The organism is Paraburkholderia tropica, assembly GCF_900109265.1.
GTDB lineage: Bacteria > Pseudomonadota > Gammaproteobacteria > Burkholderiales > Burkholderiaceae > Paraburkholderia > Paraburkholderia tropica.
In genome coordinates this window covers 1-57338 of the sequence record NZ_FNZM01000021.1, presented here as the reverse complement: position 1 = coordinate 57338, position 57338 = coordinate 1, and the positions used below count along the sequence as shown (strand labels likewise).

Sequence of the window (57338 nt, the reverse complement as noted above, 5' to 3'; positions counted from 1 at the left end):
AGCACGCGCTTCGAGAGATCGTACTCGCAGGCGGCGCTGAATTGATCCGCGTTGTTGTCGCCGCCCGAGCGGTCGCGCATATAAGTGTAGCCGAGCGAGGCGCGAAAGCGTGCGCTGACGGCATAGCGCGCGGACACCGAGACGCCGTCGTTGTGATAGCGCGGCGTACCGCCGTCGCCGTTGAAGAACGACAGAAAGCCCGTGACCGGTCCGTAGACGTACGACATGCCGCCGAGGTTCGCGCGCAACGCGCCCGAGCCGTGCGTCTGCTGATGCGCATATGAAATGCGGAACGGGCCGTCATGGTACGCGAAGGTTTCGATGTGGCCGGCGAGGCCGTTGCCGTCCCCGTCGCTCGCGCTGCGCAGCGAGGCCATGATCGTCGTGGAGAAGCCGTGGTACTCCGGCGACAGGTACGTGATCGCGTTGCTCTCGTACGGCGTGATCTTCGAGAGATTGTTCAGGCCCGAGGCGATGGTGCCCGCGCCGAACGCGTCGAGTCCGCCCTTGAACGGGATGTAGATCGGCGAATACTGGCGGCCCATGCGCAGCGTGCCGTACGGCGTGCCGAGGCCGATCCACGCCTGACGATTGAAGATCGTGTTGGCCACGGCGTAGGTGCCGTCGCCGGAACCGAAACCGTTCTCCAGATCGAAGAGAATCTTCACGCCATTGCCGATATCTTCCGCGCCGCGCAGGCCGATGCGCGAGCCGCGATACGCGCCCGAATCCATGCGCGCGACATAGCCCGCGCCCGGATTGGTGATTTCGATGCTGGTGTCGATTGCGCCGTAGAGCGTGACTGAGCTTTGCGCGTGGGCGTCGCCGGCATGCGTGGCCAGTGCGGCGCAAACGGTGAAAGCGGAGAACGCGGAAATCGCGCGCGGAGCGAACTGCGCGAACGGCATCAGGCGGCGCTCGCAAACGCGCGCGCGTGAGACAGACCGGTGCGGGCCGAACGGCGCACGGAAGCTTGAATGCATACGGGAAACAGAAAAACGGCGCGTGCGTGGCTGCGCGGCGCGCGGTGGGAATGGCGGGAGAAGCCGCATGTCAGGCCGCGCGATTCACGCGGCGGGAGATGCTGCCTGTTCCGGCGGACTCATCGTATCAAACGACTCGTTTCGACTACTGAATACTGGCATCGGCGCTCGCCAGCCAGCCTGCCAGCCTGCCAGCGCTTCCACGAAAGCGCCGCATTTTACCGCAGCGAAATCGCATCGCGATCCGTAAATTAACCGGTTGGTACAAATACCAAAAACGCTTCGGGCGCACGGAAGGCCCCGTGAAACACCTGCGAAAAACGCATGAAAAAAGCGCGGCGCGCCCGGACGGTCACGCTCGATCTGAGCGTTTCCGGCCGGCCGCGCCGCGCCTTCTGCTATCGCCCTGCCCTTACTGCGGCAGTGCGTAAGCGATCACGTAGTCACCCAGCTTGGTGCCGAACGAACCGTGGCCGCCCGCGGCGATCACCACGAACTGGCGGCCGTTGACCGAGTAGGTCATCGGCGTAGCCTGGCCGCCTGCCGGCAGGCGGGCTTCCCAGAGCTGCTTGCCGTTGTTCACGTCGAACGCGCGCAGATAGTTGTCTGCCGTCGCGCCGATAAACGCAACGCCGCCGGCCGTGACCATCGGGCCGCCGAGCATCGGCATGCCCATCTTGAACGGCAGCGGGATCGGCGAGCTGTCACGCACGGTGCCGATACGCTTCTTCCACACGATCTCGTTGGTCTTCAGGTCGACAGCCGAGATGTAGCCCCATGCCGGCTGCTTGCACGGCAGACCGAACGGCGAGAGGAACGGGTTGAGCGTCACGCCGAACGGAATCCCGTACTGCGGCTGGATGCCCGATTCCGTACCGCTGCCCTTCGCGCCCGGTTGCGGTTCCTGCGGATTGCCCGGACCACGCGGGATCAGACGCGAGACGAACGGCAGCGCGATCGGGTTGGCGATGGCGATCTGACGATCCGTGTCGAGTGCAATGCCGCCCCACTCGAACATGCCCAGGTTGCCCGGGAACACGAGCGTGCCTTGCAGCGAAGGCGGCGTGAACGTGCCTTCATAGCGCAGCTTGTGGAACATCACGCGGCAGACCAGCTGGTCGTACATCGTCGCGCCCCACATGTCCTTGTCCGTGAGGAGATTCTTCGGACGGAACGTGAGTTCGGAGAACGGCTGCGTCGGCGACGTGTGATCGCCCGGCGCGGCGCCTTGCGGGACCGGCAGTTCGGGCGCCGGCACGACGGTCTCGCCGGTGCGGCGGTCGAGCACGAACAGGTTGCCGGTCTTGGCCGGCGCGTACACGACCGGCACGGTCTTGCCGTCCTTGTCGGTGATGTTCGCGAGCGTCGGCTGCGACGGCATGTCCATGTCCCAGAGGTCATGGTGCGCGGTCTGGTAGAACCAGGCGAGCTTGCCGGTCGATGCGTGCAGCGCGAGCAGGCCGCTGGCGTAGCGCTCCATCTCCGGCGTGCGGTCGCCGCCCCAGATGTCCGGGGTGCGCACGCCCATCGGCAGATAGACGATGTCGAGCTTCGCGTCATAGGCGGCCGGCGCCCACGAGTTCGGCGAGTTCCACGTGTAGTGCTCGCCCGGACCCGGGATCTTGTTCGGATCGGCTGCGCCCGGATCGAAGGCCCACAGGAGCTTGCCCGTGCGCACGTCGAAGCCGCGGATCACGCCCGACGGTTCGCGGTTCGAGAAGTTGTCCTCGACCGCGCCCGCGACCACGATCACCTTGCTGGTGATGATCGGCGGCGACGTCGGCTCGTACATGCCCGGCGTCGTGACCGGCATCGCATGCTGCAGATCGAGCTTGCCGTTATCGCCGAACTCCGGGCACGGCGCGCCGGTCTCGGCGTCGAGTGCGTAGAGATGGCCGTCGTTGACCGGCAGATAGATGCGGCGCGTGCAGGCTGCGTTCGCGGCCGGAGCGGCGGCGAGCGTGGCCGGTGCGTCGCTGGCCGGAGCGGCAGCTTGTGCGGCGGCGTCGGTGGCCGAGGCGCCCGAGGCGGCAGCGGTCGCGCTCGAAGCGGCGGCGTCCGATGCGGCGGCTTGCGCCGGCGCGGCAGCGTCGTCCGATTGCGCGCTCGCCGACAGGTCGACGTACGACACGCCACGGCAGGTCACGTGCTGGAACGACGGGTCCGGCTGCAGCTTCGGATCGAACTTCCACTTGAGCTGGCCGCTTTGCGCGTCGAGCGCGAACAGGATCTGGTGCGGCGAGCACAGGTAGAGCAGGTTGCCGATTTTGATCGGCGTCACCTCGTTGGTGATCTCGACCGGATCGTTCGGGCCTTTCAGGTCGCCCGTGCGGAAGGTCCAGGCCACCTGCAGGTTCTTCACGTTGTCAGGCGTGATGGTCTGCAGCGGCGAGTAGCGCGTGCCTTGCTGGTCGCGGCCATAGGCGGGCCAGTCGGACGGCGCGATGCCGTCGACATGCGCGGCCGGCGTGCCGGTCGACGCGTTCAGCGTGCCGTTGACCGTCTGCGGATCGTTGAAGCAGGCGTACACGAGCACGCCCGCCCAGATCACGAGCGAGCCGACGAGCGTCTGCACGCCGAGCTTGCGCGGCGCTTCGAGACGCCAGCTCACGAGCAGCAGCAGCCACACGCCGAACACGACGAGGGCGCCCGAGCGCGGTGCGAGCGCCCAGAAGTCGGGACCCGACTCCCACAGCGCCCAGATCGCGGTGCCCACGAGCACGAGCGCGTAGAGCACGAGCGCGGAGGCGCGGCGGCGGTACAGCAGCCACGTCACGCCGAGCAGCAGGACGCCGGTGATGACGTAGTACGCCGAGCCGCCGAGCGAAAGCAGGTACGCGCCGCCTATCAGCAGATAGAGCGACGTGAGCGCAATAAAGATTAGGGTGATGACGCCGATGAACCCCGGCGATGATGATTCTCTGGATCTGGACATGATGATCTCAACCTTCTTTTGAGGACGCCGCTTGCCTCGTCTTTCACACGAAGCCGGCGGCGAGGCGCGCCGGCGCGAACGCCGGCGAGTCGTCCAGCCACTCCGCTACGCCCGGAGAGGCCGGCAATGCGGAAAAACACTCCGCGAAAAAAGCCTTTAGAAGACGTGCATCATCCCGACGTACGCGCCGGTCTGCGACTCGCCCACGTTCGGGCTGGTCGGCGAACTCGAATCGCGCGGCGTGGCGAACACCGAGAAGTTGCCGTTCTTGCTGTTGTCCACGTACGCGACGGTGCCGTACAGGAACGTGCGCTTGCTCAGGTTGTAGGTGGTGCCGAGCGCGTACAGCATCGCGTGGCTGCCCGGGTCGTGCGAAATGTCGCCGCTGCCCTCGCCTACATGAATATAGAAGCCGGCCGCCGTGACGGCCCACTTCGGCGTGGCCTGATAGGTCGCGCCGAGCCAGTAGTGATCGGCCGAGTCGGCCACGCCAACCGGCGAATCCGGCGCGCTGTAATGCGTGTAGGCCGCCTGGATCTTCCACTTCTGCATGCGCAGGTTGCCGCCCACGAAGTATTCGCGCGAGGCGGTGAAGATGTTGGAGAAGCGGCCGTTGGAGTCGCGCAGTTCGTCGTAGATGCCGCGCACGTCGAACAGCGGCGAGTGGTACGTCAGCATGACGCCGTCCGAGCGGCCGAAGTCGCCGTCGGCGCCATTGTTGAAGCCGCTCGTCTGGTTGCCGAAGGCGTACTGGCCTTGCACGTCGAAGCCGTTCCACACCGGGCTGTGGTACTCGACGTTATTGCTGGTCTGCTGCCAGTTGCGCCCGCGCACGAGCGACGCCGACGACACGGCCTGCTGCACGAACGGGTCGAATTCCCATACGCCGTCGCTGTCGATGAAGAGATTGCGACCGGCCTGGATTTGCCCCCAGGTGTCGTTCTTCAAACCGACATAGGCGCGGCGCGAAAACAGTTTGCCGCCGCCGGACGTGCCGTCCATGATCTGCAGCGCGGTTTCGAGGTCGAACAGCGCGCTGGTGCCGCCGCCGAGATCCTCAGTGCCCTTCATGCCGAGCATGCTGGTGCCCCAGTCGCCGCCTTCCGCGCTCCAGCGGCTCGAGGTGCCGCCGTTGCCATTTGCAATGTGATTCAGATATTCGATGCCGCCGTCCACGCGGCCATACAGCGTCACGCTCGATTGCGCCGATGCCGCCGAACTGGCTGCGAGCAGCACGAGTGCGCCCAGTTGATATTTCACGTCAGCTCCCAGGTGGATTCTTCTTTCGTTTGTCCGTGCCGTCCGGGCGCTGCCCGCCGTGCCTGACCAGACATGGGCGAGAACGCAAACGGGCCGATCCATCCGCACCGCAGGGTTGCTTTACGCGGCGCCCGGCGGCAACGCAGGGGTGCAATGCGAACCGGCCAGGCACATGGCGTCTAAAAAATATAGCGCGTCATCCGGAAAGGTGCTTTCTGGCTGGTTGCAGCGGGGCGCGACTATAACAGCCTGCGGCAAAATGTGCATTGAAAATTGCGCAATTGGGCAAAACCCGCACGCAGCGGGCGCTCGCGGCCGCGCGAGCGCGCACCGACAGCACGTTGCGTACCTTACTTTTCTATTTCAAGCGCGTTGGGAAGAGGCAGATTGGCGCAGCGTCAGGCGCCGGGCAGCACCGTACCGCCGCGGCCTGTGCGCACGCGTTCGGCGGCCACGGCGAGGATGCAGTCGACGAAATATTCCGCCGGTTTCGTGAGCTGCGCCTCGGGCGGCGAGTAGAGATAGAGCTGCAGCGGCGGCGGACGCTGCGGCAGCGCGAGTTCGACGAAGGCGCGGCCCAGCTCCGCCGTTTCGAGCGTGTGGCGCGTCCAGGCGAACACGGCGTCGTTGCTCAGCGCGAGCCCGTAGAGCAGCCCGTACGAGGTGCAGCGCGTGACGCGGCGCGGCGGCGCAAGCCCTTCGCCCTCGAACATCGCGCGGATGCGCTCGGGATAATGGTCGGTGGCGTCGGTGTGTATCCACTCGGCGTCCTGCAACTGTGCGAGCGACGTGGCGCGCGCGAACGCACCCTGCGCGCGCGTCACGAACACAGAGTCGAACGCGAACAGCGTCTTGACCGCTTCCGGATCCTGCTCGGCGGGATTGGCCGGAAACGCTGCGAACGCGAGATCGAGCGTGCGGTTGCTCAGTTGCTCGCGCAACTGGTTGAAGCCCAGCTCGCGAAACTCGACGGTCACGAGCGGCCAGTGACGCCGAAAGTCGGCGAAGGCGTCGGCGAGACCCGCCGTGCCCGCGATCGGCGTCACGCCGATCACCAGCCGCCCTTCGCGCTGGCCCTTCAGATGCGCGAGATCTTCCTGGGCGCGCTCCAGCTCGCGCAGCACCGTGCGCGAGCGCCGCAACAGCGCCTCGCCTTCGGCGGTCGGCACCACGCCCCAGGGATTGCGCTCGAACAGGCGCACGCCGCACTCGTCCTCCAGATCGCGCACGGCCTTGGTGATGGCGGGCTGCGTCACGTGCAGCCGCCGCGCCGCGCCGTTGATGGTGCCCGTGGCGGCGATCTCGACCAGCGCTCTCAGTTGGTGGATTTTCATGATGCGGTGGATATTACCATCGGTTATCGACATGCCGATTTTTGCTTTTTTATTTCGACCGATCGTCCTTAGTCTGTAACAAATGCGGCCGTTGCAGCACACGGCAACCACGGCCGACCGCACCCGGACTCCAGGACAAGGACATGACGCAGCAAATCCCGCAAGCCAGCCAAGCCCCCACCGCACCCGAGCGCGCCGACCTGATCGACGCCATCCGCGAGCAACAGCAGCCATTTATCGCGATTCGCCACGATATCCACGCCCATCCCGAACTGGGCTTCGCGGAGACGCGCACGTCGCAGATCGTCGCCGAAAAACTCGCGCAATGGGGTTACGCGGTGACGACGGGCGTGGGCGGCACGGGCGTGGTCGGGCGTCTGCGTCGCGGCAGCTCGACGCGCGCGATCGGTCTGCGCGCCGACATGGACGCGCTGCCCATTCAGGAAAGCACCGGCCTGCCCTACGCGAGCACCGTCGCGCAGACCATGCACGCCTGCGGCCACGACGGCCATACGGCCACGCTGCTGGCCGCCGCGCATCACCTCGCCAGCGCCGATTTCGACGGCACGCTCAACCTGATTTTCCAGCCCGCCGAGGAAGGTCTGGGCGGCGCGTCGAAGATGATCGCCGACGGTCTGTTCGAGCGCTTTCCGTGCGACCAGGTGTTCGCGCTGCACAACGCGCCCGGCGTGCCCGTGGGCCACTTCGCGGTGCGCCACGGCTGCATGCTCGCGTCGTCGGACTCGGTCACGATCACCGTGACGGGACGCGGCGCGCACGGCGCCATGCCGCAACTGGGTTGCGATCCGGTGGTGGCGGCGGCGAGCATCGTGATGGCCTTGCAGAGCATCGTCGCGCGCAACGTGGAGCCGACGCGCGCCGCCGTGGTGACGGTGGGCGCGATCAACGCGGGCAAGGCGGGCAACGTGATTCCCGAAACGGCGACGCTGCAACTGTCGGTGCGCGCGCTCGACAGCGAGACGCGCAACCTGCTCGAAGCGCGCATCCGCACGATCGCCGAGTTGCAGGCGCAGTCGTACGGCACGACGGCCACGGTCGACTATCACGCGATCTCGCGCCCGCTCGTGAACGAGCGCAACGCCACGCTGCTCGCCATCGACGCGATCGAGTCGCTGGTCGGCCCGCATGGCCTGACGATGATGCCCGACGCCGTAATGGGCAGCGAAGACTTCTCGTGGATGACCGAGGTGCTGCCCGGCTGCTACGTGCTGATCGGCAACGGCGTGGGCAGCGTGGGCGGCTGCTCGGTGCACAACCCCGGCTACGACTTCAACGACGACGCCCTCGCCTACGGCGCGGCGTGGTTCGTGGCGCTCACGCAGCGGTATCTGCGCGCGAGCTGAGGTTCATTCCCGGTGCGATGACCCATGCGATGCCGCGTTCGTGCGGCTCGCCCCGGATCACCACGACTTGATACGGATTCCTGATCGATTGACCGACGGCGGCGCCGCATTCCGCTTCTCGCCCGCGCGCACCGCTTTCCCCGCAGTTTCTGACCAACCTGAAGAGCTAATAACAATGTCAGCAAGCAGCAACACGTCGTCTTCCCACGAACCCCGGCGCGCGCGGACCACGCGCGCCGCAAGTTTGCTCGTCTGCGCCACGGCGCTCGGCGGCGCCTCGCACGCGGCGCTCGCACAGACCTCGGATCTGTTTCTCCTCGACTACTTCCAGGGCATCCCTTACGCGACGACCGGCGCCTACACGCCCGGCGTGCGCCTTTATGGCGCCGTCGACCAGTCGATCGGCTTCACCAAGGGCGCGCAGACCGCCTTCGTGCAGCAGAGCGGCGGCGAATGGACCTCGAAGATCGGCCTGTACGGCGTGGAAGATCTGGGCGGCGGCTATCGCGTGCGCTTCGCGCTCGAAAACGGCTTCGACGCGGCGACCGGCAAGCTGGGCAGCACGAACACGATGTTCAATCGCGAGGCGTGGGTGGGCATCGGCTCGGCGAAAACCGGCGAGCTGAAGTTCGGCTTGCAGGACGACGTCGGCGTGCCGCTGTTCGTCGACGTGTTCGGCCAGGTCGGCACCGTTTCGACGGTCGCGTATCTCACCGCGTGGACCTACGATCTCGGTCCCGGCGCGAGCTTCGAAGCGGCGCGCCTCACCAATGCGGTCAGCTATTCGTCGCCGTGGTTCGGGCCGCTGAACGCGCAGGTGGCGCTCGCGCTGCACGACGCGGGCTCGACAGCGCCGACCATCCAGACCAAATCCATCGCGCTCAATTACTTCGACGGCCATCTGTTCGGCACGCTCAGTTATATCGGCAATTACGGCCTGAACGCGCTCACGACCTCGCAGTACGTGCGCACCGACAACTTCGCGGCGGGCCTGCTCTACGACCGCGGCAACTACGTGCTGTCGGCGGGCTACAGCTTCCTCGCGCCGCGTCTCGAAGGCGACCGCGTGGCCTCGCTTTACACGCTGGGCGCGCTCTATCGCTACCTGCAGCGCAACGATTTCCGCATGGAACTCGCGTATCGCGACGTGGCGGGCGCGGGCAGCCATTCGTACGGCGTGACGCTCGGCTACGACTACAACCTCTCGAAGCGCACGGCGCTTTACGTGCGCGGCTCGCTGATCCACAACACCGGCACGACGCCGACTTACGGCAAATATCCGACGATGCAGCCGACCGTCGACAACATCGCGACGAGCTATACGGGCTCGGAAGGCACGACGGCGTATCAGTCGCCGCATCTCGTGCTGGTGGGCATGTATCACAAGTTCTGAGCCGCACTTCAGCGAATTGGACGATCGAATATCAACGTGGAGACCTGACATGAAACAGCGAATCTTTTTGCGCCTCGCCGCCGCCACGCTCTGCGTGGCCGCGAGCCTGAGCGCCCACGCGCAGGGCGATAACGCGTCGCAGACCGGCGCGGCCTCGATGCATCCGGCGACGAGCGCCACGAGCAAAGCCGCCGACCGCGCACTCGCCAACGACGTGCGTCACGCACTGCGCGCGGCGCGCAAGCAGGGGCTCAAGGCGACGTTTATCCGAGTGCGCGCGCACGACGGCGACGTGACGCTCACGGGCGTGGTCGCGGACCAGAAGCAGATCGACTTCGCGACGTCGATCGCGCAAGGCGTGAGCGGCGTGCGCTCGGTGACGACGAAGATCACCATCCGCGACGGCGAAGGCATCAAGGGCAGTCAGTAACGCCCGTGTTTGAACGGAGCCACGCGCGTAGCTCCGGCTTTGACCTGGCTTCAACCTGGCTTTAATCCGGCGCCCTCGCCGGTCTTGTCATCCGAACAAGGTTTCATCATGAACGTCGCACACCAACGCGCCGCCTCGGGCGCAACGCAAGCACCGGACGCTTCGGACACGCGCACGAAGCGCTCGATGGTGCTCGCCGCCGCGCTCGGCAACGGTCTGGAGTTCTTCGACTTCACCGTCTACAGCTTCTTTTCGGCGCTGATCGGCCAGTTGTTCTTTCCGGCGCACGACGCCCTCACCTCGCTGATGATGTCGCTCGCGACCTTCGGCGTCGGCTTCGTCGTGCGACCGCTCGGCGGCGTGCTGATCGGCGCTTACGCGGACCGCGCGGGACGCAAGCCCGCGCTGATCCTCACCGTGCTGCTGATGGCGCTCGGCACCGGGCTGATCGGCATCGCGCCGACTTACGCGCAGATCGGCCTCGCCGCGCCCGCGCTGATCGTGCTCGGGCGTCTGCTGCAAGGCTTTTCGGCGGGCGGCGAAGTGGGCGCGGCCACCACGCTGCTGATGGAAGCGGGCCGCGAAGGTCAGCGCGGCAGGCTGGTGAGCTGGCAGATGGCGAGCCAGGGCGGCGCGGCGCTCGCGGGCGCGTTGATCGCGGTGCTGCTCTCGAAGTCGCTGACGCACGAGCAACTGGTCGCGTGGGGCTGGCGCGTGCCGTTTCTGATCGGGCTCGCGATCGGGCCCATTGGCTTCTGGATGCGCTCGCGTCTGGACGATACCTTGCCCGCGCATGCCGTGTCCGCTTCGCAGACGAACGGCAGCGCAAACCGCGCGGCCGCTCCGGTGCGCCGCAAGCTGCCGCTGCGCCAGATCGTGGCGGGCACCATGCTCGTGATCGGCGCGACCGGCACGATGTACACCATCGTGTTCTTCCTGCCCGCGTTTCTCGCGCTGACGCTGCATATGCCGACGGCCGCCGCCTCGGCCAGCGGCGGCATCGCGGGCGTGGTGCTGCTGGTCGGTTCGCCGCTGGCCGGGCGGCTCGCGGATCGCGTCAAACGCCGCAAGCCGATGCTCGCCGCTGGTTCGCTCGTCTCGCTCGCGCTGCTGTTTCCGGCCTTCGCCGCGATTGCCGCGTGGCCTTCGGTCGGCACGGTGCTGGCGGTCGTGCTGGTGCTCGTCGGCCTGATGACGCTCACGAGCCCGGCCGGCTTTCTGATGATGCTCGAAGCGCTGCGGCCCGAAGTGCGGGCGACCTCGCTCGGCATCATCTACGCCGTGGGCGTGACGCTGTTCGGCGGCTTCGCGCAGCTCGCCGTCGGCGCGTTGTGGCGCGCGACGGGCAGTTTCTATGCGCCCGCGTGGTACGTGTTCGGCTGCGGGATCATCAGCCTCGCGGGTTTGATGCTGTTCGAGGAAAAGACCGCAACCGCGCACTGAGCATGCATGACGCGCCTCAGTGCGCGTCCTGCGAGGCCTCGTCGGCCGCCGCTTTGCGCGGCGGCTTTTTCACGAGGTCGCGCGTCTGAAACACCGGCAAACGCCAGCCGTAGTAAAGCGCCGCGAGCCGCAGTGCGACACAGGCGGCGGTAGCCACCCACGGCGTCCAGAACGACGACCAGTCGAAGTACGTGAGCCCCATCTGCACCGAAGCGCCCAGCAGCGCCGCCGACGCGTAGATCTCGCGTTCGAGAATCGCGGGCACGCGCGAGAGCAGAATGTCGCGCAGCACGCCGCCGCCCACGGCGCTCACCATGCCGAGCACGATGGCGGTCTCCGCGCTGTTGGTCCAGATCCACGTTTTCTGCGCGCCCGCGACCGCGAACAGCCCGAGCCCGATCGCATCGAAGAACAGCACCGGATGGCGCAGCCGCCGCACCTGCGGATAGGCTGCGATGGTCAGCGCCGCCGCGAGCAGCGAGACCGCGAGATACGCCCAGTTCGACAGCCCCGCGGGCGGAATCGCGCCGATGCAGACATCGCGCACGATACCGCCGCCGCACGCCACCATGAACGTCACCACGACGATGCCGAACAGATCGAGCCGCCGCTGCCGCGCGGCCACGGCGCCCGAAATCGCGAACGCGAACGTGCCGATCAGATCGAGCACGGTATAGGCCGTGTGGGCGTTCATATGCGCGCCCACGTGCGCGCCCAGCGCCAGGCTCATGCGGCCTCGCTTTCGTGGCCGAGCCACGCGGCGGCGGCGCACAGCATCGCTTCGAGGCCGGTGCGCAAGGTGCCGTCGAGCACCGGCGCGAACTTCGGCGAGTGGTTGCTCGGAATCTCGTTGATCTTCTTCGCGGCCTTCGCCTTCTCGAAGGTCTCGGGATCGGTGCCGCCGATGAACCAGAACGCGTACGGCACGCCCCATTCGCGGCCGAACACGCTGAAGTCCTCGCTCGCCGCCGCGGGCTGCGTTTCATAGGCGCGCGCGCCGAAACGCGCTTCGAAGGCGCTGCGCAGACGCGCCGTGGTGGCGTCGTCGTTGACGGTCAGCGGATAGCTCGACAGCGTGGTGAATTCCGGCTCGCGCGGCGCGTTCGAGGCCATGCACTCGGCGCAGCAGATGCGGCGGATCGCGCCCAGCATGTACTCGCGCACGTCCTCGTCGTAAGTGCGCATGTTGAGCTTGAGCGTGGCGTCGTCGGGGATGATGTTTTCCTTCGTGCCCGCCTGCAGCGCGCCCACCGTGAGCACGGCGCTGTCGCGCGGCGAGATCTCGCGCGAGACGATGGTCTGCAGACGCAGCGTCGTCGAGGCCGCCATGATGACCGGATCGATCGAAGTCTGCGGCTGCGAGCCGTGCGAGCCGCGCCCGAACAGCTTGACCTTGAGGCTGTCTCCGGCCGAGAGAATCGTGCCGCTGCGATAGCCGACCGTGCCCGCCGCGCCCACCATCACGTGCTGGCCGAGGATCACGTCGGGCTTCGGAAAGCGCGCCATCATGCCGTCGTCGATCATGCTGCGCGCGCCGCGCCCGACTTCCTCGCCGGGCTGAAACACGCACATCAGCGTGCCGCGCCACGCGTCGCGATGCTGCGCGAACAGGCGCGCCGCGCCCATCAGCCAGGTGACGTGCAGATCGTGGCCGCAGGCGTGCGCGACGCCCACCTGCACGCCTTCGTCGTCCTTCGCCGTGACGCTGCTCGCATACGGCAGGCCGGTCGCTTCGGTCACGGGCAGCGCGTCCATGTCGGCGCGCAGCATCACGGTCGGGCCTTCGCCGTTGCGCAGGATCGCCACGACGCCGGTCACGCCCACCTCGCGCGTGACTTCATAGCCGAGCGCTTCCACGTAATCGGCGGCGATCTTCGCGGTGCGGAACTCCTGCATCGAGAGTTCGGGATGCTGGTGCAAGTCCTTGTAGACGGCTTCGAGCTCGGGCAACAAGGCGTCGACGGCAGGCGCGACGGTTTCGACGAGCGGCCTGGAAACCGCCTTGGACACTGGATTGGCGACCGGAATGGACATGGGCGACTCCTTCAATGACGGCTTCGGATACGGAATAGCGGGTTGGAATGCGCGCGAGATTCAGGCGGATGCCCCGTCGAGCAGACTGTCCGAGAGCTTGCCGAGCAGACGGTCGAGCGTCTTGCGCTCGGCATCGGTCAACGCGACGGCGAGTTCGGCTTCGAGCGCGGCCCCGGCCTTCGCCGACGCTTTCGCGACCTTCCGCCCTTCCGGCGTGGCGTGCAGCGCGACGCTGCGGCGGTCGTCGGCGTGGGTATCGCGGCCGATCAGCCCACGCGACTCCAGTTCGGCGAGCGTTTTCGACAGCAAGGTCTTTTCGATCAGCGCGCGCTGCGAGACGGCTTTGGGCGTGACGCCCGGCTCCGCGCAGACGATGCGCAGCACGCGCAGCGCGCGCACATCGAGGCCCCAGCGCTCGCGATACACGGCATTGGCGCGCTCGCTGAGCAACGCGCTCGTGAGGTCGAGCCTGAACGTCAGGAAATCGGAATACTGACCGGATGACACGCGCGCTCCCGCAGCCTGGCCGGCGAACCGGCGACGCATCGGAGTATAGTCAAATAGTTGAAAATTTCAACTATTCGGACGCGGGGATTTGAGTGCCGGATGAAGACGCGGCATGCGGCTTGCTGCTCGCACTGATCCGATGAATGACGTGTTTCGCTGCGAGGTCGCCATGAAGAAGGCTTTGAAGCTGACGCTGAGCGCGTGCTGTTGCGCGAGTGCGATTGGGTTGGGCCTTGGGTTGGTCGTGGAGCCCGCTTTCGCCGCCGACTCTTCCGATACCGCCGCGCCATGCGGCAAGCTTTCAGGCCCTGGCGGCCCCGACGCGCACTTCGTGCTGCGCGACGGCGAACCGGTCGATTTCAGCAGCGGCGGCCAGACCGCGCACGGCAAACTGCGGCTCTTTCACGAAGGTGCGCTCTATCACGCGTATTGGCAACCGGCCGCGAGCGCCGAGTCATATGCGCTTGCGAACGCCGCGCCGAACGGCGTGCGCCTGATCTCCACGCCGCCGCAAGGCACGCCCGCGAACGACGGCAAACCGGGCGTCGATACGCCGCCTTTGAACGTGTTGTCGTGCCCGACGCTGTAGCGAACAACCGTGATCAACCGCGCTCAACCGTTGTCGCCGCCCGCCACCGCGAGCACCGCGCCGGTGATATAGCTGGCTTCGTCGGAGGCGAGAAACAGAATCGGCGCGATCTGTTCGTCGAGCGTGCCGTAGCGCTTGAAGAACGTCGATTCCGTGACTTGCTGCACGGCCTCGTTCATCCACGTCTTCTCCTGCTCGGTGTCGCCCGCCGCGTTGCGCGGCACGCGGCGCGGCGGCGCACTGGTGCCGCCCGGCGCGCTGGCGACCACGCGGATGTTGTGCGGCGCGTATTCCATCGCCAGCGATTGGGTGAGCGCATTGACGCCACCCTTGGCCGCCGAATACGGCACGCGCCGGATGCCGCGCGTCGCGTTCGAAGAGACGTTCACGATCGTGCCGCCGCCACGCGCGAGCAAATGCGGCAGCACGGCGTGACACGTATAAAGCGTCGGCATCAGCGAGCGGCGGATTTCAGCATCGATCTGCGCGGGCTCGAATTCCGCGAACGGACGCATGCGGATCGCACCGCCCACGCCGTTGATCAGAATATCGATGCCGCCGAACCGTTGCGCGGCAAACGCCATTGCCGCGTGCGCGCCCTCGTAAGTTTCCAGATCGGCGACGAAACCGGCGGTTTGTGCGCCGGGCTGCGCGACCTGCGCCTGCGCCGCCACCTCGGCGACGAAATCCGCGCGATCGACGAACACCACCTTGCCGCCTTCCGCCGCGGCGCGCAGCGCCACGCCGCTGCCGATCCCCTGCGCCGCGCCCGTGACGACCACGACCTTGCCTGCGAATCGTTGCTGCATCATGCCGCCTTCGCTGTCGTAGCCGTCGTCGCTGTGCTCGCATTCGGCGTGAACTTCTCGTAGTGGAAGCTGTGGGGCTTCACGCCTTCGTCGTCGAAATACTTGCGCACGGCGTCGACCATCGGCGGCGGCCCGCACAGATACACGTCGACGTCGCCATCGTTGAGCGCATCGGCCGGAATATGCTGCGTAACCCAGCCTTTGCGCGGATGCGTCGACTCGGCTTCGGCCACGACGGTCGCGTAAGTCAGGTTCGGCAGTTTCGCGCGGAACGCCTCGATGGCCTCAACCTGCACGAGATCGAGATCGCGCGTGACGCCGTAGATCAGATGCACCTGCTGCTGCGCGTGCGTGCGCGCCAGCACTTCGAGCATCGAGAGGAACGGCGCGAGTCCCGTGCCGCCCGCGAGAAACAGCAGCGGGCGCTGCACGTCGCGCAGATAGAAACTGCCGAGCGGTCCGTGCAGATTCAATTTATCGCCCGCTTGCGCAGTTTCCAGCCACGTGCTCATCACGCCGCCGGGAATCTTCTTGATCAGAAAGCTGATTGTCGATTCGCCCGGCGCCGACGAAAACGAATACGAGCGATGCTGGCCGCTGCCCGGCACGTCGATATTCACATATTGACCCGGCAGAAATACGGGGGCATTGGCGTCCATGTTCATTTCGAGCACCACGGCTGCGTCGTTGTGCTGCTCGACTTTCGAAACCGTGGCGGCAAACTGGCTCTGCCCCGTCTTGCAAGCGGTGGACGACGAGGGAATCGCAATCACGCAATCGCTTTGCGGCACCATCTGGCAGGTCAGCACGAGACCGCCGTCTTTTTCGTCGTCGCTGAGCGCGTCTTCGATATAGTCGTCGCCGAGATCGTAGCTGCCGCTTTCGGCGCGGCATTTACAGGTGCCGCACACGCCATCGGAACAATCCATCGGCAAATTGATCTTCGCGCGAAACGCGGCGTCGAGCACTTTTTCTCCGGCCTTGCAGTCGATGAAACGCGTAACGCCGTCTTCGAAATTCAGTGCGATCTTGAAACTGGACATGGGAACCTCCTCTACTGCCTCTGATACGTTGCGCCCGACATCACACGTGATAAACGTCGAGCACCTGCCGGATATAGTCGTTTTTCAAAACGATCTTCTTATAGGCAATCAGTAATTGATCGCCCGAGCGGCGCAAGGTGACGAACATCGTGCCGAAGAAATGATCGGTGACCTTGTAGCGATGATTGAGCGTGTGAAAGTTGTAGCGCACGTCCACTTCGTCGCCGCGATCGGCCAGCACTTCCACGTTCGTGACGTTGTGGCTCGTGCGCGGCTCCGGTGTCGACGCGCCGCTGCGCTCGGTCTTGATCCGGAATACGCGATCTTCGAGACCGCCTTTGTCCTGGTAGTACATCAGCGAGACCTGGCTTTCGTGGTCGTCGGTCAACTGGTCGTCGTCGTCCCAGGCGGGCATCCACCAAGTGACGTCGTCCGCGTAACAGGCGAGCCATTCGTCCCACTGGCGGTCATCGAGTAACCGTGCTTCGCGATAGAGCGCCGCGCAAATCGCTTGATAATCGATGCTCATGCCAGCGTCTCCTCGCTTTCCTTCTTGAGCGCGTCGCGCATCACGCGCACCCAGTACTCGTGCTGCACCACGAACAAGCCTTCGTCTTCACTGCGCTCGCCGGAAATGAGCGGATTCAAGCCCATCTTTTTCGCGTTGTCGTCGGCGCCTTCGACCCACAGCGGCGCGCCGCGCGAGAGATCGTTCCAGAGCGCGGCCGTGCCGGCATAACCGTTCTGGCACGCGCGAAACTCTTCCAGATCGTCGGCCGTGCCCATGCCGGACACGTTGAAGAAGTCTTCGTATTGACGAATGCGCGTGGCGCGGTCTTCGGCGCTTTCGCCTTTCGGTGCGAAACAGAAAATCGAAACTTCGGTTTTATCGACGCTGATCGGACGCACCACGCGAATCTGGGTGCTGAACTGATCCATCAAAAACACATTCGGATACAGGCACAGATTGCGCGTTTGATTGACGATGAAATCGGCTTTCGTTTCGCCCACGCGCGCCGTGATTTCGTCGCGCTGACGATAAACCGGACGCACCTCGGGATTCATCGTCTTGGTCCAGAGCAGAATATGGCCGTGATTGAAACCATAAACACCCGCCACCGATTTGCTCCAGCTATTCGCATCGACGGCCTGCGTGCCGTCTTCCTTGCGTCGGCCCATGGTGGCGGCGTAATTCCAGTGCACGGTGCTGACGTGATAACCGTCGCAACCGTTTTCCATCTGCATTTTCCAGTTGCCTTCGTAGACATACGAGGAATTGCCGCGCAGCACTTCGAGACCGTGCGCCGCCTGATCGACGATCTGGTCGATGATCACGCGCGCTTCGCCGAGATAGTCTTCGAGCGGCATTACATCCGCGTTGAGACTGCCGAACAGGAAGCCGCGATAGTTCTGGAATCGCGCGACTTTCTTCAGGTCGTGCGATCCATTCTTGTTGAATTGCACCGGATATTCAGTGGTCTTTTCATCTTTGACTTTCAGCAGTTTGCCGGTATTGGCAAACGTCCAGCCGTGAAACGGGCACGTGAAGCTGCCTTTATTGCCATGCTTGCGTCGGCAAAGCATCGCGCCCTTGTGCGCGCAGGCATTGATGATGGCGGTCAACTCGCCGGTTTTATCGCGCGTAACGACCACCGGCTGGCGGCCGATCCACGTGGTGTAGTAATCATTGTTGTTCGGCACCTGGCTTTCATGCGCCAGATACACCCAGTTGCTCTCGAAGATGTGTTTCATCTCCAGATCGAACAACGCGGGATTCGTGAAGATATCGCGACGGCAACGGTACACACCGGCTTGCTTGTCGTCCTGCACCGCAGTGGCTAACAGGTGTTCCAGTTCGTTGGCTTTGTCGATGGTGGCGGACATGTTTTCTCTCCGTAGGCTCGAGCAAGCTCCTGCACGGCTTTCGCGCATCGGTGTGCATTGATTCTCGCGGAAACCCGAACGGCAACGGTGGCGTGGCACCGTCGCGCTAGCGGGCGATTACGCCGTCGCGGCTGCGCGCGGGCGATTGACGATCTGGTTGTCCTTGCCCTGCACCAGCGTGGTCAGGGAAAAGTCGAACGCAATATCCTTGTAGGCATCGGCCTTCAGGCCCAGCGCCGCGCCGCCGGTCTTGTCGACGACGTGAGGAATCAGTTCCTCGCGCGTGGCGTAGGCGAAGTCGTCCCAGATCAGCGGATCGCCTTCGATATTGAACTGCGTCGTGAGCTTGCGGTGGCCTTCGCTGGTGACGAAGAAGTGCACGTGCGCCGGACGGTTGCCGTGACGCGCGATGGCGTCGAGCAGTTGCTGCGTCGCGCCTTGCGGCGGGCAGCCGTAGCCGACTGGCATGAGCGTGCGGATTTCGTACTTGCCGTCCGCGCCGGTGCGCACCGCGCCGCGCAGATTGAAGTCGTCCTGTGCGCCGGTCGGGTCGAAGTGCGAGTAAAAACCCTTCGAATTGGCGTGCCAGCATTCGACCACGGCGCCCGCCACCGGTTTGCCGTCCGGACCGGTCACGGTGCCGTGAATGACGAGCGGGCCGGCATCTGCATCCGGATTGATGTCGATCTTCGAAACGCCCTCGCGCACCGGCGCGCCGGCGACATACAGCGGGCCTTCGATCGTGCGCGGCGTGCCGCCGTCGAGACCGGCCGCTTTATCGGCGGCATCCATGCGGATGTCGAGATATTTTTCCAGACCGAGACCGGCGGCCAGCAGCGCCGCCTCGCCGTCCTGGCCGAGTTTGTTCAGATAATGGATGCCGGCCCAGACTTCGTCGGGCGTGATGTCGAGATCGTCGATGGCTTTGAAGAGATCGCCGAGCAGGCGGCCGAGCACCTGCTTGAAACGCGCGTTGCCGCCCGCGCCTTCTGCGTTGGTGGCGGCCTTGAGCAGGTCCTGGACTTCTTTCGTGTCGAACACTTTCACGTTCATGATCACTGTCTCCACTGAATCTTTTAGCGGGGGAAATTTTTAAGGGGCGTGCACGCCCTCTAATGGATTGCGTTACTCAGGTTCCAACCGGTTTTCAACTTCGACTCACCGACTCACATTCAAATATCGTTTTCGCGAATCGACGACGGATGACGGCACAGCGGCGTCACCGAAATCTCCATATACGGAAACAGCGGCAGCGCAGTCAGAATGTCGTGCAGTTCTGCATTGCTTTCGACGTCGAAAATGCTGAAATTCGCGTATTCGCCCACGAGACGCCAGATGTGGCGCCACTTGCCGCTGCGTTGCAGATCCTGCGAATAGGCCTTTTCGCGCGCCTTGATTTCGTTGGCGACGTCGGCGGGCATATCGGACGGAATCTTCACGTCCATGCGTACCTGGAAAAGCATCGTTGACTTCCTTTATCTGAAGCGGAAATTGCGTGATTGAGCGCGCAATCTAGCGCGTGACCTTGGTAAGTCCGTCGCGCGTGAATCGCTTGACCTTCGCTTCGTCGAGTTCGATGCCGAGTCCCGGGCCGGTCGGCACGGTCAATTCGAAATCGCTGTAATCGAGCGGCCGGGTCAGAATTTCCTCGGTGATGAGCAGCGGGCCGAACAATTCGGTGCCCCACTGCAGATTGGCGAAGCTGGCGAACAGATGCGCCGAGGCCGCGGTGCTGAATGCGCCTTCGAGCATGGTGCCGCCGTACAGTTCGATGCCGGCGGCGTCGGCGATCGTCGCCACGCGCTGCGCGGCAAAGAGTCCGCCGCTTTGTTCGATCTTGATCGCGAAAACGTCCGCGCCGTGCTGTTTCGCAATCTCGAAGGCGCTTTCGGGACCTTGCAGAACTTCGTCGGCCATCAGCGCGACCGGGAAGCGGCGCATCAAGCGTCCAAGCGCCGCAGCGGACGCAACCGGCTGCTCGACGAGTTCGCAACCCGCGTCGGCAAGCGCCGGAATCGCCCAGGCCGCCTGGGTTTCGCTCCACGCCATATTCACGTCCACACGCACCGCTGCGCGATCGCCGAGTGCGCGCTTGATCTGCGCGACGTGCTCGATATCGGTCTTGACCGCCTTCGCGCCGATCTTCAGCTTGAAGACGCGATGACGGCGTGCGTCGAGCATCGCTTCGGCTTCGGCGATGTCTTTGGCCGTGTCGCCCGAGGCGAGCGTCCACGCCACCGGCAGACGATCGCGGCGGCGTCCGCCGAGCAGTTCGCTCACGGGCACGCCAAGGCGCTTGCCCTGCGCGTCGAGCAAGGCGGTTTCGAGCGCGCTCTTCGCGAAGTGCGTGACCTTCACGAGCTTGCCGAGATGCGCCATCAGTTCCTGAATGCGCGTGGCGTCCTTGCCGATCATGGCGGGCGCGAAGTACGCGTCGACCGCGAGCTTCATCGCTTCCGGGCTTTCCGGCCCGTAGGCCATGCCCGCGATCGTCGTGCCCTCGCCCACGCCAATCACGCCGTCGCTGCACAACACCTTCACGAGCATCAGCGTCTGGCCGTGCATGGTGGCGACCGAGAGCTTGTGCGGGCGGATCGTCGGCAGATCGACGAGACAGGTTTCGATACGTTCGATCGTCGCGGATTTCATGGCGGCAACGGCAGGAGTGGAGTTCATGGATTGGATTTATACGCGCCGCGCAAAGGGACCGTCCAATACTTTTCGGGCTGCGGTTTCATACCTTTGAGGTATAGTGATAAGGTCAAATACGAGGGAAAACCCGTATTTACCGGATAAATTCATGCTCGCGAGGTATCGTAGGCGGGCGAATCGGCAGGCGGGGCTTTATGGAACTGAGACACCTGCGCTACTTCGTGGCCGTGGCCGAAGAGCGCAATTTCACGCGCGCGGCGCAGCGGCTGCACATCGCGCAGCCGCCGCTGTCGCGGCAGATCCAGCAGCTCGAGGAATTGCTCGGCGTGCAGCTGTTCGAGCGCGACGCGCGTCCGCTCAAGCTCACCGACACGGGTCGCTTTTTCTATCAGCACGCGGTGCAACTGCTTGCGCAGACCCACGAACTCGAATCGATGACGCGGCGTGTCGGCAAGATCGAGCGCGGTCTCACGGTGGGTTTCGTCGGCTCGACGCTGTACGGCATGCTGCCGAAGATCATCCGGCGCTTTCGCCAGGAGAATGGCGCGGTCGAACTGAGCCTCGTGGAAATGTCCACGATGGATCAGATCAAGGCGCTCAAGGAAGGTCGTATCGACGTGGGGTTTGGGCGCATCCGGCTCGAAGATCCGAGCATTCGCCGCGTGGTGCTGCGCGAGGAGCGCATGATCGTGGCGCTGCCGCTCGGGCATCCGCTGATCGACGCAAAGCCGGAGCTTTCGCTGCACGACCTGCTCAACGAAACCATCATCATCTTTCCCAAGCATCCGCGTCCGAGTTACGCCGACCAGGTGCTCGCGGGTTTCCACGATCGCGGACTCGAACCGATGCGGATTTACGAAGCACGCGAATTGCAGATCGCGCTGGGCCTCGTGGCGGCTGGCGAAGGGATTTCGATCGTGCCGAGCAGCGTCTACGGCCTCAAGCGCGACGACGTCTCGTACAAGGATCTCGACGACAAGCAGCTCGTTTCGCCCGTCATCATGAGCATGCGCATGCTCGACGAATCGGCGGATATTCGCCGCATGCTCGAACTGATCTACGTGCTCTACGGCGAAGCGAAAATGGAACACGTGGCGCCGGCGGCGCGCTGAGTTGCGCGTTGCCAGTCGCTCGCGCGGTTTATTCCGCGAGCCGTTGCGCGGAAAAACGCAAACCGTCGAACAGTTTTGCGGCGACGCGCTCCGGAAATCCCGCAGGCAACGCCGCGCTCACGGTTTCAATCGCGGCGGGCGTGCGTTCGATCAGTCGATCGATAATTGATTCGGCATCCGAACCATAGTGACAAAGCTGCGCCGTGGCATTGAAATGCGCGCGCTTCACGTCGCGCATGCGGTAGTGCCGGCTCTTGCCCCACACCGCCATCGCCAGCGACGCCTTGTGCCACGACCACTGATTGCCGCCGTCGCCGGCCACAGGCCAGATCGACATCACGTCATAGAGCGGCGCGAGCTGAAAGCGCCCGCCCGGCAGCAGACGCAGGCTGAAGTTCTTCGCGTGGCCATCGGGCGCGGCCATCATCCAGTAGACGATCTGCGCGGCGAGAAACGTGTCGATATCCGCGCGCGCCTGTTGCGACTGACGCAGCAGATCGGCGATCTCGCGCACGCCGGGGCCGCCGTCGGTTTCGTACTTGAAGTGCGGCGCGACGCCGAGCGCCTGGCAAAAATCCTCCTGCGGCAGGCGCAGCAACGCGCCCGTGCGCGAGACGGCGCGATCGAAGCGCTCGACCGCCAGCACCTTCTGCGCGCCGAACGTGGCAATGCGCGCCGACGACACCGGCAGCCCGTACGCCGCGAGCAGCGCGAGACACAGCCACTCGTTCTCCACCGAGGTGTTGAAATCGACCTTGCGATGGCCGATCAGGCCGAGCGGCAGCTTGAGAATGTGCGTGGTGGGCGTGGCGCCGTGCGGCAGCAGCCAGCGGCCTTCGTGATGGAGCAGCGCGGTTTTCTCCTGCGCGCCCGCCAGCGAAATGCGCAGCGGTTCGTCGTCATCGTCGTTGCCTGCGGGCAGCGCGCCCGCCGTTTCGAGCAGCAGCCGTTCGATGTCGGCCTCTTCAAGCGGCGTGCCGTCGATACGGCCCTGCGGCTCGGGCGTTTCGTCTTCGTCGAGCAGTTGCACCGCGCCCACGCAGTCGCGCCCGATCGCCTTGAGCAGATCGAACGCGTCGATCGACCCGGTGCGAAAGCGCGCGGCAATGCGGCGGCGGATCGGCATGCTGTCCGGCAGCAGATTGTCGAAGTAATGATGGACGCGCTCACCGCGCAACGGCCGCTCGCCGACGCCGAACGGCAGCGAGAGCGACAGCGGCCGCCCGGCTTCCGAGACCTTCCAGGCGGCGTCGTAACGCAACTCGGCTTCGCCCGTCACGCCGAGCGTCCAGGTGCCGACGCGCTCGCCGTTCGCCCAGATCGACAGGCTGCTCGAATGCGATTTGCGGCCCATGCGCTACCACTCCAGCCGGTCTTCGCGCGCCTCCAGCACCCCGCTGGTGTCGCGCGACTGCACGCACAGTTCGAGTCCGTAGAGCGAAAGCAGCGTGAGCATCTGGGCCAGCGAGATGCTGGCCGTGCCGGTGGTTTCGAGCGCCGACAGGCGCGGCTGGCCGATGCCGAGCGCGCTCGCGGCCTGCGCCTGGGTCAGGCCGTATTCTTTTCTGGCCGACAGCAGGATTTCGGCGAGCGCCGCCGGCGTATTGACGATGATCTTCATGGGATATTCCTGTGAAGCATAAAGCGATTATATGCCTGTGAGGCATAAACTACAAATATCGCTGACACGCATAAACAGGAAATATCACTGACACAAATATTCAGGGCGCGATAACTCGCCCGCCGCCGGCCTCAAACCGTCTCCGTTTCCTTGCGCCGGAAGCCCGCGCCGGTGTGACGATCGGGCAGCGTATCGCCCGCGCCGAACAGCTTGTGGCGCAGCGAGCCCGGCTCGTAAGCGGTTTTATAGAGCCCGCGATTCTGCAACTCGGGCACGATCAGATCGACGAAATCCTCGTAGCTTTCGGGCACCACCGTGCGGCTCAGATTGAAGCCGTCCACGCCCGCTTCCTCGACCCACGCCTGCAACTCGTCGGCCACCTGCGACGCGCTGCCGACGATGGCCGGATAGCGTCCGCCCAGCTCGAACATCTCCAGCAGCGAACGGCGCGTCCAGCCGTGCTGCTGCGCCGTGCGCGTGGCCGACTCGATGGCGTTGCCGGGCGTGTAATCGACCGGCGCGTCGAGATCGTATTGCGCGTAGTCGATGCCCGTGCTCGCCGCGAAGTGCGCGAGACCAGCCTCGCGGCTTGCGTACTGGCGGTAATCCGCGTACTTCTCGCGCGCTTCGCGTTCGGTCGCGCCCGGCACCACCGCCGCGCCGACGAACACCTTCACGTCGTCGGGACGGCGCCCCGCGCGCACGAGCTGCTCGCGCAGCGCGCGCACCGTTTCGCGACCGACCGCGCGATTGGGCGGCGAAATGAACACGCATTCCGCGTGGCGCGCGGCAAAGCGCTGGCCGCGTCCTGAACTGCCGGCCTGAAACAGCACCGGCGTGCGCTGCGGCGACGGCTCCGCGAGATGGTAGCCGTCCACGTCGTAATAACGCCCCTTGTGCTGCACGCGATGCACTTTCGCCGGATCGGCATACACGCGCCCGGCCTTGTCGCGCAACACCGCGCCCGCTTCCCAACTGCCTTCCCACAGTTGATAGAGGACGTCCAGATATTCGTCGGCGCGTTCGTAGCGCTCGTCGTGCGGCAACTGTTCGCGCACGCCCATCGCGCGCGCCGCGCTGTCCAGATAGCCCGTCACGATATTCCAGCCGATGCGCCCCTGCGTCAGATGATCGAGCGTGGAAAAGCGCCGCGCGAGCAGATACGGCGCCTCGTAAGTGAGATTGACCGTCACGCCGAAGCCCAGATGCTGCGTAGCCGCCGCCATCGCGGGCACGAGCAGCGTGGGATCGTTGACGGGCAGTTGAATCGACTCGCGCAGCGTGACGTCGACATTGCGCTGATAGACGTCGTACACGCCGACGATATCGGCGAGAAACAGCCCGTCGAACAGGCCGCGTTCGAGCGTGCGCGCGAGATCGGTCCAGTACGCGAGTTGGCGGTAATCGGCCGAGCGGTCGCGCGGATGCGTCCAGAGACCGTGATTGATATGGCCCACGCAATTCATGTTGAACGCGTTGAGCAGGATCGGCTGTTTCGTCTTCGGCATGACAGGAGGGCTTCGAATGGACCGGAATGCGCCTCGCCCGCGCGTCGCGCCGGGCGAGTCCAGCGGTCATTTGAACAGCCCGTGCCGCAATCCCCTACTAGAAAATCCGCGATTGCATATGAGCTTTTCGGCTATGCGCGATTGGCGCCGATGTTTTTATGCTCAGCCGCGCATGCAGGCGGGGCAATCGTCGGCGCGTCGCGCGGTGTCGCCCGCTTGCGGCGTGTAATCCTCGCCGTCGATGTCGTAGCCCGACGGCTCCCAGCGAATCGCCAGCAGCACGAGCAGCGACGTCAGCGGTGCGACCGCGATCACCCAGAACACCTTCGTGCCGAGCGCCGCCGCCAGCACCGGAAAGAGAAACAGCGAAATGGTCGACGACGAGCGCACGAGCGTCTGGTTGAACCCCACGCCGATGCCGCGCAGCGAAGTCGGATAGCTGAGCGACGCATACGTCATCGAATGCGAGCCGGGGCCGAAACCTTGCCCGAACAGATAGGCGCCCAGCAGCAGAATCGCGAGCGCGACGAACGCACCGCTCGACGGATGACCGATCAGCGCGAGTCCGACCAGCGCGCTCACCTGCAACGCGTGGCCCGCCACGGTCATCTTCCACGCCCCGATGGTGGGCGCGGTGCGCACGCCGATCAGGCCGCCGACGAAGGCGAACAGCAGATTGAGCAGCAGCGAAGCGACGATAGTAGTGAGCGGCCCCTGTTTGAAAAAGCTCGCGATGATGACCGGCAAGCCGAAGATGATCGCGTTATAGCCGAACGACGAGGCCGCGCCGATGGTGGCCGCGAGGATCGTGCGACGCCGATAGGTGGCGTTGAACAGCACGCCGTAATTGCGCCACGAGGCGGCGCGCGGCGTGTGCTGCGCGGGGTTGGCATCGTCGCGCTCGACCACCGCATCGACGCCCCACGAACGTTTGAGAATGCGCGCTGCGCCTTCCAGATCGCCCTGATTCGCGGCCCAGACCGGCGACTCGCTGATATAGCGGCTGCGCACCGCGATGATCAGCAGCGCCGGCACCGCGCCGAACGCGAGCGTCAAACGCCAGAGCCAGCCCGCGTGATGCGCCGGCAGAATCGCGTAGAGCGCGAGAATCAGCAGATAGCAGGTACTCGTGGCCGCGTACCACGCGGGGCACCAGGCGGCCACGCTCGCCGCCTTGTTGCCGCGGCCCGCCACGCGCGAGAACTCGGCGAGAAAGGCCATCGCCACCGGCAGATCGAGCCCCACGCCGAAGCCCATCAGGAAGCGCGCGCCGCCGAGCACCCACGCATTGGGCGCGAGCCCGGCCGCGATGGCGGCGACCACGAAGAACAGCATGTCGGCCATGAAGACGCGATAGCGCCCGATGCGGTCGGTCAGATAGCCGCCGAACAGCGCGCCCAGAATCGCGCCGAACGTGATCGCGGCGGAAACCACACCGACCTGCACCGGCGAAAGCGCGAATTCGCGCGCGATGTCCTTCACGCCATAGGCGAGCGAGGTGAGATCGTAGGCGTCGAGAAACACGCCGCCGAGCGCGATGGCGATCACCACGCGCGCCTTGCTGCCCGTCTGCGCCCCTTCGTTGACGATGCGCGCGACGTCCTGCGCCGAGCGGATGACGGGGCGCGCGTGCGGCGCGGCGGCGTCGCTCCATGTATCGACGTGACCGGCTGGATCGGCACGATCGGTACGGTCGGCATGAACGGGGACGGCGACGGTCGACATGAGGGGAATCCGGACAAAGTGACAATCGAAGCATCGTAGTCATCGCCCGGTCCGTGGCAAAACGACGTATACGCATATGCTTCGCGCGAGACGTGCATTGCGCGATCGCCCCTTAGCACGCGCCATCGCGCCCTGACCCTTCAATCCCCCGTAAGCACTCGCCGCGATGTGCTTATCAGCGTGCGTGCGATAACGAACGTGCGCGAAATTGGTTGGACGCGGCCCGCGCGCGCCCTAGCATCGCCCCATCTTTCACTCCGCCACGGGCGCACGCATATGAACAAGAACAAACGAACCCTGATCGCCGCGGGACTCGCCTCGCTGACGCTCGTCGCCGGTCTGTTCGGGCCGCTCGCCTCGACGGCGCAGGCGGCGCAGACGCTGCGCGTGGGCATCATGTCCGGCGAGGACGAAGACGTCTGGCGCGTGGTGGCCGCGAACGCCGCCCAGCACGGCCTCGACATCAAGGTGACGACGTTCTCCGACTACACCCAGCCCAACGAAGCGCTGTCCGAGCACGATCTCGACGCCAATTCGTTCCAGCACAAGCCCTATCTCGATGCGCAGGTGGCCGCGCGTCACTACACCATCGTGCCGGTGGGCTTCACCTACGTGCAGCCGATCGGGCTCTACTCGCGCAAATATCCGTCGGTCGGGGCGCTGCCGCAGGGCGCGACCATCGGCGTGCCGAACGATCCGAGCAACGAAGGCCGCGCGCTGCTGCTGTTGCAGGGTCAGGGTCTCATCAAGCTGCGTAGCGATGTCGGCCTGCTGCCGACGGCGCGCGATATCGCCAGCAATCCGAAGCAAATCAAGATCAAGGAACTCGATGCGGGCATCGTCGGGCGCGCGATTGGCGACCTCGACGCCGCCGTGGTCAATACCGACTGGGCGATCAAGGCCGGCATCCGCATTCCGCAAGAACGCATCGCGCAGGAAAAGGTCGATGGCAGCCCGTATCGCAACTTCATCGCCGTCAACGAGAAAGATGCGAACGCGCCGTGGGTGAAGACGCTCGTGGCCAGCTACCAGCAGCCGAACGTGGCGGCGAAGATTCTCGCCGTCTATCACGGCGTGACGCTGCCCGCGTGGAACGGCGCACCGCAGCAGTAAGACGCACGGCCGTCATCCGTTTGTCATGACCGGGCGGCGTCCTGCCGCCCGAACTCGCAGTGCGGCGTGCCGCAAGCGGCCATTTCGACTTCGCCCTACACTGGAGCGAGCGCCACACGCGGCAATCGCCACGGCCGTGCGCCCAATGCCGACTGCGAGGAGCCGCGTCATGCAAACCAGATCCGTCAAGATTCCCGGCCCGGACCATCCGATCACGATCGAGCTGCTGGCGAAGCACGTGGTCGTGAAGGTCGCGGGCCATGTTGTCGCCGACACGCGCCGCGCGCTCGAACTGCGCGAGGCGAACTACCCGCCCGTGATCTACGTGCCGCGCGAAGACGCGGACATGTCGCTGCTCACGCGCACCGACCACACCACCTACTGCCCCTATAAGGGCGACTGCGCGTACTACTCGATCGTGCCGGGCGGCGAGCATTCGGCCAACGCGGTCTGGACCTACGAGCATCCGCATACGGCCGTCGCGGAGATCCAGAACCATCTGGCGTTTTATCCGGATCGCGTGGACGCGATCAAGCAGCTCGACCTCTGAGCGCGCCGCGCCAAACGCGGGCGCGATTTCTTCATACCCGCCGATACGCGAATCCGCGAGCGATCGCGCCGTTCAACGCGCCCTGTCCGGCGCCGGTACGCCGATCAGCAACGCCGCGCCGCTCGCCACGAGCAGCGCGGCCAGTATGTAGAGCGCATTGTCCATGCTGCCGGTATGCGTCTTGATGAGACCGATCGCCCACGGACTCACGATGCCGCTCGTAATGCCGATACTGCTGATCAGCGCGATGCCCGCCGCCGCGGCCTTGCCGGAGAGATACGCAGGCGGCACGGCCCAGAAGATCGGCAGCGCAGCGAAAATCAGCACGGCGGCCATCGAGAGAATCGCCATCATCGCCGCGAAGCTCGCCAGATGCAGCGTGAGCAGCGAAAGCGCGACGCCGCCGCCCACCGTGCACGCCGCGAAGTGCCAGCGCCGCTCGCCGCGCCGGTCCGAGCGACGCGCGATCAGCATCAGGCCCACCGCGCCGACCGCGTTCGGAATCACCGTGTAGAGACTGATCGCGAGCACGTCGTGCACGCCGAAATCGCGGATCATCAGCGGCATCCAGAAGTTCAGCGTGAGCGACGCGCAGGTCAGCGAAAAATAGATGAACGCGAACAGGTAGACGCGCGGATTGCGCAGCGCCGCCCCGAACGAACGCGAAGCGTGCGCTGAATGTGCGGAATGTGCCGACGATGCGCCCTCGCGCTGCGCAAGCAGTTGAGCCTTTTCAACGTCGCTGAGCCAGCGCGCCTGTTCGGGGCCGTCGACGAGCCAGAACGCCGCCATCAGACCGAGCAGCACGGCGGGCAGTCCTTCGATCGCGAACATCCAGCGCCAGCCTTCGAGTCCCATGACGCCGCCCATGTCGCGCATGATCCAGCCCGACACGAGGCCGCCCAGCACGCCCGCCACCGCCACGCCCGCGAAGAAGATCGAGAACACCGCTGCGCGCCGCCGCGGCGGGAACCAGTAGGTCAGGTAAAGCACGATGCCCGGAAAAAAGCCGGCTTCGAACACGCCGAGCAGGAAACGCAGCGCGTAGAAATGCGTGGGCGTGTGCACGAACATCATGCAGGTCGACGCGATCCCCCACAGCAGCATGATGCGCATGAACGTGCGGCGCGCGCCGAAACGGGCGAGCAGCATGTTGCTCGGCACTTCGCACAGCACATAGCCGATGTAGAAGATCGCCGCGCCGAGTCCGTACATGGCGTCGCTGAAACCGAGATCGTGCTTCATCTGCAACTGCGCAAAGCCGATGTTGATGCGGTCGAGAAACGACACGACATAGCAGACGAACAGAAACGGAATGACGCGCCACGCGACCTTGCGGAACAGCAGGTCGTCGCTGACGCTCCCGGCGCCCGAAGCATGGGCGGCTGGCGCGAGCGGACGCTCGGACACGCGGTCCGAGATGATCGATTGAGGCATGGGCCTGTCTCCAGACATTGTGGCGAATCCCGCGCGGCGGGTCTTCGGTAGCCTGCGTCTGACGCGCCGTACGCACACAGCAACCGCACTGACCGCGCTTAACGTGCGCGGCCCGGTGTGGCGACTGTGCGGCCATCATAGGAGTGGCGCATTTTATTTGTCAATAGCAAATCAATTCGCCAAATACAAACATTATTTATCGGATGAATGCGGTGTGTCGGCCGCCATGCGTAGCGAATCGCCACGGGCGGGCGATGCAGGCGCCGGCGCGCAAGGACGTGTCTGCGTGAGGCGGAGGGACAGCCCGACCGGGCAAAAGAGAAGGACGATTCGGGCAGCCTGCGCCTACGCGCGCCACGGCCAGATCGCCGGAAAATACCGATTAGCGAGCCTGACGACGCGACAACCCCGTGCGGCGCGCGCCACGCGCAAATTGCTCGCGATATGCCGCCGGAGTGGTGAGCGCGATGCGCCGGAAATGCCGTCGCAACGACTCTTCCGAGCCGAACCCCGCGAGTTCCGCGACGCGCTCCATGCTCAATGTCGGGCGCGCCTCCAGCAGATCGCGCGCGACGCTCACCCGCTCGCGCACGACCCATTCGTACGGGCCCATGCCGGTGGCGTCGAGAAATTGCCGTTGCAGCGTGCGCGGGCTCATCGCCGCGCGCGCGGCCAGCGACGCGACGCTATGTTCGAGGCGCGGATTCGCGCGCACCCAATCCATCAGCCGCGCAAGCGGACTGCTTTCATCGCGCGGCATCGGACGCGGAACGAACTGCGCCTGCCCGCCTTCGCGATGCGGCGGCACGACGAGCCGCTGCGCCACGCGATTGGCCACTTCGCCGCCATGATCGCGGCGCACGAGATGCAGCAACATGTCGATGCCCGCCGCCGATCCGGCCGACGTCAGCACCTGCCCTTCGTCGATATAGAGCGCATCGGCTTCCACCTGAAGTTGCGGATAGCGCTGCTGCAACGCCTCCGCATAACGCCAGTGCGTGGTGACGCGCTTGCCGTCGAGCACGCCCGCCGCCGCCAGCACGAACACGCCCGAGCAGATCGAACACAAACGCGCGCCGCGCGCATGGGCGGCGCGCAGCTTGCGCAGCAGCGCCTCGGGCGGACGCTCGTCGGCATCGCGCCAGCCCGGAATCACGATGGTCTGCGCGCGATCGAGCATGGCCAGCGTATAAGGCGCCGACACGGTCACGCCGCCCGCCGCGCGCAGCGGCCCGCGCTCGGCCGCGCACACGGCGAAGCGATACCACGCGACGTCGAGTTCGGGCCGTTCGAGCGCGAACAGCTCCGTCACGCAGCCAAATTCAAAGGTGCAGAGACGGTCGTAAGCCAGCGCGACGACGAGATGAGGAGCGGTGCGAGACATGGCGCGATGTTACCGGAAAATGACGATCGCGCCACTGTCGGCGAAGTCGCTGCGCACGCGACAATGCCTCACATCGACACTCGAATACGGAGCGCAACCATGACCGTTCAGACGCAGCTTTCTTCGCAGCCTTCCTCTCTCGTCAGCGAGATTCCCGCCGCCGCGAGCGCGGACGCGCTGACGCATTTCAGCGCCTCGCTGGCGTTCGAAACCGATTGCTGGGACGTGCATGCGGCGCTCGCCGATCGCAGCCGCCAGCCCGATTTCGTACTGCTCGACGTACGCAGCCCCGCGCTCTACGCGCAGGGTCACGTGCCGGGCGCGATCAACCTGCCGCACGGCAAGATCGTCGCGTCGAAGCTCGAAGCGTATGCGCTCGACACGCTGTTCGTGACGTATTGCGCGGGGCCGCACTGCAATGGCGCGACGCGCGGCGCGATCCGGCTCGCAAAACTCGGCCGCCCGGTGAAGCTGATGATCGGCGGCATCACCGGTTGGCTCGACGAAGGCTTCGACCTCGAACAAGCCTAGCCGCCGGCTTCCGTCGATTCCTCGGCGGCGCCGCCGGTTTGCGCGGCGGCGGCGGCATCGTCGGCGCGCACCAATAGCACCGGACACGGCGCCTGACGCGCGACACGCTCGGCCACGCTGCCGAGCAATGCACGACGCATACCCCGCCGTCCATGCGTGCCGATGACGACGAGCCGCGCGCCGCAAGCCGCGGCCTCGCGCGCGACGCCGCCCGCAATGTCGTCGTTCAGGTTCGCGAGCTGGATCAGCTCCGTCTCGCAGGCCACGCCCGCCACCCGCGCCTGTTCGTAGGCTTCCCTCAGCAAGCGCCGCGCGTCGCCGCGCATGGCGTCCAGCAGATCGGCGGGCACATAGCCCGCGCCCATCCCGAACGGCGACACGGCGTCGAGTACGTGCACCACGCGCAGTTCCGCCCCGCAGATATCGGCGAGCCGGATCGCATGGGCGAGCGCGGCGCGCGACATCGCGCTGCCGTCGTAGGCGACCAGAATCCTTTCATACATCGCGTACCCTCCTCTCGTGTCGCGGCCGTTGTCTTTACACTTTTTGACTTTAGAGGCCGAGGAGAAGCGTGCGTTGACAGGTATCAAACAGATATCCGGCGCGCGTTCCGGATCGCTACAATCGTGCGCATCCGTCACAGGAGGCGCGCGCCGATAGCTTTCACGGTGAGCCCTCCGCATTCGCACAAGGACCGCCGCCGTGATCACCTGCACCCTGCGTTACGTCATCGACCCTTACCGCCTGGCCGAATTCGAGACTTACGCCAGAATGTGGATTCCTCTCGTCGAGCGCTTCGGCGGCCAGCATCACGGCTACTTTCTGCCGTCCGAAGGTGCGAACAACATCGCGCTCGCGCTGTTTTCCTTCCCGAGTCTCGCGGCTTACGAAACCTACCGCGAGCGTTCGGCGACCGATCCCGACTGCCAGGCGGCCTTCGCCTATGCCCACGAAAACCGTTGCATCGTGAGTTATGAACGCAGTTTCATGCGGCCCGTATTCGGGTAGGATGCCGGATATCGCGCGCCTCGCAACACAACGACCCTCGCACCCAGCCGCCGCGCGCAGGACCGGGCGCGCTCCCAACCTCGCCACCACACCGCACCGCTATGCAACAAGGCACTCCGGCCACCGCCGCCAGCTTTGCCAATATGGGCGTCGACCTGCTCGACTTCTTCGACGTCACGCCCACCTCGTTGTGGCTCGAAGACTATAGCCAGTTGCGTGCGCTGTTCGAGCGCTGGCGGGCGGCGGGTGTCGTCGATATTCGCGCCTTTCTCGAAGAAGATCCGCGCCGCGTCGCCGAATGCTCGGCGTGCATCCGCGTGCTCAAGGTGAATCGGCACACGCTCGAGCTTTATGGCGCGAGCAGCCACGAGGAACTCACCGCGCGCCTCGCCGACGTGCTGCGCGACGACATGTTTCAGGCCCACGTCGGCGAACTCGAACAGATGTGGGCCGGCGAGCCGCGCTTCCAGAGCAAGAGCGTGAACTACACGCTCGGCGGCCGGCGCATGGACATTCTGCTGAACGGCGTGATCCTGCCCGGCCATGAGGCCGACTGGAGCCGTGTGCTGGTGGCGATCGAAGATGTCTCCGCGCTGGAAGATGCGCGTCAGCGCGCGGCCGCGAGCCAGCTCTACGCGCAGGGCATTTTCGAGCACGCGCCGGTTTCGCTGTGGGTTGAAAATTTCTCGGCGATCCGCGAATTGCTGGAAGAAGCGCGCATGCAGGGCATCGTCGATTTCCGCACGTTCACCGACGTGCATCCCGAGTTCGTCGAACGGTGCATGAGCGAGATTCAGGTGCTCGACGTGAATCACTACACGCTCGGCATGTATCGCGCGCCCGACAAGGCCACGCTGCTCGCGCGCCTGCCCGACGTGTTCCGCGACGAAATGCGTCCGCATTTTCGCGAGCAGTTGCTCGATCTCTGGGAAGGCCGCCTGTTTCAGCAGCGCGAAGTCGTGAATTACGCGCTCGACGGCAGCGAGCTGAACGTGCATCTGCAGTTCTCGGTGTTTCCCGGCCACGAGGAAAAGTGGGATCTCGTGCTGCTCGCGCTCACCGACATCACCGCGCGCAAGAAAGCCGAGGCCTACCTCGAATTCCTCGGCAAGCACGACGTGCTCACGAAGCTCAAGAACCGCTCGTTCTATGTCGATGAATTGAACCGGCTGCAACGCAAGGGGCCGTTCCCGGTCAGCGCGATCGTGGTCGACATGGACAATCTGAAGACCGTCAACGACCAGCTCGGCCACGCGGCCGGCGACGCGCTGCTGCGCCGCGCGGGCGAAGTGCTTGCGAAGGCGATCCAGAAGCCGTATCACGCGGCGCGGATCGGCGGCGACGAATTCGCCGTGCTGATGCCGGGCGCCGACGCGCGCGATGCGGAAATCGTCGCCGACAGCATTACGAAACTCGTCGAGCTGAATAACCAGTTCTACGGCGGGCCGCGTCTGAGTTTTTCGCTCGGCTGGGCGTGCTGTGGGGAAGGTGAAAGCGTGGAGGGCATGCTGCGCGAAGCCGACGCCGCGATGTACGAAGCCAAACGCCAGCGCTACGAACTGCACCGAAACGGCGCGGTGAACGAGAGCGTGCGCGCCTCGGCGGGCAAGAACGAGGCATAACTGCACGCGTAATGGCACACGTAATGGCGCGTAAAGAACGCCGCGTAAAAAACCGTAGCGTAAAACAGCGCGGCGTGAAAAAAGCCGCGCCAGAAATGCACACCGGGAGCAAGGCGCGACGCGCCCTGCTCCCGGCTTGAGATGCGTTGCCGCCCGAAGGCGTGCCACGCGGCGGAGGCAGACGACCTGTGGCCGCCCGCGCCCGCCTGGTTCGACGACGCGGCTAACCGGACTAATCAGCGAGCCAATCAGCGGCGGTCAGCCGGCGGCAGACGACATCACGACGCGTTGACGGCGTCCTTGAAGGCCTTGCCAGCCGTGAACTTCACCGTCTTCGCCGCAGCGATCTGGATTTCCGCGCCCGTGGCCGGGTTACGGCCGACGCGAGCGGCACGTTGGCCGGTCGAGAACGAACCGAAGCCGACGAGCTGCACGGAATCGCCCGACGTGACCGCCTTGGTGACCACTTCGAGGATCGCGTCGATTGCGGCTCCCGTGGCTGCCTTGGTCTCGCCCGTGCTTGCGGCGACTGCGTCAATGAGTTCCTGTTTGTTCATCTGCTTCCTGTGTTGAGTTGAGAAAACCTGCATACCCTACCGCACAAGGGCGAAACAGGCAAATCGCGTTGCATATCGAAACCTCCGGCACACGGGGCTTACACCGTTCTGCCGCGAGCTGGAACGAATCGTGCAGAGCGATTTTCCCGCCTAATTCATGACTATTTCGCGTATTTTCACAAAAACCACCGATATTCGCGTGCGTGGATGGCGTTCATGAAATCGAGATGGTCTTGCCGTTTATTTTCACAAAAAACCATCGTGAAGTCCTCGCCGAGCCCTTCCCGCACGCCCGCATGCGAGCGCATCGCGGCCACCGCCGAGAGCATGTCGCCCGGAAAATCGACGCCGCTCGCACGGTTTTCGTTGAGCGGCGCAATGGGTTCGTGCTGCGCATCGAGGCCGTATTCGATGCCCGCGAGAATGGCGGCGAGCACCAGATAAGGGTTCGCGTCGGCGCCCGCGAGACGGTGTTCGATACGCAGATTCGCCTCGTCCGACTCCGGAATGCGGATACACGCATCGCGATCCTCGAAGCCCCAGCTCGCCCGGCTCGCCGCGTTGACCATCGCGCCGTAACGGCGAAACGCGTTATGGTTCGGCGCAAAAACCGGCATGCAATTCGGCAGCAGCGCGAGGCAGCCGGCCACCGCGTGACGCAGCCCGCGCCGGCCGTTCGCCGCGAGTGCGTTGCGGCCGGCGTCGTCGTAGAGACTCACGTGCACGTGCATGCCGCTGCCTGGCGCATCGAGCCACGGCTTCGACATGAAGCTCGCGCGATAACCGTGCTGCATGGCCACGCCGCGCGTGCTGCGGCAAAAGAGCGCCGACCAGTCGGCGGCACGCAAGGCGTCGTCGCAATGGCCGAAGTTGATCTCGAACTGGCCCGGCCCGAGCTCCGCCGTGATGACCGTCGCGTCCACGCCCTGCTCGCGCGCCGCGTCGACCATCTCGTGCAGCACCGGCGCGAAACGCGACAGGCGCTCGATATGCATGTTCGGTTGATCGTCCTCGTCGCCGCCGAGCGGATCGCGCGCGTGACGCGGCAGGCCCTCGCTGAGCTTCGCATCGAACAGATAGAACTCCAGCTCGAATGCGACGACCGGCCTGAGTCCGCGCCGCCGGAAACGTTCGAGCACGCGCGCGAGCACTTCGCGCGGCTCGAAGCCGATGGGGGCCGCCGTGCTGTCAGAGGTGATGAGCATCTGCGCGAGCGGCTGCGATTCCCAACGTACACGCTTGAGCGTGCCGGGCACGAGACGGCGCGGCGCGTCGGGATCGCCGTCGCGAAAGCAATAATCGCCGATCGGATACACGCCGCCTTGCGTGCCTAGCAGGATGCAGTTTTGCGGCAGTTTGAGCAGCGCGCCCGCGGCGACCTTTTCGAGCATGTCGATCGGATAGCGTTTGCCGTAGAAATGCCCGGGAAGATCGAGGCAGATCAGATCGACGTACCGCACGTCGGGATGCGCGGCGCGAAACGCGCGGACTTCGCGCAGCAGATCGGCAGCGTTGGCGGGTTCATGCGCAGTTTCATGCGCAGTTTCATGCGCAGTTTCATGCGCAGTTTCATGCGCAGTTTCATGCGCAGTTTCATGCGCAGTTTCATGCGCAGTTTCATGGACAGTCACTTCGATTTCCTCTTGTTCGTGTCGCGAGAATGACAATGTTTTTCGGGTTTTAGTTCGACATTTAATTCGGAGTACAAATAACCATGAATACGCCGCTACGCGACGTACGGCAGCTATCGCCGCCAGCAACAGGCGTAATTATGCAAACACCCAGAGCACGCGTGCGTTCTGTTCCGAGCGGTTCGCGTAGCTGAAACGACAGCGCGAGGGCAACTGGAAGCTGTCGCCGGCGCGCAGCGTGACTTCGTCGTTTTCGCCGTCGACCCAGATCGTGAGTTCGCCTTCGAGCACGAAACCGCCCTGCTCGTCGCTGTCGTCGACGGGACGCTCGCCGCTCGTCGCGCCCGGTTCGAGCAGACTCTCCAGCATCGAAAATCCGCCCGACGACATGGTCGGCGACACCAGCACGTCGGTAATGCCGCCGCCGTAATAAAGCGTGCGCCGCTCGCCGGGCCGCGTCACCCACGGCAGCGCGCGCGGCTTGCTCACGCTGTAAAAGTACGTGGTGGGCGTCTGCAGCGCTTCGCCGATCGCCGTGAGATCGGCCACCGTGGGCCGCGAGAGACCGCGCTCGACCTGCGAGAGAAAGCCCACCGAGCGCCCGATCTTCTGTGCGAGGTCGGACAGCGTCACCTTCTTGTGCTTGCGCAGATCGCGAATCAGGATCGCGAGACCTTCGATTTCTTCCTGCTTGTCCATGTGCATTCCATCGGGTCGGGCGGAATTGAAGCGCGGGCGGCGGCGCTAGACGGCATCGCGCAGCCGATACCAAAGCTTGCCGAGCGCCTCGAGCGGCGCAGCGAGCGCGTCGCCGCCAGGGAAACGCGGATTATGGATGGCCTCGTAATGCGAGAGCAAGCGCGTGTCGCCGAGGATCGCGTCGGTCACCGCGCGCGCGGCGGCCAGCGTCGGCAATACGCCGTGGCCGGAAAAACCTTGCAGCCAGTAGCGTCCGCGCGCGTGGCCAACATCGGGCGTACGCCGGATGCTGATATCGATATGGCCGCCCCACGCATAGTCGAGCGCCACGCCGCGCAACTGCGGAAACGCGCGTTGGAGGCTCGGGCGGATCGCCGCGCGAATGTCTTTCGGGATGCCGCCGAGATAGGTGCACGCGCCCCCGAACAGCAGGCGATGATCGGGACTCAAGCGGAAGTAGTCGGGCACGAACTGGTTGTCGATCACGCAGCTATTGCGCGGCAGCAGCGACTGCGCCAGCGACGGATCGAGCGGCGCCGTGGCGACCTGATACGTGCCGACGGGCAGCACGCGGCGCGCCAGATCGCGGTCGAGGCGATCGATATAGGCATTGCAGGCGAGCACGAGCGTCCCGGCGTGCAGCGTGCCATTCGGCGTCGTGACGACGAAACCGGCGGGCGTTTCGCGCCACTCGCGCACGCGCGTCAGCTCGAAAATGCGCCCGCCCGCGCGCTCGATGGCCGCCGCGAGACCGAGCGCAAGCTTGAGCGGATTCAGATGTCCCGCCTCGGGATCGTACAGCGCCGCGCGATAGCGGCGGCTGCCCACCCACTCGGGCATCTCCGCTTCGGGAATCACGCGCAGCGCGTCGTAGCCCCACTTCTGCTGCGCTTCGTCGCGTGTTTCTTCGAGCAGCGCAACGCGGCTGCGCTTCACGGCGGTCCACAAACTGCCCGGCCGATAGTCGATGTCGAAACCGTGACGCGCGGGCAACTCGCGCACTTCACGCGCGGCCCAGCGCATGCTGTCCCACAGTTCGCGCGCGCGTTCGACGCCGAGCGAATGTTCGAGCGGGCCCATGTCGCAGGACCAGCCGAGCAGCGCCTGGCCGCCGTTGCGCCCGGACGCGGCCCACGCGACCCGGCTCGCCTCCACCAGCGCCACGCGCTTGCCCGCCAGCGCGAGCCGCAGCGCCGTGTGCAGGCCGCTGAACCCGGCGCCGATGATCGCCACATCGACGTCGTGATTGCCCTCCAGCGCGGGGCGCTCGGGCAACGCGCCCGGCAAGGTGCGGGCGTAGTAGCTGTCAACGTGTTGAGTCGATTCGACGAACATCGAGGCATCCGTGAAATTTTATCGGCCAATTTTCATGAAAAATTAGCACGACAATTTCACGGATGCAAATCGGGGATGCCCAAGGGCGTCGCCGATCAGTTCGCTGCGGTTTGCGCGCCCTGCTGCAGAAAGCGCGCGCGCATCGGCTTGAGCACGAACAGCGCGAGCACGGCGGTGACGATGTCGAGCGTGATCGCCGAGGCGAACACCGGCACCCAGCTGCCCGCGTGCAAATGCAGCAGCGCCGCGAGCGGGCCGCCGAAAATCGAGCCGATGCCCTGCGAGATATAGAGCCAGCCGTAGTTCTCGGTCGCGTGACGCGTGCCGAAGGTGTCGGTCAGCGTGGACGGGAACAGCGAGAAGATCTCGCCCCAGCCGAAGAACACCACGCCCGAGAGCAGCACGAACAGCACGGCGTTATCGCGCGTCAGCAGCCAGAGCGCCATCGCGACGCCTTCGAGCGCAAAGGCGAAAAACATCGTGTTTTCGCGGCCAAAACGATCGGAGACCCAGCCGAACAGCGGTCGCGTGAGGCCGTTCGTGAAGCGGTCGATGGTCAACGCGAGCGGCAGCGCGGCCATGCCGAACACCACCACTTTCGTGATGCCGAAGTCCGCCGCGAAGGTCGCCATCTGCGAGGTGACCATGAGGCCCGAGGTCGACATCATCGTCATCATGGCGAACATCAGCCAGAACAGCGGCGACTTCATCATCTGCGACGGACGCAGGTTCGGCACGCTTGCCGACGCATTCACGTTTGCTGCCGAAGCCGTCTGTGTCGGCGCAGCATCGCGCGGCACGCGCAGACCTTGCGAGGCCAGAAAGCCCACGACCGCAAACGCGATGCCGTACATCCACAGCGTCGCGTCGAGGCCGCGCGTCGCGAGCGAAGCCGAGATCGGGAACGTCGTGACGATCGCGCCCATGCCGTAACCGGCCGCGACGGCGCCCGCCGCGAAGCCGCGTCGATCGGGGAACCAGCGCACCATCAGCCCGACCACGCCAACATAAACGATGCCCGTGCCGAGCCCGCCCACAAGGCCGTACGTGAGGTAGAGCATCGACGTGCTCGTGACCAGCGAGGCGAGCACCCAGCTCAGCCCCGACATCACCGTGCCGAGCGAGATCAGCAGACGCGGGCCGAAGCGATCGATCAGCTTGCCCTGAAACGGCGAGAAAAAGGTCTGCAGGATGATGAGCAGCGAGAACGTGACCTGCAGTTCGGGCAGCGGCACGCCGAGTTTCGCGGACAGCGGTTTGGTCAGCAGCGTCCACACATATTGCGGACTCGAAATGGCCATCATGCACAGCAGGCCGAGGCCGAGCTGAAGCCAGCGATTGTGCGTCGCGACGGCGTGCGTGCTTGCGGTGGTCTCCGCGCCGAGCGTCTGAATGCGTGTATTCATGTGTTTTCCCCGTTGAATGCGGATGAAAAAGGACGAGTGCCGCCCTCCGGTTCGGCACAACGCCGAACCGGATATAAAAAACAGTCGATGAGTTAACTCAGTGCATGCGTCAGGTCATGCGATGACTCGCGCTACCAGCCCGCGGCCGAACCGTCGCTGCGTGGATCGCTGCCCGCCTCCATCAATCCATTCGGATACCGAATGATTGCACCGGCATGTCCCATCGCTTCGTCGTAAGCGTCGAGCACTTCGACGTCGTGGCCGAGCGCGCGCAAGGCATCGACGGTGGCCGCCGGGAAACGCGCTTCGAGTTTCAGCGAATCGGTCGATTGACCCCACGTGCGCCCGAGCAGCCAGCGCGGCGCGTCGATCGCGGTCTGCGGATTCCAGCCGTAACGCGCGATACGCGAGAACACCGCGCTTTGCGATTGCGGCTGGCCGTCGCCGCCCATGTTGCCGTAGACCATCGTGCGGCCATCGGCGAACTGCGCGAGCGCCGGATTGAGCGTGTGGAACGGACGACGCCCCGGCATCAGCGGATTCAGCGAAGTGGGATCGAGCGAGAAACTGCAGCCGCGGTTCTGCCAGTTGATGCCCGAATCCGGCAGCACGATGCCGCTGCCGAACTCGTGATAGATGCTCTGGATAAAGCTCACGGCCACGCCGTCGTTGTCGACGACGCCCATCCAGACCGTGTCGCCGGGCCCGCGGCCGTTGCCCCACGGCATCGCGCGCGACATCGACACCTGGCGCGCCATCGCATCGAGTGCCTCGGGCGCGAGCAGCGCGTCCGGATCGATGCGCATATGGTCGGGATCGGTCACATGCTCGTCGCGCACCTTGAATGCGAGTTTGGTCGCTTCCACGCAGGCGTGCACGAAGTCGGGGCCGAGCGGGTCCATGCCGTCGGTCAGCACGCGATCGAGCACGCCCAGAATCAGCAACGACACGAGGCCTTGCGTCGGCGGCGGCATGTTGTAGACCGTGCCGAGCGTGTGGTCGAGCGCGAGCGGCGTGCGTTCGCGTGCACGATGGCGTTCGAGATCGTCGAGCGTGATGAGCGTTTCCAGCGACGAGAGATCGCGCGCGATGCTGCGCGCGAGATCGCCGCGATAGAAGTCGTCGAGACCTGCGTCGGCGAGTTGTTGCAGCGTTGCCGCGAGCCGCGCGTTCGTGAAGCGCTCGCCGGTCTGCGGTGCGCGGCCATCGGTCATGAAGGTCTGCGCGAAGCCCGGCACGTGCTGCAGTTCGACGCCCTTGCGCGCGACGCAATCGGCGTGACTGCGCGTGACCGGCGCGCCGTGTTTCGCGTAGTGAATCGCGTCTTCGAGCAGGCGCGCGACGGGCAGCCGACCGCCGAGCGCGGCTTGCGAATGGCGCTGCGCGAAGTCCCAGCCGGACACGGTGCCCGCCACCGTATTCGCGGCGAGCGGGCCGCGCGCCGGCACGGCGTCCAGCCCGAACGCGCGATACGTGGCGATGTCCGCGCGCATCGCCGCCGCGCCGCACGCCTCGATGCCGATGGGCGCGTGACCGGGACGCGAGATCAGCCAGAAGCCGTCCCCGCCGATGCTGTTCATATGCGGATACACCACGGCAATGGTCGCGGCGGCGGCGATCATTGCCTCGACCGCGTTGCCGCCTTCGCGCAGGACGGCGAGCGCGCTCTGCGACGCGAGCGCGTGCGGCGCGACCGCCATGCCGCGCGAGCCGCGCGTGGGATTCAGGATGGGTGCAGCAGTGTGTTCGAGAGGCATCGACGTTTCCTTGTATACAACGAAAACGTTAATGCGAGATTCGTGCCAGACCTTGGTAAAAACCCTGAGAATGCCGATTGGATAAGGCTTTCAGCCTGCCTACGCTGCGCTTCGCCGGTGGCCGCGCCGTGCCGTCAGGTGGTGCGCCGAGGCCGCGCTGGTGCGTGCGCAACGGCATCGCGCCCCGTGTCGGTGCGCACGGCGCGCAGGCGTTGCAGCGTGAGACCGTTGACGCTCGCCTGACTGCCGCCAATATGACGCGAGACGAGTTCGACGCTCAGCGCGCTGTCGCCGCGACGAACGGCGTCGAGGATCGCGGCGTGTTCGTCGTAGGTTTCGGCGATGCCGTCGCCGTGCACGAGATCGAGCCGCCGAACCACGCGGATGCGGTCGGTCACGCGCTGCATCGTCGCCGTGAGTTCGTCGTTGCCCGCCGCCGCGACCAGCGCGTGATGCAGCGCCTCGTCGAGTTCGACGAGCCGGTGACCATCGGCGATACGCTGGGCGCGCCCCACTTTCCACGTGCGATCGAGCGCGTCGAGCAGCAGATGCAGTTCGGCTTGCGGCGCTTCGCCGCTGCACAGCTTGCGCACCGCGAAGGTTTCGATCATCTGGCGCATTTCGTAGAGATCGTCGAAACGCTTGTTGTCGATCGGCACGACTTCCCAGCCGCCGCGCACGTAACCCTGCATCAAGCCGTCGCTTTGCAGCCGCTGCAGCGCTTCGCGCGCGGGCGTGCGCGAGACCGCGAAACGCTCAGCGATCGCGCCCTCGGTGAGCCGGTCGCCCGGCAGCAGGTGCATATCGAAAATTTCGTTGCGCAGCGTGTAATAGACGCGGTCCGCCCGCGTCAGCGCGGCGTCCGCTGCGATCGGCGCGGACGGCGGGCTGTCGTGGAGCGAGAGGTTCAGCTTGATGTCGGGCATGGTCGGAAAGCTTATCAAACGCGCCTGCCCGGAAGAAAACAATTGCGACGTCGCGCGGCTATCGCGTCGCGCTAGCGTGGCCCGTCGGGTGGCCCATCGTGCGGCACGAGCCCGTATTCCTGCAACAGCGTGCCGATCTGCGTCGCGTCGAGCTTCTTCAGCAGCAGATTGCGCAGGAACGCGGGGCCGGGAATATCGAGCGGCTTGCCGTCGCGCAGTCGCCCCGTCGCGGCCAGCAGGCTGCGCACATCGTAGGTGGAATTGAACACCTCCGGCACGCCGCGCTCGACGCCGAGCAGCGTGTAGACGGCTTCCATCGGCGTGCGCACCGAATACTCGGTGGTGAAGATGCAGTCGCGCTGCCGCGATTCGGCGAACTGGCCGATAAACGCGAAGTTGACCGCGCCCTTGGGCACGACATCGGGGCGATCGCCCGCACGGCGCGGCATGAAGAACGCGGTCACATACGGCATCATGACCGGCACGGTTTTCGCGCCGCTCGCGGCCAGTTCGTCGATCTGTTCGCGCGGCACGCCGAGGTGATAGAGCCACTCGCGCGTGATCTCCTCGCCGGTGCAATCCTGCATGGGCTTCTTGACGTAATCGCCGGGCGTATCGACGAACAGCGCGTAGAACCACACCACGATCTGGTCTTTCGGCTGCTGTTTAAAATGCGGCTGGCGATTGACTGTCCAGCTCAGCAGCCAGCTCGAATCCTTTGCCGTGACGATGCCGCCGGTCACGACCTTGCCGCTGAACGGATCGCGCTTCGCGATCTTCTGGATGTACTGAGGGATGCGCACGTCGAGCGTGGTGATCGTCGCCGATTCCCATTTGGTTTCGGCAATATGCGAGCCAAAGACCTCGGGGCGGCCGAACGCCGCGTCGCGCGCCGCGATGCGTTTCCACAGTTCCCAGGCGGGCGCCGGGCCCGCGTCGAGTTCAGCCGCAGTGTGGTGATCACCGTTGCGGGAGTTTTCGGTCAGCGAGCCGATGGTCATGAACACGAGATCGTCCGCGCCGAGATCGACGCCGCCCGCCGCGCCGTCACGCAGCCAGTGAATACGCGTGGCCTGCTTGCGGCCCGGCTCGATGCGGAAATCGACGTCGACGACCTCGGTGCCGTACTGGAACGTCACGCCGTGATCCTGCAAATACTTCACGAGCGGCAGCACCAGCGACTCGTACTGGTTATAGCGCGTAAACTTAAGCGCAGAAAAATCGGGCAAGCCGCCAATATGATGAATGAAACGATGCAAATAGAGCTTCATTTCCAGCGCCGAATGCCAGGCTTCGAACGCAAACATCGTGCGCCAGTACAGCCAGAAATGGCTGTCGAAAAAATCGTCGCCGAATACCTCGTTGATGCGCTTGCCTTCCATTTCCTCGCGCGTGGCGAGAAATAATCGCACGATGTCTTTCTGCGCCTGCTCGCTCAAACTGAACTGATTGTCGGTATGAGCGTCCTGCCCCTGGTTCACGGTGGCGCGCTGCAAGGAGTAATTGGGATCGTCCTTGTTGAGCCAGTAGAACTCGTCGAGCACGCTCGCATTCGGCACGTCCAGCGACGGAATGGATCGAAACAGATCCCACAGGCATTCGAAGTGATCTTCCATTTCGCGACCGCCGCGAATCACGAAACCTTTTTCCGGCTCCTTGATGCCGTCGAGCGCGCCGCCGGGAAGGTGCTGCTGTTCGAGAATGGTGATGTGCTCGCCCGCCATCTGCGCATCGCGAATCAGAAACGCCGCACCTGCCAGCGACGCCAGTCCCGAACCGACGAACCAGGCCCGCTTGTCATCGACACCGGCTGGCTTGCGAGGACGGGCGAATGCTTCGTAATTGCCGCTGCTGTAGTACATGGCGCGAATCCTTTCGGAAAATCAAACAGAATTGGCTGACTCAAGCGACTCTAGCTTGAATGGCCGAATCGTGATCCGAAAGACGCCACAGTGCGCACGCGCGCTAATTGGGTGAATTCGCGTGTCTATAAGCGGTTGAATGACGTCGATGCGCGATTCACTGCCCTATCGCGAATCACGCATGCGCGCATTTACCGCATACGATTGATTAACGTGACAGCGACGACGCCTGCTGCGCCCACGCTTTCACATAATCCGGCGCGTCGTCGGGGCACTCGCCCGCCTGCGCGGCGACGCGCTCGGGCGGCAAGGGCTTGAGCGCCAGCGGCAGCACGCCGGCCCAGACGGGCAACGCGAGATCCGCTTCGTCGTCGCTCGGACCGCCGGTGCGAATCTTCGACACCGCTTCGTCAAGCGGCAGACGCAGGATCGTCGTCGCAGCGAGTTCATTGCGGTCGCCGCGACGCACTTCATTCACGCGTCCGCGCGCGATGTGATTGAGAAAGGCGTCGAGTGCGGCAGCCTTCTGCTCGGCGGGGACGACTTCGAACGCGCCGTAGATCATCGCCGAGCGATAGTTCATCGAATGGTGGAATGCGGAGCGCGCGAGCACGAGGCCGTCGAGATGCATGACCGTCACGCAACACTGCGCGCCCTCGGCGGCGAGCTTGAGCATGCGGCTGCCATTCGAACCATGAATGTAGAGATGATCGCCCTCGCGCCAGCACGCTGTGGGAATGCAGTGCACGCCGCGCTCGTCGGCGAATGCGACGTGGCATACATAGGCATCGTCGAGAATCGCGTGCAGCGTGGCGGTCTCGTAGTCGGCGCGTTCCGCCATGCGACGCACGCGCGTGCGGGGCGACGGCGGCGTGCCCTTGCTGGCGACGGTATCGGTCTCGGACATCCTCGGCATCTCCTGGCTGGATGAAATGCCGATCAGACTAGCGAAGCGGTGGCTCCAGCGCTAGACCCAGCATATGCAACTTGCGTAGAGCCACGCTGAACCGCGAACTTCCGCGGGATTATGACTTTGTGGCGGTTTTGCGCGCGGGCCGCAGCGGTTTGGCGGCCGCTTCGGCAGGCCGCCCCGCGCGACGCGGCGCACGGCGGGCCGGCGCCTGCGCACTGGCCGAGCCCAATTTGCCACGGGCCGCATCGAGCTCTTTGGCTTGCGCCGCATGCGTGGCGCGCAGCGCTTCGAGCCGACCTTCCAGCACACCGGCCTGATGGCGCAAATCGCCAAGCTGCCCTTGCAGCGACTGAATTTCGGCACGCGCACTTTCCTCCGCGCGCGCCGCGCGCTTCGCGGCGGCTTCGCTATCGCGCTGCAAACGCGCAGCGGACGTGCGCTCGCGCTCAATCTCCAGCAGCGCGCGTTTCTCGGCGGCTTGCAGTCGCGTTTCGGCAAGCTCGGCGCTGGCGCGCTGTTTTTCGAGTTCGGCAGCGAAGTCCGCACGCGCCTGCGCCAACGCGGTGTCGCGCTCGCGATTGCCCTGCTGGAGGCGCTCGACCTCGCCTTCGAGCGCCTCGCGCGTAGCCACCGCCGCAGCCTGGGCCTGCTCCAGTTCCTGAATACGCACCTGCGCCGCCAGCAGGGCAGACGTGCGCTGCTCCAAGGCGGTTTCCGTGCGCGCGAGATCGCTCTGCAAACCGGTGACGGCAACTTCGGCTTCCTGGCGCGCCGCCTCGACCTCCTCGCGCAGCGCGTCGAGCGACGCCTGGGCCGAGGCCGTTGCGCGCTGCCAGAGCGCCCCGATGAGTTCGCCCGCCGCGCCCTGCAACTCCTCGGGCAAGTCCGCGTGCTCGATGCGCACACGGCTCTTCTCGCGCAACTCCGCCCAGAACTCGGACAGCACCGCCGTGGGCGTGCCCATGCTGCCGCGGCGCACGAGCTGATACAGCCGGTTCGCGGTAGGCGTTACACCGAAGCGAAAGAACAGCAGCGCGCACACTTCGCGATACAACTCGCGCGTCTTGGGAAAGTCGGCTTTGAGACGCTCGATTTCCGCGGCGATGCGGACTTCGTCGGGGGCAATGTCGGACATGGCGAACTTTGACGGCAGTAATTTCTAAAATAATACTACGTAAACCGTCAACTTTCTACTTGTCATAGCTATAAATTTGACATTAACTGTATAATGTCGCTATTTCAGCCGCCTCACCCCGCGCAAACGCCACGCAGCGTTTTGCCAGCACATCGGTCGGGTCGATCAGCGTCACGCGCGCGCCGCTGGCCGATTGATACGCCCCACCGGCGAGGAGCAGTGGCAACTCGGTGCAGCCCAGAATGACCACCTCCACGCCTTCGGCAATCAAACCATCCAGCGCGGACGCGATATCGTCGAAACACGGCCCGCTCGTGAAACCCGCCTTCACGCCCTGCTTGCCGTAGATCGCCGCCATCACACGCGCCTGCAAGGCGGCATCGGGCGCCACCTCGCGCAATCCCTGCGATTCGAGCGCCTGGCGATAGACCCCGCTTTCAATCGTCCCCGACGTGGCGAGCACGCCCACCTCGCGCAGCGCCGGAAACGCCGTCCGCAGATAGCGCGCCGTTTCGGTCAGCATATTGACGATGGGCACGCCCAGATGAGGCTGGATGCGTTCGACGAACGCATGCGCCGTGTTGCACGGCATGGCGATCACATCCGCGCCGCCCTCCTCCAGCCGCTTGCACGCGGCATAGAGCGAGAGCGTGGGATCGACGCCGTCACCGATCAGGTTTTCCGTGCGATCGGGAATTTGCGGATTTTGCTCGACCAGCATTTTGATGTGCTCCTGATCGCGCGCAGCGGGCGTATTGCGCACGACCTTGTGCAGAAAATCGACCGTAGCGGCCGGACCGATGCCGCCCACCACGCCCACTTTGATGGGCTGTACCGGCACGGTACAGCGGCCCTCAATTGCATACAGTGCGTAAGCGAGATTCGCGTCGATAACCGGCACGCCGCGCGCGGCGCTTTCGACGGCGCCACGCGCGTCATCGTCCAGATCGTGCACGATGATTTGCGCGCCTTGCTCGATCAGGCTTTCGCACGCCGCCTGAACATCGCCGCGTTCGATGCCTTGCTCACGCGGATAAACACAAGTCAACGGCAACCTCGCGTGCGTATCATCGGCATTCAGAAAGCCCACGCACCGTGCGTCAGGAAACGATTCCACCACGACACGCTGCACCGCGTCGCCCCGGTCGAGAATCTGCACACGCGCATTCGCCCTCAATTCGTCGATGAACGCAGCACTCGTGAGAGACGGCAACAACACCGTCGTCACGCCGCTTTTTTCGAATTCGCGAATCGTGTCGAATATCCGCAGTTTCCATGCGGATGAATCGAGCGCCTCGCCACGCCACGGCAATTGCCGATAGATCGCATCGAAATCCGCAGCGTCCGCGCGCGCCGATGCCAACTTCGCCAGCAGCCGGACCAACTCCGCGCCCCCCAGCGGCACGACCCCGCCAATCACACCAAACTTCCGCCCCTTCAGGCCAGCGCATTGCATCACTTCGCGTCTCCCTGCGCCTGCGGAAACAGTCCTTGCACCGATGCATCGCGCTGCGGCTCACGCGCGGCTTCCCACTTTGCGATCACGGCGGTCGCCACGCTGTTGCCGATCACGTTGGTCATCGTGCGACCCATATCGAGAATCTGGTCGATGGCGAGCACCATCGCCACGCCCGCAGCGGGCAGATGAAACATCGGCGCCACGGCGGCCACCACGACCACCGATCCACGCGGCACGCTCGCCATGCCCTTACTGCTCAGCATCAGCACGAGCAGCATGAAAATCTGCTGCGAAACCGGCATATCCACGCCAAAAGCCTGTGCAATGAAAATCGCGGCGAACGCCTGATACATCATCGATCCGTCAAGATTGAACGCATAGCCGAGCGGCAGCGTAAAACCCACCACTTTCTTTTCCACACCAAATCGTTCGAGTTGCTCCGTGAGGCGCGGATAGGCCGCTTCGCTGCTCGCCGTCGAGAACGCAATCATTGCGGGCTCGCGAATCGCCTTGAGCAAGGGCCCGACACGTCTGCCCAGAAACAGATAACCGATACCGACGAGCATCGCCCACAACACGAGCAAGCCCAGATAAAACGAGCCGATCAATTTGCCGTACGTGTAAAGCACGTCGAGGCCGCGCAGCGTCACCGCCGAAGCAATCGCGCCGAAAACACCGAACGGCGCGGCGCGCATCACGTAATTCGTCACGCGCAGCATGACCGGCACCATGCCATCGATACAGTCGATCACGACGGCTACACGCGACTGCCGTTTAAGCGCGCCGAGCGCGAGCCCGAGAAACACCGAGAACACCAGAATCTGCAGGATGTCGTTGCGCGCCATCGCATCGAGCAGACTGGTCGGAAACGCGTGCGTGAGCACGTCCTTCACGTTGAGCGCCGCCGTGTTGAGCCCGGTATCGACTTCGCCCGTACCGGCCGTCATATGCAACCCCGCGCCAGGTTGCAGCGCATTGGCAAGCACGAGGCCCAGCGCCAGCGAAATGAGCGACGCGCACACGAACCAGCCCACCGAACGCAGACCGATCCGCCCCACGTCCTGCCCGCTCTCCATACCCGCCAGCCCCGAGACGAGCGTGACGAACACCAGCGGCGCGATAATCATTTTGATGAGCCGCAGAAAGATATCGGTGACGATAGAGAAGTAACCGGCGATGGTTTTGGCGCTCGCGGCATCGACGGCATGCGTATGGCAGACATAGCCTGCCGCCACGCCCAGCAGCATGCCGATGCCAATATTCAGAGTGAGGCGATTCTTCATATCCGTCCTTGAATGGCGCGCGACGAAGGCCGCGCAATCAGAACGGATGGTAGGGAGGAGAAAAAAGAGGTCGATGCCGGTCTGGCATATGCGTATGCGAAACTCGCATAACGCGGGATTTTTTCAAATGGATCAGCGACTATCTTGTGCGACCGCGCGCAGATGCTGCCAGAGCGTATCGATGAATTCGCTGCGATTCGAGGCGTCGCGGTACACGCGCAATTCCACGTCGAGATGCCACGCGGATGGCCCTGCCGGCACCAGTTCGCCGTCGGCCAGTTCACGCGCGATCGCGCTTTTCGGCAGCCATGCAACGCCTTCGCCTTGCATCACGAGCTCCTTGAGGACCGCCGCCATGTCCGATTCGTAGTGCAGGCGCAAGAGCGGTTTCGTGGCCGCGCGCCCGAGCAGCAGCGCCACGCAGCGGCCGAAATAACTCGTCTCCGTATAGGCGATATGCGGTAAAGGCTGTTTCGCGGTGCCGGGCAAACGGTAAGCGGGCGCGGATCGCGCATTCGGGCGACTGGCAGGCAGCAAGGTGTCGAGGCCCACAGTCACGTGCTCGTATCGGGCGGGATCGAGATGCAACGGCAGTTCGGGATGGTGATACGCGAACATGAGTTCGCAATTGCCATTCACGAGCATCAAGATCGAATCGTGCACGTTGGTCGGCACCACGCGCGCGGGAATCTCGCCAACATGTTTCGCGAGCTGTTTGAGCCACGCCGGCAGAAAATTCAGGGCGATCGTATGACCCGCCGCGATTTGCAGGCTCTTTCCGCCAATCCGCTGCTCGGTACGGATGATCGCGCGCGTATCGTAGAGTTTGCTGAGCACGTCGTCCGCCGCTTCGCGAAAGAGTTGCCCGGCGGGCGTTAAAACAGGCGGAAAACTGCTGCGATCAATCAGTTCCGCGCCCACCCATTGTTCGAGCGATTGAATGCGTCGGCTGAATCCGGATTGCGTGACGTTGCGAAACTCAGCCGCGCGCGAAAAACTCTGATATTGCGCGAGCGCGATGAAGTCTTCTATCCATTTGATTTCCATGCGCAAGACCGGCGCGCCATTCGCCGCGTGCTGTGATTGAACCGCGCCATTGTACGCCCGCGTGATCGCCGAACGCTTTACGGTTCAATACGGCGAATCGATTTGCGCAAGACGCGCTGCGAGCACGTCGATTTCCCAATCGGCGAACACTTCAATGCCATTCGCGCGCAATAACGCCGCCGTGACGCCTTCGCCTGCGAACTTGTGTCCGCTGAATGTGCCGTCGTAAATAAAGCGGCTCCCGCACGAGGGACTGCCGTCGATCAGCAGCGCAAAACGACAGTCGTGTTCGCGTGCGAGATCGAGCGCCGCTTGCGCGCCCGCGATAAAGCGCGCGCTCACATCGGCGCCATACTCGTCGATCACATGCGCCGCGCCTGCGAGCACGGCATCGCCCGATTGCGACTGCGCGATTTCCGCAGCCGGACGCGGCACGGAAAATCCGCCGCTCAATTCCGGACAAATTGCCACGACGCGGCCTTCACGCTGCCACGCATCGAGCGCGGCATGCGCCAGCGTTTTCGCCGAACCGTTGTAACGCACGGGACGGCCCAGCAAACAGGCGCTGACCAGAATCTTGTGAGACATACGGATGCAATGCGCGGCAAGCGCCTAATCGAGCAAGGCGCTATCCAGTTCGGCGACCGGCGCGCCCAGCGGCAAGGCGTCCGATTCGCCGTCCATCAGCGCGATGCGTGCGTAAAGATCGTCCCAGTCGACTGCGAGCAGCGGCGCCGTCAAATCGCCGCGCGCGCGATAGGCGAGAAACCGCATCCAGCCGTCGAGAAACACGCCGGCACCGGGCATCAGCAAACAAGGCGGCCTCGCCATCGCGGGATAGCGCACGGCGCTTTCGTCGAGCGCGGCGCGCAATGCCAGGGTATCGGCGCCACGCGTTCCGTGATCGGATACGAACTTTTGAACCGCCGTATCGACAATCGCCATTGGCAATTCAACATAGGCGGCGCGTACTTCGCCCAGTGTGCATTGGGTCGATTTCGACGATTCTTCAGTTAATTCATTCATGCACAGTCGTTTAAACACGACCGTTCGCGCCTGAAGCGGCAAAGCATTCAACGACGTGGCGCCGTGCCGGAGCGCCTCTCTGAACAGGGGATAACGGCCCAACCAATGATCGATTTCGGACATGCATGACTCCGGCGCGGGACCGCGAGGCGTGCATCATGAAAACGGCGCCTCCTGCCCTGCTGCTGCTCTCAGGTTTTTTTATTCCAAAAACTATAACGTTGCGTCTTGCATCGCACAAGTGAAAGGTTCCGCATCATCGGTATTCATGCATTCGTCATAAAACCTGCAAGCGGAATTATTTTCGAATTTTTTTAGCGGAACACCGATTTATTTTTGGAACCAAGCCATCGAAAGCATTTCGTAAACATCGATCGCCACGCCGGCGTCGTCGCATCCCCACCCGCCGGCTCATCATTCTGGAGCCTCGATCGATGAATCATCCGAAACGCTTTCTGCTTGCCAATCTCGCGTGGTCTTCGGAGGTCGCCGCGCGCGAGCCCGAATTCTTCACGCAGCTCGCGCAAGGCCAGCGCCCGCGCGCGCTCTGGATCGGTTGCTCGGACAGCCGCGTGCCCGCCGAGCGCATCGTGAATGCGCAGCCGGGCGAACTGTTCGTCCATCGCAACATCGCGAACCTGTTCACTGCCGACGACGCCAACGCGTCGAGCGTGGTCGAGTACGCCGTGCATGCGCTCGAAGTCGAGCACATCATCGTCTGCGGACATCACCATTGCGGCGGCGTGCGCGCGGCGCTTTCCGCGCCGCTGGACGCGCTGCCGAACGTGAACCGGCGCATCGCCGGACTGCGCGAACTGGCCGGGCGTCACCGCGCCAAACTCGACGCCATCGCCGATCTCGATGCCCGCGTCGACCGTCTCGCGGAACTCAACGTGATCGAGCAGGTGCAGCGCCTCGAAGCCTCGCCGATCGTGCGCGCGGCGCGGCGTCCGCCGCAGATTCACGGCTGGGTGTTCGGTCTGCGCGAAGGCCGCCTGCTGCAATTGACCGAAGCCAGCGCGGCAGTCTGAGCAGACATTCCCATCGATCCTGAGCGCCAACGCCCGCTCATTCACGCCTTTCACGTCACCTTAGCGGACCCTTCACATGCCGAACTCCCGTCACATCGACCTCGCAAGCCTGCGCAGCGATTTATTCGCGGGCATCGTCGTCTTTCTCGTCGCGCTGCCTTTGTGCCTCGGCATCGCCACCGCATCCGGCGTCGAGCCGTTCGCGGGGCTGCTCTCCGGCATCGTCGGCGGACTCGTCGTCGCCCTGCTCAGCGGCTCGCATCTGAGCGTGAGCGGCCCTGCCGCCGGGCTCGTAGTGATCGTCGTTTCCGCGATCGCCTCGCTCGGCAGCTTTTCGGCGTTTCTCGCCGCCGTGCTGATCGCGGGCGTCTTGCAGTGCGTGTTCGGCATGCTGCGCGCGGGGCAACTCGCGAGCTTCGTCCCGGTGCCGGTCATCAAAGGCATGCTCGCGTCGATCGGTCTGCTGCTGATCGTCAAACAGGTGCCGCTCGCCGCCGGTTTGTCCGAGGGTTTGTCCGCTTCCGCCGCGTCGCTCGCCACGCCCTTCGGTGCGGTGCTCGTGCCCGCGCTCGTGCTGGCCGTGGTCTGCGTGATCCTGCTGTTCGTCTGGGAAACGCCGCGCGCGAAACGCTACGCGCTCGTGCGCATCGTGCCGGGACCGCTAGCGGTCGTGGCGCTGGGCATCGCGGCGACGCTCGCGCTCGACGCCTTCGCGCCTGCATTCGCCTTGCCGGGCGAGCAGCGCGTGGCGCTCGACGCGCTGCAATCGTTCGACACGCTCGCGGGCGCGCTGGCGTTTCCGGACTTCACGCAACTCGTCGATGCGGACGTCTGGCGCGTCGCGCTCACGCTCGCCGTGGTCGCGAGCCTCGAAACGCTGCTGAGTCTCGAAGCCGTCGAGCAGATGGACCCGCAACGCCGCCGCGCCTCGCCCGATCGCGAATTGAAGGCGCAAGGCGTGGGCAACATCGTGGCGGGCGCGCTCGGCGGCTTGCCGATCACCGCCGTGATCGTGCGCAGCTCCGCGAATCTGAACGCGGGCGCACGCACGCGTCTCGCGGCCTTCGTGCATGGCGCGCTGCTGCTTGCGAGCGTGTTCGCGCTGACCGCCGTGCTCAACCTGATTCCGCTCGCCTGCCTCGCCGCGATTCTGATCCAGACCGGCTACAAGCTCGCCAAACCCGCACTCTTCGTCTCGATGATGCGCGAAGGCACCGACCGCATCGTGCCGTTCGTGGCCACGATCGTGGGCGTGCTCGCGACGGACTTGCTGATCGGCATCGGTATCGGCATTGCGGTGAGCATGCTGCTGGCCATGTGCGCCAATCTCGACGACACCTTCGCGCTCGCCGAGCACGACGACCATTATCTGCTGTCGTTTCGCAAGGACGCGTCGTTTCTCGCCAAGCCGATGCTGATGCGCTGCCTCGCGCGCATTCCCGACCACGCGACGGTGTTGATCGACACGGAACGCGCCGATTTCGTCGACCGCGATATCCGCGACACGCTCGAACGCTTTATCGCCGACGCGCCGCGCCGAAGCATCGCCGTGGAAAACGTGCAGTGGCCGCGCCTGAATTCGACGCCGAGAAAACGTTTGCCGTGGGCGCGTTCGCCAGGCGCGACGTCATAAAAAAAGCCGGGTATCGCTACCCGGCTTTTCTCCCCGTTTAAAGCGCTTATTCGAAATGCTCGCGCAACCATTTCTTGTTCAGTTTGCCGACGCTGGTTTTCTCCAGCGCCTCGACAAACTTCACGACCTCCGGCACCGCGTATTTCGAAATCGTCCCGTTCTCGCTGAACTTGAGCACGTGCTGTTTGAGTTCATCGGCCGTGACGGGATTGTGATCGGCGCGCAGCACGACGAGCGCGGCCGGGCGCTCACCCCATTTGTCGCTCTTGATGCCGATGACCGCCACTTCCGCCACGGCGGGATGCTGCGAAATCAGGCTTTCCACTTCCAGCGACGAGACCCATTCGCCGCCCGACTTGATCACGTCCTTGATGCGGTCGGTGATCTGCAAATAGCCGTCCGCGTCGATACGCGCCACGTCCTGCGTATGCAGATAACCGCCTTCCCATAGCGTGGCCGACGCTTCCGGATTGTGCAGATAGCCTTGCGTGAGCCACGGCGCACGCACGACCACTTCGCCGCTCGCGCTGCCGTCGTGCGGCAGATCGCGCATTTCCGTATCGACAATCCGCAGATCGACGAGCGGAATCGGCAAGCCCGTGCGGCAACGCAAACTCACTTCCTCGTCGAACGAAAGCGCTTCCTTCTGCGGCTTCAATTGCGCGAGCGTGAGCACCGGACACGTTTCCGACATGCCGTAGCCCGTGAAAATATCGATGCCGCGTTCGAGCGCCGCGCGCGCGAGACCATGCGGCAGCGCGCCGCCGCCGATCACGACTTTCCATTTGCTGAAGTCGGCGGATCTGGCCTGCGGGCAATTCAGCAGCATGTGCAGAATCGTGCCCACGCAATGCGAGAACGTCACGCCTTCGTCGCGCAGCAATTCGACCAGACGGTCAGGCACGTAGCGCCCCGGATACACCTGCTTCACACCCAGCACCGTGGCGATATACGGCATGCCCCACGCGTGCACATGGAACATCGGCGTGATCGGCATATACACGTCGCCGCGATGAAAACGCTGGCCCGATTCGGGACTCGTCAGCGCCGCCATCACCGTAATCGTATGCAGCACCAGTTGCCGATGCGAGAAATAGACGCCCTTGGGCAAACCCGTCGTGCCCGTTGTATAGAACGTGGTGGCGCGCGTGTTTTCGTCGAAGTCGGGGAAGTCGTAGTGCTCGCTGCACGATGCGAGCAATTGCTCGTATTCGCCGGCGAATTCCAGACCGTGCGTATCGCTGACGTTGCCGTTGTCGTCGATCAGAATCAGCGTGCGGACCTTCTCCAGCTTGTCCCGAATCGCCGCGAGCACGGGCAGAAAATCCGCATGGGCGAGCAGCACTTCGGCGCCCGCGTGATTGATCGTGTAGGCGATCTCGCTTTGCGACAGACGGATATTCACCGTTTGCAGCACCGCGCCCATCATCGGCACGGCAAAATACGCTTCCAGATAACGATGGCTATCCCAATCCATCACTGCAACCGTGGTGCCAAATTGCGTGCCCACATTTTTCAATGCGTTCGCCAGCTTGCCCACACGCTGACCGAATTGCGCATACGTAATGCGCGTCGTGCCGCGATAGACGATTTCCTGATTCGGCGTTTGCTGCAACGGCGTGAGCAGCAAGCGTTTGATCAGCAAGGGGTACGAATACGCCGATGCCATCGTTTCGCTGGAATGGTCGTGCATCGCTGTCTCCATCTTGGGATAGTTCAATTGCGGTGTTCAATGCAGACATGCCGCAGCGCGCGCTGCGGCATGTCGATATGGCCGGTTTAGCGGGATCGACGAAAAACGCGAAATACGCCGCGTTTAAGCCGCGTTCTCGAAGATCGCCGCGATGCCCTGGCCGCCGCCGATGCACATCGTCACCAGCGCATAACGGCCGCCGATGCGTTGCAGTTCGTGCAGCGCCTTCACCGTGATGAGCGCGCCGGTCGCGCCGATCGGATGGCCGAGCGAAATGCCCGAACCGTTCGGGTTCACCTTGGCCGGATCGAGGCCGAGTTCCTGCGTCACCGCACACGCTTGCGCCGCGAATGCTTCGTTCGATTCGATCACGTCGAGATCCTCGACGCGCAGGCCCGCGCGCTGCAGCGCGAGACGCGTGGCCGGCACCGGTCCGATGCCCATGTAGAGCGGTTCGACGCCCGCATGCGCGTAGGCGACGAGGCGCGCCATCGGTGCGAGGCCGCGCTGTTCGGCAGCTTCGCGCGACATCAGCAGCACGGCGGCCGCCGCGTCGTTGATACCCGAGGCGTTGCCCGCCGTCACCGTGCCGTTTTCCTTCGCGAACACCGGCTTGAGTTTCGTGAAGTCTTCGAGCGTGGCGTCGGTGCGCAGATGTTCGTCGGTGTTGAACACGACTTCGCGGCCCTTCACGGTGAGCGTGACCGGCACGATCTGGCCCGCGAAACGGCCTTCGGCGATCGCCTGCGCGGCGCGGCGATGCGATTCGAGCGCCAGCGCGTCCTGACGCTCGCGCGAAATCTCAAAGCGGCGCGCGACATTCTCGGCGGTCACGCCCATCGGCACCGTATCGAACGGATCGTTGAGCGCGCCGAGCATCATGTCGATCAGACGCGCGTCGCCCATGCGCGCGCCAAAACGCGCGTCGGGCGCGATATAGGGCGCGCGGCTCATGTTTTCCGCGCCTGCGCCGATCGCCACGTCGGCGTCGCCGAGCAGAATGGTTTGCGCCGCCGAAACAATCGCCTGCAAGCCCGATCCGCACAGACGATTGACGTTGAACGCGGGCGTCGATTCCGGAATGCCCGCGTTGATCGCGGCCACGCGCGAGAGATACAGGTCCTTCGGCTCGGTGGCGATGACGTTGCCGAACACGACGTGCCCCACGTCGTCGGCCTTCACGTTGCTGCGCGCCAGCAGTTCGCGCAGCACGATCGTCCCGAGTTCGGTCGGCGCCACGTCTTTCAGGCTGCCGCCGAACTTGCCGATTGCGGTGCGTACACCGCCCACTACGACGACTTCTTTGCTCATGTCTCTTCCTCGTTTGCTGGTCTGCGCAACAGCGCTGCGCACGCGTTACATATTCGGATAATTCGGCCCGCCGCCACCTTCCGGCGTGACCCAGACGATATTCTGCGTCGGGTCCTTGATATCGCAGGTCTTGCAGTGCACGCAGTTCTGCGCGTTGATCTGCAGACGGTCGCTGCCGTCGTCGTTCTTCACGAACTCGTAGACCGCCGCCGGGCAGAAGCGCGCTTCCGGACCCGCATACGTGCGCAGATTCACATCGACCGGCACCTTCGCATCTTTGAGCGTCAGATGCGCGGGCTGATTCTCTTCGTGATTCGTGTTCGAAATAAACACAGAAGAAAGACGATCGAACGTGAGCTTGCC

At 64.6% G+C, this 57338-nt stretch carries 53 protein-coding genes (1 of these 53 running past the window's edge); 13 read left to right on the top strand and 40 right to left on the bottom strand.

Annotation, left to right across the window (positions count from 1 at the left end):
* From BMY06_RS30205 to BMY06_RS30190, 4 genes are all read right to left on the bottom strand, one after another.
* A protein-coding gene (locus BMY06_RS30205) for a porin (RefSeq protein WP_074986834.1) crosses the window boundary here: on the bottom strand, window positions 1–908 show its 5' portion. The gene continues 142 nt to the left of window position 1, outside the view; only the first 908 of its 1050 coding nucleotides appear in the window; the start codon lies at window positions 906–908; the stop codon falls past the left edge of the window.
* Between the two features lie 487 nt (window positions 909–1395).
* On the bottom strand, window positions 1396–3918 hold the full coding sequence (locus BMY06_RS30200) for a glucose/quinate/shikimate family membrane-bound PQQ-dependent dehydrogenase (RefSeq protein ID WP_074986833.1): 2523 nt from the start codon (window positions 3916–3918) through the stop codon (window positions 1396–1398).
* 156 nt (window positions 3919–4074) lie between these two features.
* Window positions 4075–5178 (bottom strand): porin, encoded by a 1104-nt coding sequence (locus BMY06_RS30195; protein ID WP_065059214.1) that lies wholly within the window; start codon window positions 5176–5178, stop codon window positions 4075–4077.
* A gap of 398 nt (window positions 5179–5576) precedes the next feature.
* Entirely contained in the window at window positions 5577–6512 is a 936-nt protein-coding gene (locus tag BMY06_RS30190) for a LysR family transcriptional regulator (protein WP_074986832.1), read from the bottom strand.
* 143 nt (window positions 6513–6655) lie between these two features.
* On the opposite strand from BMY06_RS30190, the gene BMY06_RS30185 reads away from it, so the two are divergent.
* From BMY06_RS30185 to BMY06_RS30170, 4 genes are all read left to right on the top strand, one after another.
* A complete protein-coding gene (locus BMY06_RS30185) occupies window positions 6656–7876 on the top strand; it encodes a M20 aminoacylase family protein (protein ID WP_074986831.1) in 1221 nt (406 codons plus the stop codon).
* Window positions 7877–8051: 175 nt separating this feature from the next.
* On the top strand, window positions 8052–9269 hold the full coding sequence (locus tag BMY06_RS30180) for a porin (RefSeq protein WP_080180413.1): 1218 nt from the start codon (window positions 8052–8054) through the stop codon (window positions 9267–9269).
* A gap of 49 nt (window positions 9270–9318) precedes the next feature.
* Window positions 9319–9699, top strand: coding sequence for a BON domain-containing protein (locus tag BMY06_RS30175; RefSeq protein ID WP_065059210.1), 381 nt, complete (start codon window positions 9319–9321; stop codon window positions 9697–9699).
* Between the two features lie 108 nt (window positions 9700–9807).
* Complete coding sequence (locus BMY06_RS30170) at window positions 9808–11142, top strand: MFS transporter (protein ID WP_074986829.1); 1335 nt, start codon at window positions 9808–9810, stop codon at window positions 11140–11142.
* Window positions 11143–11158: 16 nt separating this feature from the next.
* Here the strand turns inward: BMY06_RS30170 and BMY06_RS30165 are convergent, their stop codons facing one another.
* The 3 genes from BMY06_RS30165 to BMY06_RS30155 are packed head-to-tail and all read right to left on the bottom strand — an operon-like array spanning window position 11159 to window position 13683.
* Window positions 11159–11836, bottom strand: coding sequence for a trimeric intracellular cation channel family protein (locus BMY06_RS30165; protein ID WP_080180418.1), 678 nt, complete (start codon window positions 11834–11836; stop codon window positions 11159–11161).
* 32 nt (window positions 11837–11868) lie between these two features.
* Entirely contained in the window at window positions 11869–13176 is a 1308-nt protein-coding gene (locus BMY06_RS30160) for a M20 family metallopeptidase (RefSeq protein WP_080180414.1), read from the bottom strand.
* 60 nt (window positions 13177–13236) lie between these two features.
* A complete protein-coding gene (locus BMY06_RS30155; protein WP_244144433.1) occupies window positions 13237–13683 on the bottom strand; it encodes a MarR family winged helix-turn-helix transcriptional regulator in 447 nt (148 codons plus the stop codon).
* A 169-nt stretch (window positions 13684–13852) separates the two neighbouring features.
* Between BMY06_RS30155 and BMY06_RS30150 the strand changes: the two genes are divergently transcribed.
* Window positions 13853–14272, top strand: a complete 420-nt coding sequence (locus BMY06_RS30150) for a hypothetical protein (protein WP_124261656.1) — start codon at window positions 13853–13855, stop codon at window positions 14270–14272.
* A gap of 23 nt (window positions 14273–14295) precedes the next feature.
* Here BMY06_RS30150 and benD read toward each other — a convergent pair whose 3' ends face one another.
* The 7 genes from benD to BMY06_RS30115 all read right to left on the bottom strand — a co-directional run bounded on the left by benD (window position 14296) and on the right by BMY06_RS30115 (window position 20657).
* Entirely contained in the window at window positions 14296–15084 is a 789-nt protein-coding gene (benD, locus tag BMY06_RS30145; protein WP_074986827.1) for a benzoate diol dehydrogenase BenD, read from the bottom strand.
* Entirely contained in the window at window positions 15081–16124 is a 1044-nt protein-coding gene (gene benC / locus BMY06_RS30140) for a benzoate 1,2-dioxygenase electron transfer component BenC (protein WP_074986826.1), read from the bottom strand. Before benC ends, benD begins: the two co-directional genes overlap by 4 nt.
* A gap of 40 nt (window positions 16125–16164) precedes the next feature.
* Window positions 16165–16653 carry a benzoate 1,2-dioxygenase small subunit gene (gene benB / locus BMY06_RS30135; protein ID WP_074986825.1) on the bottom strand — a complete coding sequence of 163 codons (489 nt, stop codon included), beginning with the start codon at window positions 16651–16653 and terminating at the stop codon, window positions 16165–16167.
* Entirely contained in the window at window positions 16650–18008 is a 1359-nt protein-coding gene (locus BMY06_RS30130) for an SRPBCC family protein (protein ID WP_074986824.1), read from the bottom strand. Before BMY06_RS30130 ends, benB begins: the two co-directional genes overlap by 4 nt.
* A 117-nt stretch (window positions 18009–18125) precedes the next feature.
* Complete coding sequence (gene catA / locus BMY06_RS30125; RefSeq protein ID WP_065059202.1) at window positions 18126–19061, bottom strand: catechol 1,2-dioxygenase; 936 nt, start codon at window positions 19059–19061, stop codon at window positions 18126–18128.
* A 119-nt stretch (window positions 19062–19180) separates the two neighbouring features.
* Entirely contained in the window at window positions 19181–19471 is a 291-nt protein-coding gene (gene catC, locus BMY06_RS30120; protein WP_065059201.1) for a muconolactone Delta-isomerase, read from the bottom strand.
* Window positions 19472–19520: 49 nt separating this feature from the next.
* Window positions 19521–20657, bottom strand: a complete 1137-nt coding sequence (locus BMY06_RS30115) for a muconate/chloromuconate family cycloisomerase (protein WP_065059200.1) — start codon at window positions 20655–20657, stop codon at window positions 19521–19523.
* A gap of 197 nt (window positions 20658–20854) precedes the next feature.
* Between BMY06_RS30115 and BMY06_RS30110 the strand changes: the two genes are divergently transcribed.
* On the top strand, window positions 20855–21772 hold the full coding sequence (locus tag BMY06_RS30110; RefSeq protein WP_074986823.1) for a LysR family transcriptional regulator: 918 nt from the start codon (window positions 20855–20857) through the stop codon (window positions 21770–21772).
* 28 nt (window positions 21773–21800) lie between these two features.
* Here the strand turns inward: BMY06_RS30110 and BMY06_RS30105 are convergent, their stop codons facing one another.
* The 4 genes from BMY06_RS30105 to BMY06_RS30090 all read right to left on the bottom strand — a co-directional run bounded on the left by BMY06_RS30105 (window position 21801) and on the right by BMY06_RS30090 (window position 26626).
* Window positions 21801–23126 (bottom strand): type II toxin-antitoxin system HipA family toxin, encoded by a 1326-nt coding sequence (locus BMY06_RS30105; RefSeq protein ID WP_074986822.1) that lies wholly within the window; start codon window positions 23124–23126, stop codon window positions 21801–21803.
* Between the two features lie 3 nt (window positions 23127–23129).
* Window positions 23130–23393, bottom strand: coding sequence for a helix-turn-helix domain-containing protein (locus BMY06_RS30100; RefSeq protein ID WP_065059197.1), 264 nt, complete (start codon window positions 23391–23393; stop codon window positions 23130–23132).
* Between the two features lie 131 nt (window positions 23394–23524).
* Window positions 23525–24901: an LLM class flavin-dependent oxidoreductase gene (locus BMY06_RS30095; protein ID WP_065059196.1), complete on the bottom strand. Its 1377-nt coding sequence runs from the start codon at window positions 24899–24901 to the stop codon at window positions 23525–23527.
* 162 nt (window positions 24902–25063) lie between these two features.
* Window positions 25064–26626, bottom strand: coding sequence for an MFS transporter (locus tag BMY06_RS30090; RefSeq protein WP_074986821.1), 1563 nt, complete (start codon window positions 26624–26626; stop codon window positions 25064–25066).
* A gap of 276 nt (window positions 26627–26902) precedes the next feature.
* Between BMY06_RS30090 and BMY06_RS30085 the strand changes: the two genes are divergently transcribed.
* Complete coding sequence (locus BMY06_RS30085; RefSeq protein WP_065059194.1) at window positions 26903–27739, top strand: MetQ/NlpA family lipoprotein; 837 nt, start codon at window positions 26903–26905, stop codon at window positions 27737–27739.
* Window positions 27740–27908: 169 nt separating this feature from the next.
* A complete protein-coding gene (locus BMY06_RS30080) occupies window positions 27909–28289 on the top strand; it encodes a DUF427 domain-containing protein (protein WP_065059193.1) in 381 nt (126 codons plus the stop codon).
* A 72-nt stretch (window positions 28290–28361) separates the two neighbouring features.
* On the opposite strand, the gene BMY06_RS30075 is transcribed toward BMY06_RS30080, so the two are convergent.
* Together BMY06_RS30075 and ftrA are read right to left on the bottom strand one after the other, a co-directional pair.
* Window positions 28362–29726: an MFS transporter gene (locus BMY06_RS30075; protein ID WP_074986820.1), complete on the bottom strand. Its 1365-nt coding sequence runs from the start codon at window positions 29724–29726 to the stop codon at window positions 28362–28364.
* A 382-nt stretch (window positions 29727–30108) separates the two neighbouring features.
* Complete coding sequence (gene ftrA / locus BMY06_RS30070; RefSeq protein ID WP_065059191.1) at window positions 30109–31110, bottom strand: transcriptional regulator FtrA; 1002 nt, start codon at window positions 31108–31110, stop codon at window positions 30109–30111.
* Between the two features lie 99 nt (window positions 31111–31209).
* Here ftrA and BMY06_RS30065 point away from each other — a divergent pair, with 99 nt between their 5' ends.
* On the top strand, window positions 31210–31641 hold the full coding sequence (locus BMY06_RS30065; RefSeq protein ID WP_074986819.1) for a rhodanese-like domain-containing protein: 432 nt from the start codon (window positions 31210–31212) through the stop codon (window positions 31639–31641).
* Here the strand turns inward: BMY06_RS30065 and BMY06_RS30060 are convergent.
* Window positions 31638–32144, bottom strand: a complete 507-nt coding sequence (locus tag BMY06_RS30060; protein WP_074986818.1) for a universal stress protein — start codon at window positions 32142–32144, stop codon at window positions 31638–31640. The genes BMY06_RS30065 and BMY06_RS30060 overlap by 4 nt on opposite strands.
* 199 nt (window positions 32145–32343) lie before the next feature.
* On the opposite strand from BMY06_RS30060, the gene BMY06_RS30055 reads away from it, so the two are divergent.
* Window positions 32344–32649 (top strand): NIPSNAP family protein, encoded by a 306-nt coding sequence (locus BMY06_RS30055; protein WP_065059188.1) that lies wholly within the window; start codon window positions 32344–32346, stop codon window positions 32647–32649.
* A 101-nt stretch (window positions 32650–32750) separates the two neighbouring features.
* The gene (locus BMY06_RS30050; RefSeq protein ID WP_080180415.1) at window positions 32751–34271 is read left to right on the top strand and encodes a sensor domain-containing diguanylate cyclase; all 1521 of its coding nucleotides are present in this window, start codon (window positions 32751–32753) and stop codon (window positions 34269–34271) included.
* A gap of 278 nt (window positions 34272–34549) precedes the next feature.
* On the opposite strand, the gene BMY06_RS30045 is transcribed toward BMY06_RS30050, so the two are convergent.
* The 16 genes from BMY06_RS30045 to BMY06_RS39045 form a co-directional block, all read right to left on the bottom strand.
* Window positions 34550–34861 (bottom strand): HU family DNA-binding protein, encoded by a 312-nt coding sequence (locus BMY06_RS30045; protein WP_161495561.1) that lies wholly within the window; start codon window positions 34859–34861, stop codon window positions 34550–34552.
* A 143-nt stretch (window positions 34862–35004) separates the two neighbouring features.
* On the bottom strand, window positions 35005–36330 hold the full coding sequence (locus BMY06_RS30040) for a glutamine synthetase family protein (RefSeq protein WP_074986879.1): 1326 nt from the start codon (window positions 36328–36330) through the stop codon (window positions 35005–35007).
* On the bottom strand, window positions 36270–36437 hold the full coding sequence (locus tag BMY06_RS39735) for a hypothetical protein (protein ID WP_167371426.1): 168 nt from the start codon (window positions 36435–36437) through the stop codon (window positions 36270–36272). Before BMY06_RS39735 ends, BMY06_RS30040 begins: the two co-directional genes overlap by 61 nt.
* Before the next feature lie 160 nt (window positions 36438–36597).
* Entirely contained in the window at window positions 36598–37158 is a 561-nt protein-coding gene (locus tag BMY06_RS30035; RefSeq protein ID WP_065059185.1) for a helix-turn-helix domain-containing protein, read from the bottom strand.
* Between the two features lie 45 nt (window positions 37159–37203).
* Window positions 37204–38493, bottom strand: a complete 1290-nt coding sequence (locus BMY06_RS30030) for an NAD(P)/FAD-dependent oxidoreductase (protein ID WP_074986816.1) — start codon at window positions 38491–38493, stop codon at window positions 37204–37206.
* 95 nt (window positions 38494–38588) lie between these two features.
* Window positions 38589–39899, bottom strand: a complete 1311-nt coding sequence (gene oxlT / locus BMY06_RS30025; RefSeq protein ID WP_074986815.1) for an oxalate/formate MFS antiporter — start codon at window positions 39897–39899, stop codon at window positions 38589–38591.
* A gap of 131 nt (window positions 39900–40030) precedes the next feature.
* Window positions 40031–41656 (bottom strand): gamma-glutamyltransferase family protein, encoded by a 1626-nt coding sequence (locus tag BMY06_RS30020; RefSeq protein ID WP_074986814.1) that lies wholly within the window; start codon window positions 41654–41656, stop codon window positions 40031–40033.
* A 134-nt stretch (window positions 41657–41790) separates the two neighbouring features.
* Window positions 41791–42582, bottom strand: a complete 792-nt coding sequence (locus BMY06_RS30015) for a GntR family transcriptional regulator (protein WP_065059181.1) — start codon at window positions 42580–42582, stop codon at window positions 41791–41793.
* A gap of 71 nt (window positions 42583–42653) precedes the next feature.
* Complete coding sequence (locus BMY06_RS30010) at window positions 42654–44444, bottom strand: oleate hydratase (protein ID WP_074986813.1); 1791 nt, start codon at window positions 44442–44444, stop codon at window positions 42654–42656.
* A gap of 208 nt (window positions 44445–44652) precedes the next feature.
* Window positions 44653–45351, bottom strand: a complete 699-nt coding sequence (locus BMY06_RS30005; RefSeq protein ID WP_074986812.1) for a pyridoxamine 5'-phosphate oxidase family protein — start codon at window positions 45349–45351, stop codon at window positions 44653–44655.
* Between the two features lie 118 nt (window positions 45352–45469).
* A complete protein-coding gene (locus tag BMY06_RS30000; protein ID WP_074986811.1) occupies window positions 45470–46492 on the bottom strand; it encodes a DNA-binding protein in 1023 nt (340 codons plus the stop codon).
* Window positions 46493–46574: 82 nt separating this feature from the next.
* Entirely contained in the window at window positions 46575–47948 is a 1374-nt protein-coding gene (gene cuyB / locus BMY06_RS29995) for a cysteate racemase (RefSeq protein WP_074986810.1), read from the bottom strand.
* Window positions 47948–49234, bottom strand: a complete 1287-nt coding sequence (locus tag BMY06_RS29990) for a dicarboxylate/amino acid:cation symporter (RefSeq protein WP_065059176.1) — start codon at window positions 49232–49234, stop codon at window positions 47948–47950. The genes cuyB and BMY06_RS29990 overlap by 1 nt, the downstream gene beginning before the upstream one ends.
* A gap of 132 nt (window positions 49235–49366) precedes the next feature.
* Complete coding sequence (locus tag BMY06_RS29985) at window positions 49367–50281, bottom strand: LysR substrate-binding domain-containing protein (protein ID WP_074986809.1); 915 nt, start codon at window positions 50279–50281, stop codon at window positions 49367–49369.
* Between the two features lie 84 nt (window positions 50282–50365).
* On the bottom strand, window positions 50366–50869 hold the full coding sequence (locus tag BMY06_RS29980) for a 2-thiouracil desulfurase family protein (RefSeq protein WP_074986808.1): 504 nt from the start codon (window positions 50867–50869) through the stop codon (window positions 50366–50368).
* A gap of 24 nt (window positions 50870–50893) precedes the next feature.
* Window positions 50894–51430, bottom strand: coding sequence for a hypothetical protein (locus BMY06_RS39045; RefSeq protein ID WP_124263343.1), 537 nt, complete (start codon window positions 51428–51430; stop codon window positions 50894–50896).
* 311 nt (window positions 51431–51741) lie between these two features.
* Here BMY06_RS39045 and BMY06_RS29970 point away from each other — a divergent pair, with 311 nt between their 5' ends.
* Together BMY06_RS29970 and BMY06_RS29965 are read left to right on the top strand one after the other, a co-directional pair.
* Window positions 51742–52338, top strand: a complete 597-nt coding sequence (locus BMY06_RS29970; protein ID WP_074986807.1) for a carbonic anhydrase — start codon at window positions 51742–51744, stop codon at window positions 52336–52338.
* 76 nt (window positions 52339–52414) lie between these two features.
* Window positions 52415–53971, top strand: a complete 1557-nt coding sequence (locus tag BMY06_RS29965; RefSeq protein ID WP_074986806.1) for a SulP family inorganic anion transporter — start codon at window positions 52415–52417, stop codon at window positions 53969–53971.
* 46 nt (window positions 53972–54017) lie between these two features.
* Here BMY06_RS29965 and BMY06_RS29960 read toward each other — a convergent pair whose 3' ends face one another.
* From BMY06_RS29960 to BMY06_RS29950, 3 genes are all read right to left on the bottom strand, one after another.
* The gene (locus BMY06_RS29960) at window positions 54018–55664 is read right to left on the bottom strand and encodes a fatty acid--CoA ligase (protein WP_074986805.1); all 1647 of its coding nucleotides are present in this window, start codon (window positions 55662–55664) and stop codon (window positions 54018–54020) included.
* A 123-nt stretch (window positions 55665–55787) separates the two neighbouring features.
* Window positions 55788–56975: a beta-ketothiolase BktB gene (gene bktB, locus BMY06_RS29955; RefSeq protein ID WP_074986804.1), complete on the bottom strand. Its 1188-nt coding sequence runs from the start codon at window positions 56973–56975 to the stop codon at window positions 55788–55790.
* Between the two features lie 45 nt (window positions 56976–57020).
* The coding region (locus BMY06_RS29950) for a 4Fe-4S dicluster domain-containing protein (RefSeq protein WP_208608916.1) at window positions 57021–57338 on the bottom strand (318 nt) is incomplete at its 5' end.

Coding starts and splice junctions, on each gene's coding strand:
- BMY06_RS30200 (WP_074986833.1), bottom strand. CDS start 3,918: ATGTCCAGATCCAGAGAATCATCATCGCCGGGGTTCATCGGCGTCATC.
- BMY06_RS30190 (WP_074986832.1), bottom strand. CDS start 6,512: ATGAAAATCCACCAACTGAGAGCGCTGGTCGAGATCGCCGCCACGGGC.
- BMY06_RS30185 (WP_074986831.1), top strand. CDS start 6,656: ATGACGCAGCAAATCCCGCAAGCCAGCCAAGCCCCCACCGCACCCGAG.
- BMY06_RS30180 (WP_080180413.1), top strand. CDS start 8,052: ATGTCAGCAAGCAGCAACACGTCGTCTTCCCACGAACCCCGGCGCGCG.
- BMY06_RS30175 (WP_065059210.1), top strand. CDS start 9,319: ATGAAACAGCGAATCTTTTTGCGCCTCGCCGCCGCCACGCTCTGCGTG.
- BMY06_RS30170 (WP_074986829.1), top strand. CDS start 9,808: ATGAACGTCGCACACCAACGCGCCGCCTCGGGCGCAACGCAAGCACCG.
- BMY06_RS30165 (WP_080180418.1), bottom strand. CDS start 11,836: ATGAACGCCCACACGGCCTATACCGTGCTCGATCTGATCGGCACGTTC.
- BMY06_RS30160 (WP_080180414.1), bottom strand. CDS start 13,176: ATGTCCATTCCGGTCGCCAATCCAGTGTCCAAGGCGGTTTCCAGGCCG.
- BMY06_RS30150 (WP_124261656.1), top strand. CDS start 13,853: ATGAAGAAGGCTTTGAAGCTGACGCTGAGCGCGTGCTGTTGCGCGAGT.
- benD (WP_074986827.1), bottom strand. CDS start 15,084: ATGATGCAGCAACGATTCGCAGGCAAGGTCGTGGTCGTCACGGGCGCG.
- benC (WP_074986826.1), bottom strand. CDS start 16,124: ATGTCCAGTTTCAAGATCGCACTGAATTTCGAAGACGGCGTTACGCGT.
- benB (WP_074986825.1), bottom strand. CDS start 16,653: ATGAGCATCGATTATCAAGCGATTTGCGCGGCGCTCTATCGCGAAGCA.
- BMY06_RS30130 (WP_074986824.1), bottom strand. CDS start 18,008: ATGTCCGCCACCATCGACAAAGCCAACGAACTGGAACACCTGTTAGCC.
- catA (WP_065059202.1), bottom strand. CDS start 19,061: ATGAACGTGAAAGTGTTCGACACGAAAGAAGTCCAGGACCTGCTCAAG.
- catC (WP_065059201.1), bottom strand. CDS start 19,471: ATGCTTTTCCAGGTACGCATGGACGTGAAGATTCCGTCCGATATGCCC.
- BMY06_RS30115 (WP_065059200.1), bottom strand. CDS start 20,657: ATGAAATCCGCGACGATCGAACGTATCGAAACCTGTCTCGTCGATCTG.
- BMY06_RS30110 (WP_074986823.1), top strand. CDS start 20,855: ATGGAACTGAGACACCTGCGCTACTTCGTGGCCGTGGCCGAAGAGCGC.
- BMY06_RS30105 (WP_074986822.1), bottom strand. CDS start 23,126: ATGGGCCGCAAATCGCATTCGAGCAGCCTGTCGATCTGGGCGAACGGC.
- BMY06_RS30100 (WP_065059197.1), bottom strand. CDS start 23,393: ATGAAGATCATCGTCAATACGCCGGCGGCGCTCGCCGAAATCCTGCTG.
- BMY06_RS30095 (WP_065059196.1), bottom strand. CDS start 24,901: ATGCCGAAGACGAAACAGCCGATCCTGCTCAACGCGTTCAACATGAAT.
- BMY06_RS30090 (WP_074986821.1), bottom strand. CDS start 26,626: ATGTCGACCGTCGCCGTCCCCGTTCATGCCGACCGTACCGATCGTGCC.
- BMY06_RS30085 (WP_065059194.1), top strand. CDS start 26,903: ATGAACAAGAACAAACGAACCCTGATCGCCGCGGGACTCGCCTCGCTG.
- BMY06_RS30080 (WP_065059193.1), top strand. CDS start 27,909: ATGCAAACCAGATCCGTCAAGATTCCCGGCCCGGACCATCCGATCACG.
- BMY06_RS30075 (WP_074986820.1), bottom strand. CDS start 29,726: ATGCCTCAATCGATCATCTCGGACCGCGTGTCCGAGCGTCCGCTCGCG.
- ftrA (WP_065059191.1), bottom strand. CDS start 31,110: ATGTCTCGCACCGCTCCTCATCTCGTCGTCGCGCTGGCTTACGACCGT.
- BMY06_RS30065 (WP_074986819.1), top strand. CDS start 31,210: ATGACCGTTCAGACGCAGCTTTCTTCGCAGCCTTCCTCTCTCGTCAGC.
- BMY06_RS30060 (WP_074986818.1), bottom strand. CDS start 32,144: ATGTATGAAAGGATTCTGGTCGCCTACGACGGCAGCGCGATGTCGCGC.
- BMY06_RS30050 (WP_080180415.1), top strand. CDS start 32,751: ATGCAACAAGGCACTCCGGCCACCGCCGCCAGCTTTGCCAATATGGGC.
- BMY06_RS30045 (WP_161495561.1), bottom strand. CDS start 34,861: ATGCAGGTTTTCTCAACTCAACACAGGAAGCAGATGAACAAACAGGAA.
- BMY06_RS39735 (WP_167371426.1), bottom strand. CDS start 36,437: ATGAAACTGCGCATGAAACTGCGCATGAAACTGCGCATGAAACTGCGC.
- BMY06_RS30035 (WP_065059185.1), bottom strand. CDS start 37,158: ATGGACAAGCAGGAAGAAATCGAAGGTCTCGCGATCCTGATTCGCGAT.
- BMY06_RS30030 (WP_074986816.1), bottom strand. CDS start 38,493: ATGTTCGTCGAATCGACTCAACACGTTGACAGCTACTACGCCCGCACC.
- oxlT (WP_074986815.1), bottom strand. CDS start 39,899: ATGAATACACGCATTCAGACGCTCGGCGCGGAGACCACCGCAAGCACG.
- BMY06_RS30020 (WP_074986814.1), bottom strand. CDS start 41,656: ATGCCTCTCGAACACACTGCTGCACCCATCCTGAATCCCACGCGCGGC.
- BMY06_RS30015 (WP_065059181.1), bottom strand. CDS start 42,582: ATGCCCGACATCAAGCTGAACCTCTCGCTCCACGACAGCCCGCCGTCC.
- BMY06_RS30010 (WP_074986813.1), bottom strand. CDS start 44,444: ATGTACTACAGCAGCGGCAATTACGAAGCATTCGCCCGTCCTCGCAAG.
- BMY06_RS30005 (WP_074986812.1), bottom strand. CDS start 45,351: ATGTCCGAGACCGATACCGTCGCCAGCAAGGGCACGCCGCCGTCGCCC.
- BMY06_RS30000 (WP_074986811.1), bottom strand. CDS start 46,492: ATGTCCGACATTGCCCCCGACGAAGTCCGCATCGCCGCGGAAATCGAG.
- cuyB (WP_074986810.1), bottom strand. CDS start 47,948: ATGCAATGCGCTGGCCTGAAGGGGCGGAAGTTTGGTGTGATTGGCGGG.
- BMY06_RS29990 (WP_065059176.1), bottom strand. CDS start 49,234: ATGAAGAATCGCCTCACTCTGAATATTGGCATCGGCATGCTGCTGGGC.
- BMY06_RS29985 (WP_074986809.1), bottom strand. CDS start 50,281: ATGGAAATCAAATGGATAGAAGACTTCATCGCGCTCGCGCAATATCAG.
- BMY06_RS29980 (WP_074986808.1), bottom strand. CDS start 50,869: ATGTCTCACAAGATTCTGGTCAGCGCCTGTTTGCTGGGCCGTCCCGTG.
- BMY06_RS39045 (WP_124263343.1), bottom strand. CDS start 51,430: ATGTCCGAAATCGATCATTGGTTGGGCCGTTATCCCCTGTTCAGAGAG.
- BMY06_RS29970 (WP_074986807.1), top strand. CDS start 51,742: ATGAATCATCCGAAACGCTTTCTGCTTGCCAATCTCGCGTGGTCTTCG.
- BMY06_RS29965 (WP_074986806.1), top strand. CDS start 52,415: ATGCCGAACTCCCGTCACATCGACCTCGCAAGCCTGCGCAGCGATTTA.
- BMY06_RS29960 (WP_074986805.1), bottom strand. CDS start 55,664: ATGCACGACCATTCCAGCGAAACGATGGCATCGGCGTATTCGTACCCC.
- bktB (WP_074986804.1), bottom strand. CDS start 56,975: ATGAGCAAAGAAGTCGTCGTAGTGGGCGGTGTACGCACCGCAATCGGC.